53 protein-coding genes and 2 pseudogenes (1 of these 55 cut by a window edge) are annotated in these 56875 nt (G+C 66.1%); 35 read left to right on the plus strand and 20 right to left on the minus strand.

Going from position 1 to position 56875, the window contains the following annotated elements:
• The first annotated feature begins 1103 nt into the window (after positions 1-1103).
• Together NM203_RS29520 and NM203_RS29525 are read left to right on the plus strand one after the other, a co-directional pair.
• A complete protein-coding gene (locus tag NM203_RS29520) occupies positions 1104-2195 on the plus strand; it encodes an EspK C-terminal domain-containing protein (RefSeq protein WP_255064322.1) in 1092 nt (363 codons plus the stop codon).
• Positions 2196-2229: 34 nt separating this feature from the next.
• Entirely contained in the window at positions 2230-2904 is a 675-nt protein-coding gene (locus NM203_RS29525; protein ID WP_255064323.1) for a hypothetical protein, read from the plus strand.
• A 57-nt stretch (positions 2905-2961) separates the two neighbouring features.
• Here the strand turns inward: NM203_RS29525 and NM203_RS33405 are convergent, their stop codons facing one another.
• Entirely contained in the window at positions 2962-3357 is a 396-nt protein-coding gene (locus NM203_RS33405) for a type II toxin-antitoxin system RelB family anti-toxin (protein ID WP_308212862.1), read from the minus strand.
• Positions 3358-3761: 404 nt separating this feature from the next.
• Positions 3762-8369, minus strand: coding sequence for a MobF family relaxase (mobF, locus tag NM203_RS29535; RefSeq protein ID WP_308212863.1), 4608 nt, complete (start codon positions 8367-8369; stop codon positions 3762-3764).
• Positions 8370-8720: 351 nt separating this feature from the next.
• Here mobF and NM203_RS29540 point away from each other — a divergent pair, with 351 nt between their 5' ends.
• From NM203_RS29540 to NM203_RS29555, 4 genes are read left to right on the plus strand one after another with little or no spacing between them, the layout of a single operon-like run.
• Positions 8721-8918 carry a hypothetical protein gene (locus tag NM203_RS29540; RefSeq protein WP_255064324.1) on the plus strand — a complete coding sequence of 66 codons (198 nt, stop codon included), beginning with the start codon at positions 8721-8723 and terminating at the stop codon, positions 8916-8918.
• Positions 8915-9367 carry a MerR family transcriptional regulator gene (locus tag NM203_RS29545; RefSeq protein ID WP_255064325.1) on the plus strand — a complete coding sequence of 151 codons (453 nt, stop codon included), beginning with the start codon at positions 8915-8917 and terminating at the stop codon, positions 9365-9367. The genes NM203_RS29540 and NM203_RS29545 overlap by 4 nt, the downstream gene beginning before the upstream one ends.
• Positions 9354-9671, plus strand: a complete 318-nt coding sequence (locus NM203_RS29550) for a hypothetical protein (RefSeq protein WP_255064326.1) — start codon at positions 9354-9356, stop codon at positions 9669-9671. Before NM203_RS29545 ends, NM203_RS29550 begins: the two co-directional genes overlap by 14 nt.
• A gap of 10 nt (positions 9672-9681) precedes the next feature.
• On the plus strand, positions 9682-10014 hold the full coding sequence (locus NM203_RS29555) for a YnfA family protein (RefSeq protein ID WP_255064327.1): 333 nt from the start codon (positions 9682-9684) through the stop codon (positions 10012-10014).
• Between the two features lie 61 nt (positions 10015-10075).
• Here NM203_RS29555 and NM203_RS29560 read toward each other — a convergent pair whose 3' ends face one another.
• From NM203_RS29560 to NM203_RS29570, 3 genes are all read right to left on the minus strand, one after another.
• Positions 10076-11332: a hypothetical protein gene (locus NM203_RS29560; protein ID WP_255064328.1), complete on the minus strand. Its 1257-nt coding sequence runs from the start codon at positions 11330-11332 to the stop codon at positions 10076-10078.
• 170 nt (positions 11333-11502) lie between these two features.
• Positions 11503-11841 carry a helix-turn-helix domain-containing protein gene (locus tag NM203_RS29565; RefSeq protein WP_255064329.1) on the minus strand — a complete coding sequence of 113 codons (339 nt, stop codon included), beginning with the start codon at positions 11839-11841 and terminating at the stop codon, positions 11503-11505.
• Positions 11838-12953, minus strand: a complete 1116-nt coding sequence (locus tag NM203_RS29570; RefSeq protein ID WP_255064330.1) for a tyrosine-type recombinase/integrase — start codon at positions 12951-12953, stop codon at positions 11838-11840. The genes NM203_RS29565 and NM203_RS29570 overlap by 4 nt, the downstream gene beginning before the upstream one ends.
• A 390-nt stretch (positions 12954-13343) precedes the next feature.
• Here NM203_RS29570 and NM203_RS29575 point away from each other — a divergent pair, with 390 nt between their 5' ends.
• Positions 13344-13811 (plus strand): hypothetical protein, encoded by a 468-nt coding sequence (locus tag NM203_RS29575; RefSeq protein WP_255064331.1) that lies wholly within the window; start codon positions 13344-13346, stop codon positions 13809-13811.
• A gap of 1455 nt (positions 13812-15266) precedes the next feature.
• Positions 15267-16322, plus strand: coding sequence for a peptidoglycan hydrolase RipC (gene ripC, locus NM203_RS29580; protein ID WP_255064474.1), 1056 nt, complete (start codon positions 15267-15269; stop codon positions 16320-16322).
• Positions 16323-16341: 19 nt separating this feature from the next.
• Here the strand turns inward: ripC and NM203_RS29585 are convergent, their stop codons facing one another.
• Both NM203_RS29585 and NM203_RS29590 read right to left on the minus strand, forming a co-directional pair.
• Positions 16342-17139, minus strand: a complete 798-nt coding sequence (locus tag NM203_RS29585) for an alpha/beta fold hydrolase (RefSeq protein ID WP_255064332.1) — start codon at positions 17137-17139, stop codon at positions 16342-16344.
• A gap of 56 nt (positions 17140-17195) precedes the next feature.
• Positions 17196-18041: a F510_1955 family glycosylhydrolase gene (locus tag NM203_RS29590; protein ID WP_255064333.1), complete on the minus strand. Its 846-nt coding sequence runs from the start codon at positions 18039-18041 to the stop codon at positions 17196-17198.
• A gap of 252 nt (positions 18042-18293) precedes the next feature.
• On the opposite strand from NM203_RS29590, the gene NM203_RS29595 reads away from it, so the two are divergent.
• Positions 18294-18983: a DUF305 domain-containing protein gene (locus NM203_RS29595; RefSeq protein WP_255064334.1), complete on the plus strand. Its 690-nt coding sequence runs from the start codon at positions 18294-18296 to the stop codon at positions 18981-18983.
• 19 nt (positions 18984-19002) lie between these two features.
• On the opposite strand, the gene NM203_RS29600 is transcribed toward NM203_RS29595, so the two are convergent.
• The 3 genes from NM203_RS29600 to ripA all read right to left on the minus strand — a co-directional run bounded on the left by NM203_RS29600 (position 19003) and on the right by ripA (position 22721).
• A complete protein-coding gene (locus NM203_RS29600; RefSeq protein WP_255064335.1) occupies positions 19003-20187 on the minus strand; it encodes a sensor histidine kinase in 1185 nt (394 codons plus the stop codon).
• Entirely contained in the window at positions 20184-20939 is a 756-nt protein-coding gene (locus tag NM203_RS29605; protein WP_255064336.1) for a response regulator, read from the minus strand. The genes NM203_RS29600 and NM203_RS29605 overlap by 4 nt, the downstream gene beginning before the upstream one ends.
• A gap of 372 nt (positions 20940-21311) precedes the next feature.
• The gene (gene ripA / locus NM203_RS29610; RefSeq protein WP_255064337.1) at positions 21312-22721 is read right to left on the minus strand and encodes an NlpC/P60 family peptidoglycan endopeptidase RipA; all 1410 of its coding nucleotides are present in this window, start codon (positions 22719-22721) and stop codon (positions 21312-21314) included.
• Between the two features lie 384 nt (positions 22722-23105).
• Between ripA and NM203_RS29615 the strand changes: the two genes are divergently transcribed.
• From NM203_RS29615 to NM203_RS29640, 6 genes are all read left to right on the plus strand, one after another.
• A complete protein-coding gene (locus NM203_RS29615) occupies positions 23106-23471 on the plus strand; it encodes a BlaI/MecI/CopY family transcriptional regulator (RefSeq protein WP_255064338.1) in 366 nt (121 codons plus the stop codon).
• Entirely contained in the window at positions 23468-24388 is a 921-nt protein-coding gene (locus NM203_RS29620; RefSeq protein ID WP_255064339.1) for a M56 family metallopeptidase, read from the plus strand. Before NM203_RS29615 ends, NM203_RS29620 begins: the two co-directional genes overlap by 4 nt.
• A 375-nt stretch (positions 24389-24763) precedes the next feature.
• Positions 24764-25174, plus strand: coding sequence for a putative copper homeostasis (lipo)protein LpqS (gene lpqS, locus NM203_RS29625; RefSeq protein WP_255064340.1), 411 nt, complete (start codon positions 24764-24766; stop codon positions 25172-25174).
• Between the two features lie 103 nt (positions 25175-25277).
• Positions 25278-26393: a PLP-dependent cysteine synthase family protein gene (locus tag NM203_RS29630; protein WP_255064341.1), complete on the plus strand. Its 1116-nt coding sequence runs from the start codon at positions 25278-25280 to the stop codon at positions 26391-26393.
• Positions 26390-27652, plus strand: a complete 1263-nt coding sequence (locus NM203_RS29635; protein WP_255064342.1) for an MFS transporter — start codon at positions 26390-26392, stop codon at positions 27650-27652. The genes NM203_RS29630 and NM203_RS29635 overlap by 4 nt, the downstream gene beginning before the upstream one ends.
• A gap of 58 nt (positions 27653-27710) precedes the next feature.
• The gene (locus NM203_RS29640) at positions 27711-28538 is read left to right on the plus strand and encodes a winged helix-turn-helix transcriptional regulator (protein ID WP_255064343.1); all 828 of its coding nucleotides are present in this window, start codon (positions 27711-27713) and stop codon (positions 28536-28538) included.
• A gap of 32 nt (positions 28539-28570) precedes the next feature.
• Here the strand turns inward: NM203_RS29640 and ripB are convergent, their stop codons facing one another.
• Positions 28571-29341, minus strand: coding sequence for an NlpC/P60 family peptidoglycan endopeptidase RipB (ripB, locus tag NM203_RS29645; protein WP_222882784.1), 771 nt, complete (start codon positions 29339-29341; stop codon positions 28571-28573).
• Positions 29342-29871: 530 nt separating this feature from the next.
• Complete coding sequence (locus tag NM203_RS29650) at positions 29872-31098, minus strand: L,D-transpeptidase (protein WP_222882783.1); 1227 nt, start codon at positions 31096-31098, stop codon at positions 29872-29874.
• Between the two features lie 288 nt (positions 31099-31386).
• Here NM203_RS29650 and NM203_RS29655 point away from each other — a divergent pair, with 288 nt between their 5' ends.
• The 5 genes and pseudogenes from NM203_RS29655 (at position 31387) to NM203_RS29675 (ending at position 35471) form a co-directional block, all read left to right on the plus strand.
• Positions 31387-31761 (plus strand): ArsR/SmtB family transcription factor, encoded by a 375-nt coding sequence (locus NM203_RS29655; RefSeq protein WP_222882782.1) that lies wholly within the window; start codon positions 31387-31389, stop codon positions 31759-31761.
• Positions 31758-32843 (plus strand): annotated as a pseudogene (gene arsB / locus NM203_RS29660) (ACR3 family arsenite efflux transporter); the annotation flags it as partial. The gene NM203_RS29655 and the pseudogene arsB, both read left to right, overlap by 4 nt.
• A 37-nt stretch (positions 32844-32880) precedes the next feature.
• Positions 32881-33552, plus strand: a complete 672-nt coding sequence (locus NM203_RS29665) for an arsenate reductase ArsC (RefSeq protein ID WP_222882780.1) — start codon at positions 32881-32883, stop codon at positions 33550-33552.
• A gap of 14 nt (positions 33553-33566) precedes the next feature.
• A complete protein-coding gene (locus NM203_RS29670) occupies positions 33567-33989 on the plus strand; it encodes an arsenate-mycothiol transferase ArsC (RefSeq protein WP_030133915.1) in 423 nt (140 codons plus the stop codon).
• 72 nt (positions 33990-34061) lie between these two features.
• Positions 34062-35471 carry an FAD-dependent oxidoreductase gene (locus tag NM203_RS29675; protein WP_030133916.1) on the plus strand — a complete coding sequence of 470 codons (1410 nt, stop codon included), beginning with the start codon at positions 34062-34064 and terminating at the stop codon, positions 35469-35471.
• Between the two features lie 40 nt (positions 35472-35511).
• Here NM203_RS29675 and NM203_RS29680 read toward each other — a convergent pair whose 3' ends face one another.
• A complete protein-coding gene (locus tag NM203_RS29680) occupies positions 35512-36735 on the minus strand; it encodes an MFS transporter (RefSeq protein ID WP_030133917.1) in 1224 nt (407 codons plus the stop codon).
• Positions 36732-38081, minus strand: coding sequence for an NAD(P)-binding domain-containing protein (locus NM203_RS29685; protein WP_255064350.1), 1350 nt, complete (start codon positions 38079-38081; stop codon positions 36732-36734). The genes NM203_RS29680 and NM203_RS29685 overlap by 4 nt, the downstream gene beginning before the upstream one ends.
• A gap of 87 nt (positions 38082-38168) precedes the next feature.
• On the opposite strand from NM203_RS29685, the gene NM203_RS29690 reads away from it, so the two are divergent.
• From NM203_RS29690 to NM203_RS29725, 8 genes are read left to right on the plus strand one after another with little or no spacing between them, the layout of a single operon-like run.
• Positions 38169-38528 carry an ArsR/SmtB family transcription factor gene (locus tag NM203_RS29690; protein WP_081843341.1) on the plus strand — a complete coding sequence of 120 codons (360 nt, stop codon included), beginning with the start codon at positions 38169-38171 and terminating at the stop codon, positions 38526-38528.
• A gap of 16 nt (positions 38529-38544) precedes the next feature.
• The gene (locus NM203_RS29695; protein WP_030133920.1) at positions 38545-39312 is read left to right on the plus strand and encodes a helix-turn-helix domain-containing protein; all 768 of its coding nucleotides are present in this window, start codon (positions 38545-38547) and stop codon (positions 39310-39312) included.
• Between the two features lie 47 nt (positions 39313-39359).
• Complete coding sequence (locus NM203_RS29700) at positions 39360-40328, plus strand: sterol desaturase family protein (protein WP_030133921.1); 969 nt, start codon at positions 39360-39362, stop codon at positions 40326-40328.
• A gap of 17 nt (positions 40329-40345) precedes the next feature.
• Positions 40346-40753 carry an ArsR/SmtB family transcription factor gene (locus NM203_RS29705; protein ID WP_030133922.1) on the plus strand — a complete coding sequence of 136 codons (408 nt, stop codon included), beginning with the start codon at positions 40346-40348 and terminating at the stop codon, positions 40751-40753.
• Positions 40753-42720 carry a heavy metal translocating P-type ATPase gene (locus NM203_RS29710; protein WP_030133923.1) on the plus strand — a complete coding sequence of 656 codons (1968 nt, stop codon included), beginning with the start codon at positions 40753-40755 and terminating at the stop codon, positions 42718-42720. The genes NM203_RS29705 and NM203_RS29710 overlap by 1 nt, the downstream gene beginning before the upstream one ends.
• Positions 42717-43223: a signal peptidase II gene (gene lspA / locus NM203_RS29715; protein WP_030133924.1), complete on the plus strand. Its 507-nt coding sequence runs from the start codon at positions 42717-42719 to the stop codon at positions 43221-43223. Before NM203_RS29710 ends, lspA begins: the two co-directional genes overlap by 4 nt.
• Positions 43220-43819, plus strand: coding sequence for a cadmium resistance transporter (locus tag NM203_RS29720; protein ID WP_141864114.1), 600 nt, complete (start codon positions 43220-43222; stop codon positions 43817-43819). The genes lspA and NM203_RS29720 overlap by 4 nt, the downstream gene beginning before the upstream one ends.
• A 58-nt stretch (positions 43820-43877) precedes the next feature.
• Positions 43878-44471 carry a TlpA family protein disulfide reductase gene (locus NM203_RS29725; protein ID WP_030133926.1) on the plus strand — a complete coding sequence of 198 codons (594 nt, stop codon included), beginning with the start codon at positions 43878-43880 and terminating at the stop codon, positions 44469-44471.
• 47 nt (positions 44472-44518) lie between these two features.
• Here the strand turns inward: NM203_RS29725 and NM203_RS29730 are convergent, their stop codons facing one another.
• Together NM203_RS29730 and NM203_RS29735 are read right to left on the minus strand one after the other, a co-directional pair.
• On the minus strand, positions 44519-44863 hold the full coding sequence (locus NM203_RS29730) for a DUF3703 domain-containing protein (protein ID WP_030133927.1): 345 nt from the start codon (positions 44861-44863) through the stop codon (positions 44519-44521).
• Positions 44864-45000: 137 nt separating this feature from the next.
• On the minus strand, positions 45001-45384 hold the full coding sequence (locus tag NM203_RS29735) for an ArsR/SmtB family transcription factor (protein WP_030133928.1): 384 nt from the start codon (positions 45382-45384) through the stop codon (positions 45001-45003).
• 24 nt (positions 45385-45408) lie between these two features.
• On the opposite strand from NM203_RS29735, the gene NM203_RS29740 reads away from it, so the two are divergent.
• Positions 45409-46095 carry a DsbA family protein gene (locus NM203_RS29740; RefSeq protein ID WP_255064353.1) on the plus strand — a complete coding sequence of 229 codons (687 nt, stop codon included), beginning with the start codon at positions 45409-45411 and terminating at the stop codon, positions 46093-46095.
• Positions 46096-46164: 69 nt separating this feature from the next.
• On the opposite strand, the gene NM203_RS29745 is transcribed toward NM203_RS29740, so the two are convergent.
• Together NM203_RS29745 and NM203_RS29750 are read right to left on the minus strand one after the other, a co-directional pair.
• Positions 46165-46476: a hypothetical protein gene (locus tag NM203_RS29745; RefSeq protein WP_030133930.1), complete on the minus strand. Its 312-nt coding sequence runs from the start codon at positions 46474-46476 to the stop codon at positions 46165-46167.
• Between the two features lie 686 nt (positions 46477-47162).
• Complete coding sequence (locus NM203_RS29750) at positions 47163-47969, minus strand: alpha/beta fold hydrolase (protein ID WP_030133931.1); 807 nt, start codon at positions 47967-47969, stop codon at positions 47163-47165.
• A 155-nt stretch (positions 47970-48124) separates the two neighbouring features.
• On the opposite strand from NM203_RS29750, the gene NM203_RS29755 reads away from it, so the two are divergent.
• The 6 genes and pseudogenes from NM203_RS29755 (at position 48125) to NM203_RS29780 (ending at position 54516) form a co-directional block, all read left to right on the plus strand.
• Positions 48125-48337 (plus strand): heavy-metal-associated domain-containing protein, encoded by a 213-nt coding sequence (locus NM203_RS29755; protein WP_255064355.1) that lies wholly within the window; start codon positions 48125-48127, stop codon positions 48335-48337.
• Positions 48334-49305: a DUF8832 domain-containing protein gene (locus NM203_RS29760; protein ID WP_030133933.1), complete on the plus strand. Its 972-nt coding sequence runs from the start codon at positions 48334-48336 to the stop codon at positions 49303-49305. The genes NM203_RS29755 and NM203_RS29760 overlap by 4 nt, the downstream gene beginning before the upstream one ends.
• A 41-nt stretch (positions 49306-49346) precedes the next feature.
• A pseudogene (locus NM203_RS29765) lies at positions 49347-51615 on the plus strand (heavy metal translocating P-type ATPase).
• A gap of 24 nt (positions 51616-51639) precedes the next feature.
• Positions 51640-51915 (plus strand): YHS domain-containing protein, encoded by a 276-nt coding sequence (locus NM203_RS29770; protein ID WP_222882777.1) that lies wholly within the window; start codon positions 51640-51642, stop codon positions 51913-51915.
• Positions 51916-51965: 50 nt separating this feature from the next.
• On the plus strand, positions 51966-52295 hold the full coding sequence (locus NM203_RS29775) for a metal-sensitive transcriptional regulator (RefSeq protein ID WP_222882776.1): 330 nt from the start codon (positions 51966-51968) through the stop codon (positions 52293-52295).
• A 328-nt stretch (positions 52296-52623) separates the two neighbouring features.
• Complete coding sequence (locus NM203_RS29780; RefSeq protein WP_255064356.1) at positions 52624-54516, plus strand: heavy metal translocating P-type ATPase; 1893 nt, start codon at positions 52624-52626, stop codon at positions 54514-54516.
• A 121-nt stretch (positions 54517-54637) separates the two neighbouring features.
• On the opposite strand, the gene NM203_RS29785 is transcribed toward NM203_RS29780, so the two are convergent.
• The gene (locus NM203_RS29785; RefSeq protein ID WP_255064357.1) at positions 54638-55498 is read right to left on the minus strand and encodes a hypothetical protein; all 861 of its coding nucleotides are present in this window, start codon (positions 55496-55498) and stop codon (positions 54638-54640) included.
• Positions 55499-55699: 201 nt separating this feature from the next.
• Positions 55700-56875, minus strand: the 3' end of a protein-coding gene (locus NM203_RS29790) for a S8 family peptidase (protein WP_255064358.1). 1278 nt of this gene lie beyond the right edge of the window; only the last 1176 of its 2454 coding nucleotides appear in the window; its start codon lies beyond the right edge, outside the window — the gene reads right to left on this strand; it ends in the stop codon at positions 55700-55702.

The raw sequence follows: 56875 nt of genomic DNA on the forward strand, positions 1-56875 counted from the left end.
GTGGGGCCAACATTGGTGACGACACACCGCGCCCACCCGGACGGACACGATCACCACCCCGGTGGGGCCAAAATTCGTGAAGAACTACGACCGAAGTGGGGCCAAGTCAGGTGACCACACTCAACGACGCTGAGCGAAGGATTGACTCGATCGATGCTGATGCTCACAACCAACTAGCGTCTGTACCAAACCGGAGCCCTCAAGCCATCGGCATCATCACCAGCGCAGCAACATTGGCGCGCGGCACAGCCGTAGGTGCTGCCGAGGAGATCACCGCGCTATCTGGGCACTTCGGGCAACGATTTGGCCCAGTCCCGGAGAGCCCTCCCAGCAGCGACCCCGAGAGTCGCGAAGACTCCGATCGGTCGACCGATAAACGAACTGACGAAACACCTGAGCCGCCCCACGGAACGTCCGATGAAAGCGGTGGAACTCAACATCGTGCATCCACGCCGGACGCACCAGAGCCTAGTTCTGCGTCTGGTAATACGGTGCCGCGGGTGAGCCCTGGGCAACCCCTTGCTCCGCCGTCAAGTTCGCTTGTGCCCTCTTCACCCAGTCCAGACAGAGGTCCAACCTCAGCACTCGGAGGGATTGGCAGCGGCGGAGGTGGATTCGGCGGGGGAGCTTCATCGCTGTCGTCTTCAGGGGCGTCGCCCGGAGGACTCGGCGGCCTAGGGTCAGGGCTACTGGGTTCTGGACCTGCTGGAGGCGCAGCGTCGACCGCAAGTCCGGCAACTTCATCAGCGTCATCACCGGCCGCCGCGTTCTCGCGAGCGCTGCCGGTAGTTCCGCCTACGTCGTTCGTTTCCGGGGCCAATGCAGCGTCCTCGCCTGCGACGGTAGCTGCGCCGCCGCCGGTAAACGCGTCGGCAGCTCCGCTCATGTCGGCGCCTAGTGGCGTGTCGCATTCACCTGTTGCGGCTGCCCCGAATGTCGTTAATCCGCAGTCTATTTCGGGACTTTATGGGGGCGGTTCCGGTGCGCCCGCTCAGGCTTTCGGGGCTCCTGGAGCGCTGTTACCTCCAGGACCAATGGGTCCACCACCTGCGGTTCCCACTGCAAGCGCGGCGGCTGCTTCGGTTGGTGGTCCTGCGGCGGCGATGACGCCTGCTGCCGCCTCGGTGGCGGCGGCAACCGCGGTGGCGACGCCGGTGGCGACGTTGCCGTCGCGGGTAGCGGCCGCGGCGGCGCGTGATTTTGAGCGCCTGCGAAATGAGTCGAGTGATCTTCAGATGGTGAAACGACTGGCGTGGCAACTGCTGGCCGCTAGCGAATCGGGCCGCTCATTCGCGTTGTGGGCGGTCGGAGTGATGTATTCGGCCACGGGGGAACGCCAGGTGGTGGCGGTGAGCCATCACGGCGCAGGCTATGTGCCGCCAGGAATCGCCGTACCCACGGATCTGCGAATGGCCTGGGCTGATCCCATCATCAGCGACTCCTTCCGCCAACGCTGGACCGGAAATCTGGACCCGGCAGCCACGCTGGTCGCCTACGCCGAACTCAAAGCTGGCGAGTCTGCGGCATGGCGTCTAGGCGCGGCCGCGACAACGTGGGCCGAGGTCAACGCATTGATGACGGCAGCGCAGCGCTGGGGTACGGAATGGGCCGCCTGTTCAGGGATGAACATGCCCGGCGGCATCGAGAAGCAAGCACTGACGGTCGGAGCCGAGACCACGCACCGGTTGGCGGGTGAGTTTCCCGTGCTGGCCAATCGGGTCGCGGAACTGAAGCCTAGGGGGTTGGACCAGCGTGCCGCCAAACTGATCACCGACGCCTTGGTTTCTGAGGCCCGCCTCGTAGTCGTCACGTCCAGCACGATGCCGGGAGAGTCCCGGTTGCCCGCCAACTTCGACAATGTGTGGCCGGCCGCGGCCGAGAGCACCGTCTCGGCGGCTGAGCGCGCGCGATTCGCTGAGGCGGTGCAGCAGCAGTGGCTCAGCGTTGGTATCGCCCAGCCCGGATGGGATCAAGAACGCTCAGCCAGCATCGACACCGAATACCGCGGCCAATGGCTGATCTCCCGCGCATTAGAGGCCGTACTCGGTTGGATCGCGGACCCCGGCACTGATGGCAAGCCCGCTGAGCTGCCGATGGCCGACATTGTGTATGCCGCTGCTCACGCACACCTCGACGGACGCGGAACCGGCTGGATCACTGACCTTTTCGTCCAAGCAGAGCGACACCGACTATGAGTGCGGAGGGCCTGGTGTGATCCCGAGAGTAACCGTGGGCGATACAGTTTTTTCGGATACGTATGCGACGTTTGCTGCAGGTCTGCTCGGCGATGTCGGTCATGGGTTGGTGAAGATCACCAGTGAACTCGACAGGGATTTGATGTGCGCCGGCCGAGGCGCGGATGACGCGCAGCGTGCCCTGGTGCAGCGTCTATTAGTCGATGTGCCAGCGTTGATCATCGCTGCGAATTACTGCCATTGGGTTAGCGATCACGTACTCGACGAGATAGTCAGACTTCGCATTGCCGACATGCGCATCGGCGAGCAATGGGCCAACGCCTCCGGCGATGCGGACGGTGCGGCTCTTTTTCGGCTCGAACAGTACGAAACCGTGCCCGACGCGCCGCCGTGGGAGCCGCCGCCGTTCCCGACGGCGCTCCAGCAACTCCACCGTGCCCGCCGACTTGAGTGCAGCGTTGACGAAAAATTCGAAGAGATTAATGAGGACCGGCGTGCGGGGCAACATGACCGCGTTAGTCAGGGCTTGGCCGATACGACTGAGGACTGGTATGCCCGGCGGCTGGGGAAGATTCACGAGACGCTGGCCGAGGCCAGAAGCGCAATTGTTCGCAATCGGACGGACAAAACCGAAGTGCTCGTCCAGCACGTTGACGCGTTATCCACCTGGGCAGCTGGCGCGCAAAGCGCCGATACGGTCGATGGCTGAACGCCCAGAAGTGGGCCGGTCTCGCCCTTGGGTGACGGCTATTTGACGCGCGATGGGTTATGCGGCGGTGATGGTGATGTGGAGGCGTTTCCCGCAGGCCGCGGCGAGCCGTTCCAGGGCGTCGATGCCGGGGGTGCGTGCGCCGTTTTCCCATGTGGCGACTGCAGATTGGCTGGTACCCATGGCGGCGGCGAGCTGGGTCTGGGTGAGTCCGGCCTCGGTGCGGGCGGCGTAGACCAGCTCGGCAAGGTCCATCGCGCGGCCGGCGTCGTGGTAGGCGTGCTCATAGGCCTGGCGCTGCTCGTCGGCGAGTGCGGCCTGGCGCTGGGTGCGAGCGGCTCGGTAATCAACCCCACCGCTGGAGGTGGCGACCTTCCTCGCAGCGGCGGGGACTTTCTTGGCGGCCCTCTTCGGGGCAGTGGTCTTCTTCGCGGTGGTGGTCTTGACGGTCATGGCGGGTTATCCCTTCTTGGTCTGGTGGCGTCGTAGCGCTTTGCTTCCCGGGTGATTTCGTTGCGTTCGTTTTGGCGTTGTTGCCGAAGGTGGTCAGGGTGACCAGCTGGCGGTCGGGGTCGGCGGTGTAGGCGATGCGTTGGTTGACCTGTCTGCAGCGAAACCGCTACGCCCACAGTTTCTCTGAGAGATAGCGGCTATGCGGCATGCCTAGGTTGATGCCCTCGACGGTGAGCCGGTCGGAGGGCCTGAGCGGCCTGGGCGGGTTCGCTTTCAGGCAGAACGGCACACCAGCGTTCCACTTCGCCGCTGAGCATGATCCGCCCAATCATCACCTACACCCCACTATATCGAACTCGATATATACCGTAAACGATATAGGCCTGATCGATGGGTGTGCCCTGTCAGTCGATGTCGATGTCGATGTCGACGCCGTGTCCGCGGTCTCGGTCTCTGCCCCGATCTCGTGTGGGTGGGGTGTTGAGGGTGCGCCAGCTGCGGGCGGCGATGGCGCGGTGTTTGTCTGCAGCGGCGGCGCGTGCGGGATCGTCGATGCCCGTTGCGGGGCGGGTATTTTCAGCCCAGGGGAGGGAGAGGCCGTCGAGGAGTCTTCGGGCACTGCCGGGCTGTCCGTTGTCGATGAGCAGGAGCCGGCCGTGTGCGGGTACTAGGGCGGTGGCCACGGCCGCGAGCGCGTCGGGATCGGCGGCCGCGGCGTCCTCGACGACGATGACCGGTCCGCGCTTATCTGGCGGGTGGACGGTGATCTGCTCTGCGAGGTGGTTGAGGCTCAGCCGGTCGGGCTGTGGTGTTGCGGAGACGCGGACGTGGTGGCGGCTGGCATCGGTGGCCGCCGTGTGGATGGCTTCGGCGAGGTCGGGGGTGTAGCGCTCGGCCGCCACGGTGGCCACGACGTAGGGCACCGACAGCGCGACCGCGGCGGGGTCGGTGCGCGTCCGCGGGAGGGTGAGCGGGTCGGCGTTGCGCCAGGAAGCGGCCAGGACCTCGACGAGCGCACGCTCAGAGGCATGCATGCCTGCGTGCACGCCTTCACCCTGGGCGGTGGCGTGGTCGACGACGTGCCGATCGGGGAGGGCTGCGGCGCGGGACAGCGCGTCGGCCAGCCGCCACCACAGCGCCGCGGCGGGCATCTCATCGGGCAGCGGTCCTTGGCGTGCCGCGTCGGTGAGAGCCTCGCGAATGTTGTTGGCGCGGGCTGCATGTGTGAGGTGGGCGGCCAGGGTGGGCCAGTAGGCGTCGGTGCGGATGCGGGGGTCGATCTCGTCGAGAAGGTCGTTGAAACGGGTGGGGTCGGCGCCGTCGCGCTCGATGGCGTCAGTGCCGTGGCGTTGCAGGAGATCTTGGATTGCGCGGGTGGCCACCGGGTATTGGGGCGGGCCGGTGAGGCGGGTATCGGCGTCCTCGACCCCGGTGGCGGCCCGGAACACGGCGAGTTCTGCGGCAAGAGCAGTGTTGGCCGCGACCAGGGGCTGCGCCCAGCTCGGCGCGGTGTCGGTGGTCCAGGCGCGGGTCTGTTCGCGGATCTGGTCGGCCAGCTCGGTGACAAGGCTTTCGCGGCGGCGCAGGTAGTCGCCCCATTGCGGGTCGCCGGCCAGGGGGTCGGGGATGGCGGGCAGCCAGCGCAGCGGCCCGCAGTCGCGGCCGGCGGAACCGGTGGGGTCGATGCGGTAGTCGAGTACCGCGGCCGCGTCAGCGGCATCCTCGAGGCCGCCTCGAGTGTGAGCGTTGGCCAACAGTTCGCCGGGATCAGCACCGGAGAGCGCCCGGATTGCCAGGCGACGACGCAGCACCGGCCACGCAGCGCAGGTCGAGAGATCCGGGTGGACGGATTCAGCGAGCGCGTCGAGATGATCGCGAGCCCCGATGCCGAGCTGGTGCTCGGCCGCAGTGCCGAGGGCGTCGGTGAACATGTCGGCGGCCGCGGCCAGTCTGCGGGTCGGGTCGGCGGCCTGGCGGGCGGCGGTGGTGGCCGAGACTTGGCTGCCGTCGCGGGCCACGATCCGGGACAGGACGTCCACGGCGGTGTCGGGGTGGGTGGCCTTGGGGGTCAGGATGCGGTGCGGGTCGGTTTCGGCGGTCGAGAGGTAGAGGTGGTTTTCGGCGCGCCCGCGGGTGAGGGCGACGTAGAGCTGTTGGCGGGTCAGGTGCTCAGCACCCACGACGTGGCAGCTGTGTCCGGCGGTCGAGCCTTGGGCGCCGTTGATGGTGGCGGCGTAGCCGAGGGTGACGTGTTCGGTGACGTAATCGGCCGGCAGGGTGATCTCCCGTCCGGTGCCGCGGTGGCGAGCCCGTAGCGCCCCGTCACGGGCGACATCGAGGATGTCGAAGGTGTTGCCGTTGCGGACGTAATCAGTGCCCGAGAGGGGCAGCCAGCGTGCATTGCGACGGGTGCGGATGACGTCGCCGACGCTGGCACGGAGTTGGTCGGCAAGCACAGTTTCACGACCCGGCCGCCAGTTCGGATCAGCCTTCATGAGGGCGGCCAGACGCGCAGTGCGGGCGCGGGCGTTGAGGTCGTCGACGATCGCGTTGGTGGGTCCCAACAGCAGGCTGTCGCGCCCGGCGTCGCGGTCGGCCAGCCACGCCGAAAACGCGGTGTCCGCGGCGGTCTGTTCGGCGCCGACGTGAACCCGTCCGGCGTCGATGTAGAAGCCGATCCCGGCCGGATCGCCGCCACGCAGCGCCAGCGACGCCGCGGCCTCGGCGCGGGAGTGAAACCGAACCACCTCCGAAAGCGTCAGCGCCCCGGTCTCGGTGGCGATGTCGCGCAACACCCCGCCAGCGGAGATCGACGCCAACTGGCAGTCATCAGCCACCAGACGCACACTCGCACCCTTCTCGAGTGCGTCAGCGATCGTCGCGTCCAGACCCGCGGTCGACGCCATGCCGGCCTCATCGACGATGATCAACGTGTCGGGTCCGATGTCGTTGAACCACTGGGGTGTTCCGAACGTCGCGGCGTTGTCCGGGTCGGTGCAGTGGACGTACTTGTCGAGGGTGTCGGTGGTCGCGCCCAGGTCCTCCCCGAGCACGATCGCCGCGGCCGCGGTCGGGGCCAATCCGAGGACGTTACCGCCCGAGCCAGTCCACGCATGCGCCAGCGCGGCCATGGCTGTGGTCTTGCCCGCCCCGGCCGGGGCCAGAGCCAGCGCAACGCGGCGACCACCGAGTGCCATCTGGGCCACCAAGGCGGCCTGGCCCTCGTTGAGGGGTTTGCCGCGTGCGGCGGTATCGGCGAGCGCCAAACCCACGTCCGCGGTGGTCGCGACACGACCATCCAGCTGGTGCGCCGCGGCCAGGATGCGGGTTTCGGCGGCGAGGACTTCGCGGCTGGTGTAGGTCGTCACGCCGTGGCGGCTGTAGACGCTTGAACCGTCGCGGCGACGCAATGCGACAGGCTCACACAACTCGTCGTCCTCGATGCGGGCGTGAGGCACCGAGAACGCCTCGGAAAGTGCGGTGTCGGTGAGCTGTTCGACAAGCCCCGACACGTGTGCGACGCCTTCGGCGCGGACCATCCGCAGGGCCTCGGCGCGCACGTGGTGGGCCTGCCACGTCGCGCGTGTTTCGGCGATGGTGGCGACGATTGCGACAGCACGCGACGCCACCCATTCCGCGGTGATTTCCGGTGTCTTCTGGGCGCGACGCGGGGCCAAAACTGTGGCCAGCATGCGGTTCAATCCATCGTGGCCGAGGACCTCGATGGCTTGGTTGCGCCAGGTGGCGCGTTGCTCGGCGAACGAGCGCGGTTCGTGCTTGGCTTCGCGCGATTCCAGCGTGGCTTGTTCGGCCAGCGCAAGGGTCTCGACAGTGGTGGGTTCGCGGCCGTGATCGTGCTGAAACTGCTTGGCCAGCTCGGCGGTGCGGGCCCTGATTGCGATACTGCGACTCGACCAGCGGGTCGTCAGCTCTGGTGCCATGCCGACGATCTCGCGCACGGGTCGTTTCCCGCGTTCGGCGGGCAGCTCTGCGAAGTCCACACTCACGCGTGGAATCAAACGGACTTCCATGCGGGTGTTGTACATCTCCGAAAGCGTCACGGTGTTCCGGTGCAGCGGCTGGCCGTCGAGGGCGAGCCAGCGGCGCACGCCGTTGGCATCGACATGGGACACCTTGTTAGCGATCGGCAGGTGGGTGTGCAGGTCGGGATCTCCGGCACGGGAATCGCGGTGGGTAAACGCCGCGGCGATGAGGCCTTCGGTGTCGACCTGTGCGACGCCGTTGGTGCCGGTGCGGGTGAAGGCGGCGTTGTCCTGCAGCCACTCCAGCACGTCGGCCACCGCCTCGTGGTGCGCGGCTTCGATCTGCTCGGCTATCTCCGGCGGGGCAAGCGCCCACAAGGCTGAAATCGACTTCACCGGAGAGAACGTCAGGTCATAGCCGGCGACTGCTGTGGTGCGCGCCCGAGTGGCCCGCGCGATGAACCCCGACAGCTCCCGCGCATCTGCCGGGGCGCGATCGTATTGTTCCTCGAACAGCTCGGTGGCCACCTGCGTGCGGATGCCCGCGCGCACGTCGTCATCGATGCTCGCATTGGCCGGGACTCCGCTTTTGGTGTTGTGGGCGCGGAACGCTTGTCCGACACGACGGGTGAACTCCGAGGACTCCTCGCGCACAGCGTATTTGCGGCCCAACTGGGTGGCCGCGATGGAGGGTCGAACACCCAACCGCGGGGACAAATGATCAGAAATCCGATCGGCGTTGGGATGCAAACCGAGCCCAAAGAGGGCCTTCATTTGAGGTTCGGTGACCGTCGAACCGTCTTCTACCGTCCACACCTGTTGGCGCACAGCATCGCTGACCTCACGGGCTCCGGTGTCGGAAAGGGCTGCCAGGCCGCGGCCCATCCAGCGGCCCGGCGATTCACCCTTGGCCGAGTAGTAGTCAGCCAGGCTGGATCGGCCCCGCTCGGTGCTGTCGGCGGCAGCGACCTGGCGCACCAGGTACAGGTATCCGTCCCCGGCGGTCAGCTTGTGCAGTGTCATCACCATGACGCGCACACCGGCATCCGCATGCGCACGACCGTCTCAAGTTCGGTCCCGGAAAAACCACCACCAGAGCCACCTTCAAAATCGCCGTTATCAAGTCGATTGGCGCAGGGGTCGTATTCAGTTGGGTCGAATTCCCCAGGGCAGATTGTGGTGCCGCCCGGAAGGGCACTTGCATTCCGTACCTGGGTACGGGCTTATCGTCGGTGTATGACGATGGATAACAGCGCAGAGTGGGTTCCGCCCTCGTGTTCGTTGCCGACTGCGGAGCGGCCACTGCGGGTCGCGGAATTCGACCGCCTGTTCAGCGATTCGGTTGTCGGGTTTGAACGGACGGACGTGAGGACCCTGAGGGTGACCCTCGACAGGGACGCCGAAGCCGATGCGCGAAGCTTGGCCGAGCGTGAGTCCGGGTGCTGTTCGTTCTTCGACTTCGGTTTCGACACTTCGGATTCCGTGCTCACGATGTCGGTGGTGGTGCCCGAATCCCACGCCGATGTGCTCGACGCGCTGGCACGGCGGGTCGGCGCGTTGGCGGGGGCGAACCGGTGAGCGAGGCGGGGTTGCGCAGCGGTGAGGTCGCCAGCGCGGCGGGCGTCAACGTGGAGACACTGCGCTATTACGAGCGGCGGGGCCTGCTGCGGGAACCGGGTCGTTCATTGGGTGGGCACCGTCTGTATCCACCCGAGACGGTCACCCTCATGCGGGTGATCAAAGCCGCTCAGCGGCTGGGGTTCACGCTCGACGAGGTGGCTGATCTGCTGGCGGCTACACGGCTGGGCAGGCGGGCCGATGCCGGGTTGCAGGCGCGGGCTGCCGCCAAGTTGGTCGAGGTCGACCAGAAGCTCGCCGAGCTGACGGTGATTCGACAGTCGCTGGTCGATGCGTTGGACGCGGGCTGCGACAACCTGCTGATCTGCGCGGAGAGTCCGTGTTGTCCGCTGCCGTTGGATCCGGCAGCACAAGCTGATGTGAAGGGAACAGAGGGTGGCTGCTGCTAAGAGAGTGTCGGGTAAACGCTGGTGGGCGTCGATCGGCGTCGGGGCGGCCGCCTGCGTGGCGTGTTGCACCGTGGTTCCGATGTTCATCGCCGGCGGCCTCGTCGGCAGTGGTGTGCTGCTCGCGGGTGCGAAGTGGTTCGAGCCGGTCGGTTTCGCGCTAATCGCGATCGGCATCGTCGGGCTGGCGGTGACGTGGATCCGGAATCGGAGGCGTGGATCGGCGGGGTGGCCTGATGAGTGCGGCACCGGATGCGGTTGCGCACCAACGGAATCCGTTGCGCCGTCGTCTGATCTGGTCTCGTAGAGGTAAGTGCATGGTCTGGCGTTCGATACTGCTGTTCGTGGTCGCCGCCGTCGCCGAGATCGGCGGGGCGTGGCTGGTGTGGCAGGGAGTTCGGGAACACCGTGGTTGGCTGTGGGCCGGGCTGGGTGTCATCGCCTTGGGCGTTTACGGTTTCGTCGCCACGATGCAACCCGATGCGCATTTCGGCAGGATCCTCGCGGCCTACGGCGGCGTGTTCGTCGCCGGCTCACTGCTGTGGGGGACGGCACTCGACGGTTTCCGCCCCGATCGGTGGGACGTGATCGGAGCAGTCATCTGCATCATCGGAGTAGCGGTCATCATGTACGCGCCTCGCGACGCGTGAGAACCGACGTGGCCGGTCACCCTCAGTGTGCGAGATCATCCGTTCGATCATCGGCTTCGGGTCAGCGGGCGCGGTCGGCGATGTAGCCGGTCCAGTCGCGGGCGGCCAGGGCGGCCCACGCGGCGGCGTTGCGGTCGGTGATGCCGATCAGTTCGGCTAGGACGGGGGCGGGCATGTCGCCGGCGAGTCCGAACAGGGCTGCTTTGCGGTGCTCGTAGGGTTTGATCTCGATGGCGACGAGTTGGGCGCGGATGTTCTCGGTGGCCAGGTGGTGGCCGGGGATGCGGCCGGGGAACAGCCAGCCGTGGTCGGTTTCTGGACGGGTGGCGCGGTGGGCGAGGTGCTCGCGGATCAGGTCGTCGAGGACCGGTGGCATCCGGATCGGGATCGCGTGGAAGGCGACGTCGACGCCGTCGTCGGTGAGGGTGATCCGGTCGGTGCGCATGGCGACGATGCGTGACAGCGGTTGGGCGAACAGCACAGTGAAGAGTCCGGCGATGCGGGTGTAGCGGCGCAGGGTGGCGTCGTGCAGCAGGTGCTCGACCGCATCCCAGCGCTGCGCATCGGAGACGGTCACCTCCGGGGGAGGTCGTTTCACGTCGGGCACGGTGAGCCGGGTGTTGATCCTGCACTCACGCAACCAGGCGATGAAGGCGTACTCGTGGTTCAGACTGCGTCCGACGTGAGCGTGGTAGCGCTCCAACAGATCCTGGGTGGCCGTCGCCGGGCAGGAGCCGTGAGTGTCCAGGAACACCAGGAATCCGATCGCCATGCGGATGCGTCGTCGGGCGGCGTCGGCCATGCCTCTGGTGAGATGGTTCTCGCGGGCGGTCCGGCGCATGCTGCGCAGCACCCGCCAGTGCGCGAACCGTCGGATGAGCGCGGCGTCCTGCGTCGACAATCCGGCCACCGTCTCCTCGAGCCAGGGGTGCATCCGCTCGATGCGCAGGTCGATCGGAGTGAGTACGCCGACGGCCACGAGCAGGCTTCGCAGGTAGTCGTGGGAGCGATCCGAGGGCAGCGCCCGGAAGGTGTCGTGGCTGATCTCGACTGCACCGCAGGCCATCTGGGCGAGAAGCCTCGGGCCGGTGCCGGGCTTCTTACGCAGCCACCACACGCCGTTCTGTGGCCGATCGGAGGCGATCAGCTCCTCGAACACGGGCTGCAACCGGTGATGGATCCGACCGGTGCGTGGATCGGTCAGCAGGTCGGTGAGACGTTCCCGCAGGACGCAGCGGGCGCAGTGCCGCGAGCCGTACGGGTGGTCCTCACGACCGCACTCACGGCAGGCGAAGATCGACTCCGCTCCCGCGCACAAGGCGCAGACGAGTCCGTCGCCGCGGGGCCAGGCCAGCGGGCGTACCGCCGTACAGGACGGGCAGGTTTCGGGATGGTAGTGCCGCCGGCGACGGCATCTTATGCAGATGCGGCCGTGCGGGAGTCGCGTCAACCCGTCGGTGCCGCCGCACTCGAAGCAGGCGCGGTTGGTCACTCCTTGGCGTCGTCGGGGCGGCGGATGGTGGTGCGGATCGGGCGCAGGTCCCCGATCCCGGGGCCGCCGTCGTCGTTGACCGCCGGTGCGTCGCCGGTGCGCACGTAGACCAGTTCGAGAAGGTCGTTGGGTGTGCAGTTCAGGATGTCGCACAGTGCGGCGAGCAGTTCGAGGTTGATCCGCTGCGGCGGTTTCGTTGCGATGCGGTGCACCATCTGCCGCGAGATCTCCACCCCGCGTTCGTGCAGCGGTTCGACCAGATCGGTGGTGGAGAACATGCCGGCCTCGGCCATCAACTGGCGCAGATTCCAGCGCAGAACGGTCTTGGTACTCATCGCTTCTCACTCTCGGTTGTGGTGCCGTAGACGCGGCGCAGCGCCGCCTGCAGCGTCCTGGTTTTGAAGTCGTTGGACACCGAGGTGTAGATCGCCGTGGTCGAGGCGTAGGAGTGGCCGACCTGCTCGGTGACGAACCGCTCCGGATACCCGAACTCGATCAAATGGGTGACATAGGAGTGGCGCAGACAGTGCAACGCCAACTCCGGAGCCAGCCCTGCCTCGGCGCGCAGGAACGCGAACCGTCGGTCCATCAACCGCAGCGACACTCGCACCCGACGCTCGGTCAACCACAACTCCGGACGCGGTCCCGGACCCAACAACGGCCGGGCCTCGAGGACCCACTGGCGCAGTCCGTCGATCACCCAGTCGAACTCCGGAACGGCCAACACCGTGCGTCGGCGCGGCGTGCTGCCGCGGCTGGATTTCGCGTAGCGGACGTGGATCGCGCCGAACGTTCCCCACTGCGGCATCTTCGGATTTGGGCGTAGATCGGTGACATCGAGGAAGCACAATTCGCGGCGCCGCAGCCCGAACGCGTACGCGGTTTTGACCATCTGGGCGTCCCGCAGCGCCGCCAGAGCGCCCTTGCGGCCCGAGCGCGCGATCACCTCGACTCGGTCATCGAGGCAGGCGAACAGCGTCTGCATTTCGTCGTAGGACAGCGGTCGCCGGGCGGGCCGGCCCTCGTAGTCGACCAGATGCGCAGCGGTGTTGAAGTCGTGACAGACCTGGGAGGGAATCCGGTCGAAACGCCGCTCGCACTGCGCGATCCAGCCGTAGCGGCCGTCGAGCAGATAGTCGCAGAACATCCGCAACGTGACGTGGTAACCGCGGATCGTCGACGGCCCGCAACGGTCCTCACCCGACATCAGACTCGCGGTGAAGTCCTCGATGTCGGCGGCCGTCCAATCCCACGGATGCGCCTGCGCGAACGCGGCGAACCGCCGCACCAACGCGAGCCTCGCTGCCACCGTTGAGTCGGCCAGCAGTCGCGACTTCTGCTGCCGGCCCCAGCCCGCCAGCATCGCCTCGAACACCGCGCCCGGCTCATCGAGATGCACCACCCCCGACGCCAACACCAGGTGCGCCGAACCCGGAACGTCCTCCACGCCCCCATCATCAGCCTGTCAACTTAAAGTTGTCAATGACAACTGCAAGTTGCCTCAGCCGATCGTTGGAGCGCTCACCTGCATCGACACCGGGCGATGGCGTCACCGCCCGCCGATCCGACCGCCCCAGCTAGCTCGAAATTGTCCACTTTAAGTTTACGTGACCTCGTCGTGACCTAAATGCAAGAGGTGTGTTGGCTTTGAGGGGGCGCAGAAGCAGGGGTGATGGCGAGGCAGCTGGGGTACGGCGGCGGGGTGGCGGTCAGGCGGAGGGTGAATGTCGGGCGAGGTGTGGCATCGATTCTTCAGGCGCGGCGGCAAAAATTGGTTGACAGCGAATGTGGCTGTGGTGGTGGCCGTCACGCCTCGGTTGCTCCTAGTGTCGCGGTCATGACAGCTGCAGGAACGTCCAAGGTGGAAGCCCGGCGACGGGCGCGCGAGGCGACCAGGCGCGCCAACGAGGCCCGCGCGGCTCGGGAGAAGGCGAACATCGAGAACGCGGCGAACTACATGGTCGCCAAGGCTCGGCTGGCCGAGATCGACGCCTGGGAGACCGAACGGTTGGCCGCGGTGACCGAACAGGTGCGCGCCGAGGCCACCAAGCGGCGTGCCGGCACTCGGGCTGCGGCCGGCGCGGCAATCAGGCTGTTGCGGGAAAGTGGTGAGACGCTGACGACGATCGCTGAACTGACCGGCGACGGTGTCGGTGAAGTCAGGGCCATGCTGAGGCACGCTCCGAAGATCGAGAAGCGCACGGCGAGAAAGGGTTCGCATGCACTAGGCGGCTTTGGTGTTGTCGGTCCGTCGGTAAGCCCCGGCGGCGGAGCTACAGACAATCCCGAGGCGGCCTGGGCGTGACAACTACGTTGACGGTCGGCAATGGGCTGACAACGTGGAGCACGGGCGGCGTGACCACCCGGCCGCGGTGCGCGGCGCGCGGCGGCTCCCGCCAGGGGCAGCACGGTGCTGGCGGGGCAGTGATGAGCAGACCGACGTGCGTTGAGGAACCACACCTGGCGGCGGTCAGCTCCTGGTCCACGGTGGCCGGCCTGTGGTGTCTTCGAACGCCGCTGTGGCCGCTCCGCGTGTCGGTGTTCGGCTCTTAGGCCGAGGGCCATGAGAAGCGCGGGCCAACTCATCGTTGATCGGCAGCGCCACGACGCCCAGATTGCGCGCTTCGACAGTTACGGCGTCTGCGGCCTAATGCCTCCAAGACTGCAACATCTGGACCGGAGCGATCGGCAAAGACGGCTACGGCCGGTTGATCTCACCCGCGACGGCGCGGGGTTCTGCGTGCGACCGCACCAGTACGCGTTGGCGATCGCAGCCGGAAGCGTGCCCGCGGGAGTGCTGGGTTTGCACGAATGCGGCAACCCGGTGTGCGTGAAGATCGCGGCTGACCCAGACGTCCAGCAGCGCGTCGTTTCGAGCTCCCAGTGCGACAACGGGGTGCCGGTGGCGCGGTTGTGTCGCGGCGGTCGGCATGCGGTGCGGCGCTTCGCTAGTCGCGGCGTGCGGCGCGCATGATCGGTGACGCTGCGCGATGCGATGCGATGCGATGCGGCACGGCTGGGATGCCGCCGCGCTGCAGGCGGCGCTGCTTGGCGCCCAGCCCACACCGTGGCAAGCAACTGCGGTCGCTGATGTGGTCTCTTGCGGTCTCGGCGGGAACGCCCTGGGTGGTGCTAAGCGGGCCGTGGCGGCGGTTGTCGCAACGTCGAGCCGAGGAAGCTGGAACGGTCGACGCGAGGCTTGCGCTGCGGCGCTCAGCCGCGTTGTTGGACCACCGCGGTGGGGGGCGGCTCCGTGGGGCGTCGCGCCACGGGCAGGGCGGCGACGCCGGCTATGCGGGCACAGCAGTGTGGCGCGCTTCGTCTCTCGACGAAGATCGTTGATGTAGAGACGCAGCGAGTTGCTGTAGCTCAGCAGGGTAAGGCGGCGGTCGGCCCCGCCTTGTTGCCCAGCTGGTTTAGGGGCAGACCAGTTGTCTGGTGGATGGTGACCGAGGTGGATGGCAGCCGCGGACCCCCAGGTTGAACGTGCGATGGGGGACAGTCGAGAGAACGGGTCCACGCGCAGCTGGTGCGACAGTCCGGAGACCCAACTCGGCCATGTCTCGTAATCGCGGCGCGCGGCACACGAGGGGTGTCGGGACCTCAAGAAGAGGGCCGTCGCCCCGTTGTTGCCGGCTGGACAGCAGCCCGGCGACCTCGTAACCTAACCGTGACCTACGTACCTGCTACGTATTTACATACCTCACCGAAAGTTTCCGCTGTTGTGACTTTGCCTGTGCTTGAGGCCCAATCGCGCGCGATGGGTAAACGGCTCGCCTTCATCTTGGTGGCTATCGGTGTTTTTGCTGCGCTTCTGGCGACCGACGTGAGCGCTGATCCGGCGGCTGATGCGCTAGCCGAACTGACGGAATTGTCGCGTGTTGCTGAGCAGACCACAGAGCAGATTCACACGGCGCAAATCGACCTCGACGAGAAGCTCGCCGCCGAGCAGCTCGCGGAGAAACAGGCGGCCTCTGATCGTGTGACCGTCGATGCAGCGTCGGCCGATCTGGCGACGTATCAGGCTGCAGTTGATAAGTTGGCCGCCTCTGCTTACATGGGTGGCCGTACCGACACCTTAGCGGCGGCATTGACAGCGACGTCTCCACAGGACCTCATTGATCAGCTGGCGATCCAGAAGACGGTTGCGTCGGAGCTGGCTGTGCAGATGGCCGCTTTCCGATCGGCGAGTGCGCGCGCCGCCGCAGCCGCAGACCAATCTGCGAAGTCGGCAGCACAAGCACGGATCGCATCCGACGAAGCCGCGGCGGTGCGAACAGACCTTGATGCCAAACAGCGTCGAATGCAGGAGCAGATTGCTGCCGTGCAAGCCCGCTACGAGGCTCTGACACCTGACCAGCGGGCCATCTTGGCCGATCCGGGCCCGCCGCCCCCACCCCTGCCGCCGTCCTCGTCGGCGAACGATCCAAGCATTGTGGCCATGCCAGGCCCAACCGGCGGCGGATCCTTTGGAGGCGGAACTTCGGTAGTACAAGCTGCCCTGACACGGGTGGGGTCACCGTATTCGTGGGGCGCTACCGGCCCGGATGCGTTCGATTGTTCAGGGCTGATCAAGTGGGCGTTCCTGCAGAACGGGAAGTCGTTGCCCCGGTCGAGTCAGGCGCTCGCTCAAGGCGGGCAGCCGGTGGCTGTTCCTGATATGCAGCCCGGTGACATCGTGACCTTTTACGGTGATGTCTCTCATGCGGGTATTTACATCGGTGACGGGATGATGGTTCACGCGTCCACGTTCGGAACGCCGGTGAAGGTGGCACCGATCTCATCGGCTCCGATTCACAACGTCCGGCGGTACTAGGACGCTGCGCGGCGCTGCCTCAATCGGTGAAGAAACGACCGGTGATGTCCGTCCACTCGCGGATCTCGTCGACGGTGTGAGCGACGTGCAGGGTCGAGTCGGGAATCAACTCAGCGAGGCGCTGGGCGGTGGAGATGGGATGCAAGGGGTCGGTGTCCCAGGCCAGCACCAACGTGGGCTGGCGGATCAGGGTGAGTTGATCAGGGTCGGGTAGATCGGAGGAGCCGACCCCGCGCAGGGCGGCGGAGACCACATCGTCGTCGACGCCGGGTTCGAACTTGCCTTGCCGGTAGTTGGCGAAGATCGGCAGTGGGGGAGCGTCGGCCCATTGTTGTCGCCACGCGGTTGGTCCAATCGAGTCGATGAGGTCAGCGGTGTCGCAGTACCACTGGCGCGGCTGATGGGGGCCGGTTTCCCAGGCGACGGGAGGGATCACCAACGCCAGCCGCCTGAATCGGTGAGGAGCGTTGAGGGCGGCGTGCAGTGCTGCAGCGGCTCCGAGCGAGGATCCGGCGAAGTCGATGGGTTCATCGAGGCCGGCCGCGTCCAGGACGCGCAGGAGATCGTTGGCTGCCTGCTCGAAGCGATAGTCGTCGGGTTCGGGACGGCCCCGTGATGCGCCGTGTCCGCGCTGGTCGTAGGTGATCAGGCGGCGGCCCTCGGCGATGGCGTCGATGTCGAAGATGCCCAGGCCGCGAACGATCTGCCGGCTCATGAGCACGCCGTGCCCATAGCCAATCGGTACGGTGTTGGGCGGTCCGCTGAGCTGGTAGGCGATGGTGGCGCCTTCGGTGATGAGGTGGTGGTCATCCGGCATTGCGGCTCCTCAGGTGCGTTGGTGCGACGTTCCGTGGGGTTGCAGGTGCCAGCTGTCTATTCCACAGCGGTGAGGACGTTCACCGTGGCTCCATCGTCGGTGGAGCTGTAGATGGCGGTATCTGTGGCGATGTAGACCTGGCCGTCGCCAGCGGCGAGAAGGGCCTGAGGTTTGGCGTTGAGGGTGTGTCGTGGCTGCCAGGTCTGCCCGTTGTCGGTGCTGATGTAGAGGGTTCCTTCGAGGTCGACTCCGACTAGGGGACCGCGCTGGGGCCAGCTGACGAGTACCAGTGCCGGTGCATCGGTGACTGCGGCGAATGTCATTGCGCCGTCGTTGCTTCGCAGGAGCCCTTGGGGTGTGGTCGCGAGGATCTCATCGGCGTCCGCGGGTGATACTGCGAGGTCGGAGGCAGGGATTCCTGCACGCCGCTGCCAGGATTTCTGATCAAGGCTGACCATCACCGTGCCCGACTGGCTGTCGTGACCGTAGACCCGGCCATGGCGGTACTCGAGTGCATGAAAATCGGCGCTGCCGTGCAGCGACAGAGATTCCCAGGAGTGACCGGCGTCGAGGCTCTTGATCAGGCCCAAGTGTGGTGGTTGTTGACGGTCAGCCGGATCCGGGTGGCCGCTGGCCAAGAACTCGTCGGGCCCGGTCACGGTAAAGCCCATGAAGTCCTGGACGAGATCGCCGACTCGCTGTGGCGCCTGATCGGTCCCTGCCGTGTAGAGGCCGTAATGAGTTGCTACATAGAGGGTTTCATCGGAAGGATTGATGCCAAGGCCGTGGATATGCACCATCCCCGGCACAATCGCGGGCGGCGCGCTGTCGGGAGCGTTCGACGAACACGCGGCGGTCAGGGTTCCGGTCAGAATTGCGGCGAGGAATTTGCGGAGCTGCACACTGACACCTTCCGGTCACGGACAATCTACGTAGTGCAATAGTAGATGGGTAGCACGGGGCAACGGCGCGACGCCGGGTTTGACGCCATGGGCGGCGCTGCGGGTACCGGTGGGTCGTTAAGGCGTCTTCATCAAATCTTCATCGGAACACGAACCGACCCATATGCGAAGTCCTGAAGCTGGACAGAGGCGGCGAGAGCGCTCGCCGCGTGGACGCTTGGCGTCACGAAGATGTGTGAGAAAGGATGTGCGATGCAGCACAAGCGATTTGGAGTTGGGGTGGCGGCGTTGGCGGTGTCGGCCCTGTTCATTGGCGCCTGTTCGAATGCGGCAACAGACTCTCAGTCATCGACCAGCACCACCTCGTCGGCAGCATCGGCATCGCCGAGTGCCGCGAGCAGCGACGCTACCCACAACGACGCTGATGTGACGTTCGCCCAAGGCATGATTCCTCATCATCAGCAGGCGATCGAGATGAGCGACATGCTTCTCGGTAAGCAGGGCATCGATCCCGAGGTCATCGCACTGGCGAACGAAATCAAGAACGCACAAGGCCCTGAGATCGAGACGATGCAGGGCTGGCTCCAGGAGTGGGGAGCGTCGTCCTCGCCTGCACCTGCGCCGACCAGCACCGCAATGCCCGGCCATAATATGCCCGGCCACCAGATGCCTAGCGGCGACATGGGCGACATGCCTGGTATGGGCGGTGGCGGCCACGGCATGATGTCGGAAGCCGACATGGCTGCGCTGCAGAACGCGCAGGGTGCAGAGGCGAGCCGACTTTTCTTGACGCAGATGATTGCCCATCACAAGGGCGCAATCATGATGGCGCAGGAGGAGATTGAAATTGGCCAATTCCCGGCGGCAGTGGAGATGGCGCGAGCCATCGTGTCCTCGCAGCAAGCGGAGATCGACACGATGCAAGGAATGCTGGACAAGTAACAGGTCAGAGGCACGACGGTCAGGTGCGCGCTGAGGCACCCGTGACAGGGAACTCGTCGGCGCGTACCTGAGCAGTGGGTAAGTCGACGGTGAATGTTGCGCCGGCGCCCAGTCCTGCGCTCGCTACGGAAATGGATCCGCCGTGGGCCTGGACCAGCGCTTTGGCAATGGCGAGCCCTAGACCGGCGCCGCCGTGCTCGCGGTCGCGGGCAGCGTCTGCCCGATAGAACCGTTCGAACAGTCGGGTGAGGTGCTCGGGGGCAATTCCTTCACCGGTGTCGGCGATGGCGATTCTCAACCGGTCGCCGTCGCGGACACAGTTGACGTCGACCGATCCGCCGGACGGCGTGTGCCGCAGCGCATTTTCGAGCAGATTGCCCAGGACTTGGGAGAGTCTTTGCTCGTCGGCCCACAACGGCGGCAGCGCCTGCTGGAGGCGTAGGCGTAGTGCAACCCCTTTGGTGTCGTAGCGTTCCTGGGCTGCGGCGACGGATTGGCGCGTCAGGCGGTCGACGTCAATGGTGGCGTACGACATGGACACTGAGCTTTCCTCGGCCTTGGCGAGGGCGGCGACATCATCGGAGAACCGCACCAGCCGGCGGGTCTGGTCGCGCAGCATGGCCGCCGTCTGCGGTGTCAAAGTACGCACCCCGTCTTCGAGGGCTTCGATGTAGGCCTCCAGCACCGCGACCGGTGTGCGGATCTCGTGCGCTAGGTCTCCGAACAGTCGCTGTCGTGTCGAATCAACCGCTTGGAGCCGGGACGCCATCTGATTGAAGGCGGTCGAGAGCGCGTCGAAATCGTCGCCGAGGCGCGGCGATGACACGCGAATCTCGTAATTTCCTTGAGCGACATCGGTGGCGGCGGAGGCGACCTCGGTGATGGAGCGTTGGAGCCGTCGACTGACGTAGAAGCTGACGGCGAGCGCGGCTAACGCCGAGACCGCCAGGGCACCCCCGATGGACATGACCGTGGCGTAGCCGTAGGCCTCCTCGGCATGCACTTCCTCCGGCGAGTCCATCGGCACCCCCGCGAGGTGAAGATGCTCGCGAAACAGAGGAGGGCCAACGACGGCGGCAACCACTGCGGTCGTCGCGGCCCCAGCGACCAACACAATGGCTTGGGCTGCCAGCAGTCGCAGGCCGATACCGGGACGACCCCACCGTCGACGTCGGCGAGGAGTGGGCGCAGGCGGGGGAGTCACTGTCCCGATCCCATCCGGTATCCCACACCTCGCACGGTGGCGATGTAGCGGGGAGAGGCTGCGTCGTCGCCCAGTTTGCGCCGCAGATGGCCGATGTGGACGTCGACGAGATGCTCGTTGCCGACCCAGGGTCCGTCGCGCACGATTTCAAGTAGTTGTCGCCGGCTGAGCACATTGCCTGGCCGGCCGGACAGAGCTTCGAGAATGTCGAATTCTGTGCGAGTCAACAAGATTTGTTCGTCGTCGATGCGTACCTCGCGGGCGGCGACGTCGATGCTCAGCGCGCCGAAGCGACGAGGTGGCGTGACGTCAGTTTCGGCGGTTGTTGTGGCTGATTGCAGGACGCGGGGTCGACGCAGCATGGCGCGAATGCGCGCGACGAGTTCGCGTGGGCTGAAGGGTTTGGTGATGTAGTCGTCGGCGCCGACGGTGAGGCCGAGGACTGTGTCGATTTCGGTATCGCGGGCGGTGAGCATGACGATGTAGGCGTCGGAGAATGTGCGCAGTTGCCTGCAGACTTCCAGTCCATCGATGCCGGGTAGGCCGATGTCGAGGATGACGACATCGGGGTCGAGGTCGCGGGCGACGGCGATCGCGTCGACGCCGTTGGCGGCCACGACTGCCTCGAACTGCTCGCGTTCTAGATAGCTGGCCACCACTTCGGCCAGGGGCAGTTCGTCGTCGACGACCAGGGCGCGGTATCCCTTCGCCGCGTCAGGCGGGGTACCCGGAGGGTGCTCCATGGTCATCATGGTGCCTGCTGATGCGGGTGCGGCGGCGCGCGACTGCCGGAGCGGCGGCAATCTTCAGCAGATCTTTATCAGACTCATACCGATTGCGTCCTGGGGGCGGGAGACGCTCACTGCGGAGGTGGGCCTGACATGCGCTGGCTGATGGACGTCTGCCCGGACAGTCTCGGATGGGAAGCGTGGCTGATCCTGTGCGCCGTCATTGTCGTGCTGTGGGCCGCCGCTATCGCCGGCGCGGCGGCCCTGTTTCACGCTTCTGGGCGGCCGTGCCGCAGCGAGCGGCGTAAGGCACCGGAGGAACGCGTACCGGCAGCCTCTCCGGAGAGGACTGACCCGTCAGAGGCGCGGCGGACGTAGCGCTCGCCACGAACAAGGTCAGTACTCGATCAGGCGCGTGACGTAGGGCGTCATGCCGGAAGTGCGTACGGGGGAGATTTTGACGACGGACCCGGTGTAGGGGGCTTCGATCATCATGCCGTCGCCGAGGTACATGGCTTCGTGCTGGCTGGCGTTGGGGCCGTAGAAGATGAGATCACCGCGCTGCATCTGCGATGACGGTACTTTGCGGCCGGCGTTGTACTGAGATCCGGAGTAGTGGTCGAGTTTGATGCCCACGCCGGCGAAGGCATACAGAATGAGGCCGGAGCAGTCGAAGCCGACGGTGCCGGCTCCTTGATCGATTCCCCGCGCGGGCCCGTTGGCGTTGCCACCACCCCACGAGTAAGGAACGCCGAGTTGGGACATGGCGCGTCGGATCACGAATTCGGAGGCCTGGCGGCCGTACAGGCGTGGGATGCGTCCGTTGGTGATGCCGGGATCGGCGGCGGCGGTAGCCGGGGAGAGGATGCCCAGTTTGACGAGGAAGTTTCGGCCCATGTCGGCGGTGAGTTGCAGCGAGGTCGCCATGATCTTGAGGACGGCGTTGATGATGGCTATGGGGTCGCCGGCCACATTGGCGCTGGGCACCATCGGCAGCGTGGTGTCCCATTGGCCGGTGCCCGAGCTGTCTGCCGGTGCCGGGGTGGAGCGGTCCCATTGGCCGCTCGGCGGGATTGTGGCGCTGGGTTGCGCGGCGGTGGGCTGGTGCGCGGTAGCTGCTACCGGTCGGGCAGTAGTGAGTCGGGTTTGTGCGGCGTCGCGTTCGCCGGCCAGCCGTTCGAGGTCGGACTGCTGAGCGGTGAATGCGCGTTGCGAGGCAATGAGTTCGGCGACTGTACTGTCTTGTCGTCGTTGCGCTTCGGCTGCTGCTGCGTCGGCGTCCAGGCGGGCCTGTTTGGCGGCTGAGAGTTTGTTGGCGCGTTCAGTCTGGCTTCGGCGAAGATCGTCTTTGACTCTGCTGAAGGCGATGAGATAGGTCTGCTGTGTCGATGCTGCTGAGAGGATGTCTTCGGGGCTAGTTGCTAGCGGCAGTGTGCGGGAGGGCCCGTTCATGTAGGTGGAGGCGGCGAACTCGTCGAAACGCTGCTGCGTGGCGTCGATGGCGGTCTGGCTGTCGGCGAGTGCCTGCTCGCTGTCGGCGAGTCTGCGGTGCGCTTGGGAGAGCGCCTCGCGTGCAGTGGCAAGCTCCACCAGGGCCCCATTGACGCTCTCCTGTTTGTGTTGAATGTCCGCGCCGATATCGGCGACATGCTGGTCTGCTTCGGCGACGGCGGCGACAAGTCCTGCGACCGTTTCGTTGTCACCATCAGGTTCGCTTTCGTGCCCGGCCGTGGCGATACCCGAGGGGTGAAGCACCAGCATTGACGCCAGCGCCACAGCGGTGAGAAGTGAAGTGAGGCGCCGCATCAGTTCTCCTGTGGGGTGGCTGCCGGTGGCCGCGAGTCGGTCGGGGCAGTGCGCCGAGGTGTCATGTCCCACTGCCTTCTAGCGCTCTATCTACGTAGTTGCTTAGTACGTAGTTGGAACGTACATCACTGCAGCATCAGGAGAAACGCCTGTCACAGTCTCAACTCGGTAACACCTGAGCGGGCGTCAGCATGTGTGCTCTTGGGCCCGAGGGGCAGATTCCTTGGACTGATTCGATGGCGCACGCATGAGCGAATCAACATCGGTGGCGCAGCCGCGGTGAGGTCCCCAGCATCTGAGCTGTTGGCGGCTACATTAGGAAGCTGCAGGGTGCCGCGCTGTGCGAATCGGCCACCTTGTCAGAGCGGGCAGGAGTTGCGGCGGATGGAACAGCGAGGTTTCGGCGATCTCGAAGCGGTGGTCATGGACTGGGTGTGGGACCACCAGGAGCCGGTCACCGTGCGTGACGTGTTCGAGGACTTGTCTCAGCAGCGACCCATCGCGTACACGACGGTGTTGTCGACCATGGACAACCTGTATCGCAAACGGTGGCTCAAGCGGCAGCGCAGCGGCAAGGCCTATGTGTACCGAGCAGCGATGACTCGTGAGGAGCGCTCGGCGCGTCTGATGAAAGCCGCATTTGACTCCGGCGGCGATACCAATACCGTGCTGGCATTTTTCCTTGAGCAGATGAGCGCAGAGCAATCCGCGCAATTGAAGGCGGCCCTGCGTAAAGGCCGGCGGTCATGACGACGGCTCTGTGGCTGGTGCTCTACGGCGCCGTGCTGTCGTGGCTTGCTCCACCGGTACTGCGGCGCCTTACCGGTGGCGGAGTGAGTCCGTCTATGGGTGTGGCCGCCTGGCTGGCCACGGTTGCTGCCGTGCTTGCGGCGTGGCTTGCGGCAGTGGTGCTGGTGGTCGACGCGACGTCGAACAGCGTGCTGGACGGCTCGGTCGTGACCCTCTGCCTGGAACTGTTCGGGTTCTCCGATCACACCCCGCTGGCGGGACGCCTCGGGTCCATTGCTCTTATCGGTGGGGGACTGCTGACCTTGGCGGTCGTGGCGCTGCGACTGGGACGCTGCCTGGCCAGACTGCGCACCCGAAGCCATGAGCACGCACAGGCCGCGCGGATCGTCGGTCGGCCCACCGACCATCCTCACGTCGTTGTCGTGGAGGCCGACCTTCCCGCGGCCTACTGTGTCATCGGCCGCCCCCATGCGATCGTCGTGACCTCGGCGGCCGTGAAATCGTTGAACCGGTCGCAACTGAAAGCGGTTCTTGCGCACGAGGATGCCCACCTGTCAGGGCATCATCACCACATTCTCATGGTGCTGCGTGCCCTCGCCGCCACCCTTCCTCGCCTTCCTTTGTTCGCCTGCGCGCATCAGGCTGTGGCGGAACTGCTGGAGATGTGTGCCGACGACACCGCCGCTCGTCGCGTCGGGACTCGTCCTTTACTCACGGGGTTGCTTGCGCTGGCCGGTCACCGACTTCCTGTGGCTGAAGGTCTGGCCGCGGCGGCGACGGCGGTTATCACCCGAGCCGAGCGACTGGTCACCCCGACCCGTCGGCACGTGAGGTGGCGTCACCGCGCTCTCCTGGTCGCCGCCATCACCACCATGCTCGCCACTCCGGCATTCATTCAGGTGCTCTGCCACCACTAGGTGCCGGTCGAACCCATCCGCTCTGGGTGCGGGTCGGTGGTGCGCACCTGGACGGACGAGGACCCTTCGGCGGTCAGGTATCTGTCCCCTCAGCAAATCTCTCCCTGGCTGCCTGATGCCTGGGTCCACAGTGCCAATTATCTCCGTAGTCAAACCGTAGATGACCAGTGCAAAGGCCGGTGTCACCGAGGTTCGAGTGATGGCATACGCAGCATCGAAATAAGCAGTACGGCAACGTTATCGGGCGAATGATGTAAAGGTACTGATCGCTTCGCGCGGGCCGCCGACGACGACTGTCGCGGGCAGGTCACGACACGGCGTCGACTGCACGGCCGCAACTCCGTTCGGCGATCCGCTGCTACAGTCGGCAACATCGTGAGCTATATCGACGGGAGTTCCTCGCAGCGGCGACGCGCAGTCGTCGCTGTGTTCCTCGCGTTCTGGACCATCATTGTGGCTGCGGAATGGGCGCTGCCGGGGACCGAGGCGGCGCCAGCCCACGGACCTCACCCCCTTGCGAGCGCGGTGGGCGCGCCGGTGGCTGTCCAGCTCGACCATCCGCACATCTCCCAGGGCGGAAGTGCGCCGTCACCGGAGTCTTTTGCTGAAGCCGTCCTGCCGCGGGGAACAATCACGCTGATTGCCCTGGCCATGGTCAGCGCTCTGGCTGTGTTGCCGGCGCTCTGGCGCTACGCGCCGCTTGCTCCTATTCGCGGTCCTCCGCGCTCACCCGTCGCACAGACCGGACGGCATGTGCTTGTCCGGCTGTGCATCGCGCGTCGCTGATCGGCTAGCGTCAGGCCCCGTCTTCTGGACCGGGGGCCGGTGACCGCTGCCCGCCACCAGCAGCCGCGTCAGTCGCGGCGTCAACAGAAGCGATATCCCCGACATGAATCATGCCGTTTCGATCAACCATGCCCACGACACAGACCAGTTCGAGCACCTACGGCTGGGCCGCTTTGAGCGGCCGGCCACGATGGTCGGTCAGACGCCCGTCCTGAGGATCGGCGCGCCGTTCACCGCCGCAGGGCAGGGGTTTTGGGCCAAACTTGAAGGCTTCAACCCGGGCGGAATGAAGGACCGGCCCGCGCTGCATATGGTCGAACGCGCGCGCACCCGCGGGGTGCTCGCCCCGGGCGCCCGTATCGTCGAATCAACCAGTGGCACATTAGGATTGGGGCTCGCTCTTGCGGGCACTGTGTACGGTCACCCCGTCACCTTGGTCACTGACCCCGGAATGGAACCGATCATTCAACACATGCTCGCCGCGTTCGGCGCGCAGATCGAACTGGTGACTGAGCCCCACGAGCGCGGCGGCTGGCAGCAGGCCCGCATGCAACGCGTGCAGGAGATTCTGGCCACCGATCCGCACGCGTGGCATCCCGACCAGTACAACAATCCGGACAACGTGGAGGCGTACCGCGGGCTGGCGGTCGAATTGAATGAGCAGCTGGGATCTGTGGATGTGTTGGTGTGTTCGGTCGGCACCGGGGGACACTCGGCAGGCGTGGCCCGGGTCTTGCGGGAATTCAATCCCGGCCTGCGGCTGATCGGCGTCGACACGGTGGGCTCCACCATCTTTGGGCAGCGCGCCACCACTCGACTCATGCGCGGCCTCGGCTCAAGCATCTTCCCGGGCAACGTCGATTACGGCGCTTTCAATGAAGTGCACTGGGTCGCGCCGGCGGATGCGGTATGGGCCTGCCGAACCCTGGCGGCGACCCACTATGCCAGTGGCGGGTGGAGTGTCGGCGCGGTCGCGTTGGTGGCAGGGTGGGCTGCGCGGAATAGCGATCCGGGCACCACGGTCGCCGCCATTTTCCCCGACGGTCCGCAGCGCTATTTCGACACCGTCTATAACGACGACTATTGCCGCGCCCATGGTCTGTTGGACAAGGTTCCGTCCGATGAACCAGCCACCATTGACGACCCGTTGGCACACGCGGTCACGACGTGGACGCGGTGCCCCGTGGTTGTTGACCCCACGCAGGTGGTGCCGCGATGACACTGCTGTCCGGGTTCCGCAGCTTCGGCTGGCCCAGTCGCATGCTGATGATTAACCAGTTTGGGATCAACCTCGGTTTCTACATGCTCATGCCCTATCTGGCTGGCTATCTGGCTGGGCCCCTGGGCCTGGCGGCATGGGCCATCGGGCTGGTTCTCGGGGTCCGCAACTTCTCCCAGCAGGGCATGTTCATCATTGGTGGCACGCTGGCCGATCGCCTGGGGTTCAAGCCCCTCATCGTGAGCGGATGTGTGCTGCGCACTGCAGGATTCGGGCTTCTGGTGGTCGCCGACTCGCTACCGGCAGTGTTGGTCGCTTCGGCGGCAACGGGTTTCGCCGGAGCACTTTTCAACCCGGCTGTGCGTGCGTACTTGGCCGCCGACGCGGGCCCTCGACGGGTGGAAGCGTTCGCGCTGTTCAACGTGTTCTATCAGGCGGGCATCCTTGCGGGGCCGTTGGTGGGCCTGGCGTTGATGTTCGTTGACTTCAAGATGACTGCTGCGGCCGCGGCGCTGGTCTTCGCGGCGCTGACCGTGGCGCAGCTGTTCGCATTGCCGCAACGTGCTGTGACTCCAGCACAGGAGAAGACCTCGGTGCTTCAGGACTGGCGGGCAGTCGCGGCCAATCGCTCGTTCCTGTTATTCGCCGTGGCGATGATCGGGTCCTATGTGCTGTCGTTCCAGGTGTACCTTGCGATGCCGCTGCAGGCGCGATACCTGTTTCCCCAAAGCGATTCCGTGGTCACCGCGATGATTTTCGTTGTCTCCGGAGTGGTGGCGGTGCTTGGACAGATGCGGATCACACGGTGGTTTGCGCGGCGTTGGGGTTCGGGGCGGTCGCTGGCGATCGGCATGCTGATTTTGGCGTTGTCGTTTCTGCCGCTGATCGTGTTGCCTGATGATCAGCGAGCCGGCCGTGTTGCTGCGGCTACAGCGCTGCTCATCGCGGCGGCCGTGCTGGCGGTCGGCTCGGCTGCGGTGTTCCCGTTTGAAATGGATACCGTCGTTTCCCTGGCCGGAAACCGGCTCGTCGGAACTCATTACGGTTTTTACAACACGATCGTCGGCGTCGGCATCCTCGTCGGCAACCTGGCAACAGGCTCGTTGATGCAACTCACCCGGGAGGCGGGGCGGCCGGAACTTCTGTGGGTGTTGTTGACAGTCATCGGATTACTGTCGGCGGTTGCGCTGTACCGACTGGATGTGCGAGGACGGCTGGGGTCAGCGCCGGAGGCCGTAACTGAAGCGAACCAACGTTGAGCTTTCCGGTCGGCGCGCCATCTACGTAGTAACTACGTAGATGGCGGTAGGCTGTCTTGTGAGCGGCGCAGTAAGGGATGCGGGCGCGTTGGTTTTCTTGAGCGGCGAGGAGAGTGCTACGACGATCGAGTCGCACCGTCTCGTCGCTGATCCCATACCTCCAGCGGCGGCCGCCGGCCGCATCCGCGTGCTACTGGTGGAGCCTCGACGCATCTATGCGACTACCGTGGCGCGACACCTACTCGCCGGCGATTTCGCCGTGGAGGTGGCGTACTCGCCCGGTGCTGCACTCACAGCACTGCGCGAGCGTGATCCTGATGTGGTTGTCGTGTGCCTCGGTACTCAGGGGCCGGGTACGGCCATGCTTGACCGCATCCGTCAGGAAACTCAGGTCGGCGTGGTTGCTCTCAGCGACGGCGATGTCACCCCGCTGCTCCTTACCTCCGGGAAAATCCCCGGGGACGACATCGAGGCGCTGAACGTGCGAATTCGGTTGGCGCTGAGGCAGTGCCATGTCCACGGCGAACGACGTGACGGCGGCCGCAGCGGCGAGACGCATCGCCGTGAGATCGGAGATCTCCTTTTCGACCTGGCCGGGCGTCGGGTGTTTCTCCGCGGCGAGGCGTTGCCACTCACCCGCACAGAGTTTGAGGTTCTCTGCACGTTGGCAGAAAGTCCGGGTGAACCGGTGACCTGTCGTCAATTGCAGCTGAGCCTGTGGGGGGATGCGTCTGCCGGTGGCCGGAACAGTCTGGGGGTGCATGTGGGTCATCTTCGGCGCAAGCTGGGTGACGATCCGGCATCACCGCGGTACCTCCGCACGGTGCGCGGGACCGGCTACTGCCTCACAGCCGACGTGGGGCAGCCAGTGTCGGGTGCGTCGTAGCGATCCAACTGGTGACCGGTTGCGGCGAGCAGTCAGCTCTCGATGATGCGAACGACGTAAGGCGTCATCCCTGACATTCGCACCGGGGAGATTTTGATCGGCACACCGGTCTGCTGCGCCTCGAGCATCTGCCCGCCGCCCAAATAGATAGCTTCGTGCTGACTGCCGCCCGGCCCCCAGAACAGCAAATCGCCTCGCTTCGCCTGGGCGGGTGGCACTTTGCGGCCGGCGTCGTACTGGTCACCGGACCATCGCGGGAGCAGAACACCGACGCCGGCGAACGCGAACCGCGTCAGGCCTGAACAGTCAAAGCCCACGGTGCCTGCTCCCTGGTCGACACCGCGGCTGGGACCGGTGAGGCTTCCGCCACCCCACGAGTAGGGAACACCGATTTGCGTTCCCGCCCTGCGAATCACGTACTCGATCGCCTGCGCACCATTGACCCGATTTCCACGCACGCTCTTCGACGGATCCGCGGCGGGACTGACGATCCCCAGACTGCTGAGGAAGCTGCGACCCATATTCATGGCCGTCTGCGTCGCCATGGCCGTTGCCTGCAGGGATGCGTTCGCGATGGCAACCGGATCGCCGGGAGCGCCCGCGCTCGCCATCTTCGGCAGCAGCGGGTCCCACGGGCCTGCGGCAGGTTGGGCCGACGCGACCGGTGCGCACGCGAGGAAAAGTAAGACGACGATGGCGATCACACCGGGGAGCCGTCGAACGCGTCCCGCAAGAGGGATTTCCGGGTCGCAGCGGTCAGCGCGCGCAATTGCCGCACCCTTGCTCCGGACGTGTAATCCCATGTCTTCTCCTCGGTGCGCCCGGCGGTGAGCTACTTCGCTCACCAACAGCGGGGCTGAATCGCATACGTACGGCGCAGCACCGAAATACGTAGCTCCTACGTAGAAAAGCGTAACTCACAAAAGCCCCACCAGTAACAGCAGCCACATAACTACAACGATGAAATTCGCTGCGACAGTGGGATTCAATGCGACTGACGCCGGACAGGAACCCTTTCGCGGCCAGGACTATGCGCGTCAAATAGCGCGTGGATCACGCAAGTGTGCGAGTTGCATTGGAAAGGCGCTCTACGGGCCGTCGGAGGCGAGCAACAATGCTGCTCCAAGGAGCCATATAGAGGCCCCGTCTGCGATAGCGCGTCGCCATCGGCCATCGGCCATCGGCCATCGGGAGTCGGTGGCTGCAGCGACGTCGGCAACGGCGCGTGCGGCAGCGGCGTTTGCGGATCGACCCCAAATGTACTGCGGAGAAACGGGTTCAGCGACTCCAGGCGCCGAAGCCATGTCGGCTCGGCGTCAAGCACTTCCGTTACTTAAAGGTTGGCGTTTCCGGCCTTCCATTGCTCCCACGGGATGTTCCAGTCGCCGAGGCCGTCGGTTCCCGACAGGGTTGGGCCGGTCGTGTTGATGACTTCTACGACGTCGCCGCGGCGGGTGTTGTCGTAGAACCAGCGGGCATTGGCTGGATTGACGTTGAGGCATCCGTGGCTGACGTTGGCGATACCTTGGCTACCCACCGACCATGGGGCAGAGTGCACGTAGATGCCGCTGTATGACATTTGCGTCGCCCACTCGACCTCGGTGCGGTACCCGTCGGGAGAGTTGACGGGGACGCCGTAGGTAGACGAGTCCATCACCAGGAATGAGTAGCGGTCGCCGATGATGTAGGCGCCGTTGTCGGTGGGTGTTTTGGCTTTTCCCATGGAGACGGGCATGGTTTTGACGACTTCACCGTTGCGCCGCACAGTCATGGTCTTGGTGGCGTCATCGGCGGTGGCGATGATCTGGTCGCCCACCGTGAAGCGAGTGGTGACGTCATCCTGGCCGAAGAGCCCGTCGCCGAAGTCGACGCCATAAGCCTTGACCGACACCTCAATGTTCGTTCCGGGCTCCCAGTATTCGGCGGGCCGCCAGCGGACTTCACGATTGCTGAGCCAGTAGAACGCGCCCTCAACCGGGGGGCTCGTGGTCACGGTGATCGCCTGCTGCGCCGCAGTCCGGTTTGTGATGTTCTCGTCAAAGCGAATTGCTATGGGTTGACCCACGCCCACCGTTTCGCCGTCATTGGGCAAGACGTAGGGCATCGTCAGGTTTTCGGGGGAATGTGTTTCGAATGTTGCGCTGGTGCTTGTGGTTCCGCCAAGGCCTTGTGCGTGCGCCTGCAACGTGTACTGCTTGTTGTAGCCCAGCGGTTCCGCCGATGACCAGGTAACGCCGTCGGGGCCCAGCTGCCCGTCGACAAGTTCGCCCGCCTCGTTGGTCAGCGACACTTGGCCGAGAACACCGTCGCCGGCGGTTACGGTGACGGGGGCATCGACAGCGACCCCGATGGCACCATCAGTGACGGACGCTTCCAGTTTCGGTACGAGCAAGTCTGCGTAGGGCGTGCCCTTGTCGGTGATGACGTCGGGCGTGGGTGCCGCCGCCGGGGACGAGGTGCAGGCGGTCGCGATCAGCAGCACCGCCACCGCGAGGACGATCGTGCGCAGCAGCGTGTGCGTCGTCGATCGAAACGCTGGGGGGCAGCCTGTCTGCGGCATGAGTGGGGCTCTCCGTATCGGGTTGTCGTCATCGGCTAATGGGCGGGGCACCGCCTGGTGCGTCGCGGGGGCTGGTCGCGGGCGACGGCGCATGGTTCACGGGTATGCCTTCCAGTGTGCTGATGCGTCGTTTGGCTTTCTTAGTCCTTCGATGAAGATTCGATAAAGGCGCCGCGTTGGTCTACAAAGTGTGTTGGCGGACTGCTGGGATGGGCCGGGTGCGCGCGGCGTGCGGTGTTCACACATCGTTTGCTTGCATCTTGGTTCGATAGTCGTCAATATCGATATATGTCGAACCCAGGGGGAGTGCCCGAAGACGCGTGTTGCGTCACGCCACCGCTGTTGCGCGAGCCGCTGACTGAGCCGGCGGCCACCGAGATGGCCAAGAAGTTGAAAGCGCTGGCTGATCCGGTGCGGCTGCGGCTGTTCAGTGCGATCGCCAGTCATTCCGGTGGGGAGGCGTGCGTGTGTGACGTCTCGGGTGGCATAGACGTCTCCCAGCCCACGGTGTCGCATCACCTCAAGGTCTTGCGCGCCGCCGGCCTGCTCACTTCTGAGCGTCGGGCGTCGTGGGTGTACTACGCCGTGGTCCCCGAAGCGCTGCGCGACATCGCGGCGCTGCTGGACCTCAACACCGCAGCACTGGCAGGGGTGACGGCATGACCGACACGGTGGCCTCGAGTTCCTCAGCGCCGGTGGTGGGCAAGCTGTCCACCCTGGACCGGTTCCTGCCGGTGTGGATCGGCGTCGCTATGGTCGCCGGGCTGCTCCTCGGCCGCTGGATTCCCGGCCTGAACACGGCGCTGGAAAGCGTTCAGATCGACGGCATTTCGCTTCCCATCGCCCTCGGCCTGCTGATCATGATGTATCCGGTCCTGGCCAAGGTTCGCTACGACCGCCTCGACACCGTGACCGGCGACCGCAAATTGCTGCTGAGTTCGCTGTTCTTGAACTGGGTGTTCGGCCCGGCGCTAATGTTCGCGTTGGCCTGGCTGATGCTGCCCGACCTTCCCGAGTACCGGACCGGCCTGATCATCGTCGGCCTGGCCCGCTGCATCGCCATGGTCATCATCTGGAACGACCTGGCCTGCGGTGACCGCGAAGCCGCCGCCGTCCTCGTCGCGCTGAACTCGATCTTCCAGGTCATCATGTTCGCCGTCCTGGGCTGGTTCTACCTGTCAGTCCTGCCCGGCTGGCTCGGCCTCGAACAGACCACCATCAGCACCTCGCCGTGGCAGATCGCCAAATCGGTGCTCATCTTCCTGGGCATCCCCCTGCTGGCCGGCTACCTGTCGCGCCGGATCGGGGAAAAGGCCAAGGGCCGCGACTGGTACGAGTCGACCTTCCTGCCTCGGATCGGGCCGTGGGCCCTCTACGGGCTGCTGTTCACCATCGTGATTCTCTTTGCGCTGCAAGGCGAACAGATCACCAGCCATCCCTTCGACGTCGCCAGGATCGCGCTGCCGCTGCTGGTCTACTTCGCCATCATGTGGGGCGGGGGCTACCTGCTGGGCGCCGCGATCGGCCTGGGCTACCCGCGGACCACCACCCTGGCCTTCACCGCGGCGGGCAACAACTTCGAGCTGGCCATCGCCGTCGCGATCGCCACCTACGGCGCCACCTCCGGGCAAGCCCTCGCCGGGGTCGTCGGCCCGCTCATCGAAGTCCCCGTCCTGGTGGGGCTGGTGTACGTGTCGCTGGCCCTGCGCCGACGCTTCCGAGACGCCACCACCACCGCACCCGCTGCAGTTCACCCGTCCACGACACAGGAGTCCTGACACCATGTCTGACAGCCCCGCCGCCCTGCGCCCGCACCGCGACCTGTCCATCGACCAACAACACGCCCTGAAGACCGCGGCCACCCGGTTGGAACGCGACTTCGGTGACAGCTTCGGTGTGGAGACCATCGAACGGTTCCTGCACACCTCCTATGACCAGTTCGCCGGCCGCGCCACCGTCCCGAACTTCCTGCCGCTGCTGGCCGAACGATTCGCCCGCCAACGTCTGCACGCCCTGGCGAGGGTGGAAGGCAAGATCAGCGACGGCAAGCCCACGGTGCTGTTCCTGTGTACCCACAACGCTGGCCGGTCTCAGATGGCGCTGGGCTTCTTCACCCACCTCGCCGGCGACGACGCGGTGGCCTGGTCGGGTGGCTCCGAGCCTGGCGATGCCATCAACCCGTCCGCCGTGGCGGTGATGGCCGAGGTCGGCATCGACATCACCGGCGAGTTCCCCAAGCCTTGGACCGATGAAATCGTGCAGGCAGCCGATGTGGTGATCACCATGGGCTGCGGGGACGCCTGCCCGATCTTCCCCGGCAAGCGCTACGAGAACTGGGACCTACCCGATCCGGAAGGCCAGGACGTCACCGCGGTCCGCCCGATCCGCGACGACCTCGAAGAACGCGTCCGCCGCCTCCTCGCGGAACTCAACGTCATCGCACGACAGAATTAGGAGCACAGGGCCCGATGACTGACTCGACACCGTCGGTGTTGTTCGTGTGCGTGAAGAACGGCGGCAAGTCGCAGATGGCGGCTGGGCTCATGCGCCAGCTCGCCGGCGACACCGTGGCTGTGCATTCGGCCGGGACCAAACCTGGTGCCGCGGTCAACGATCTATCCGCCGAAGCACTTCGGGAGGTGGGCGTCGACATCGCCGGTGAGCAGCCCAAGCCGGTGGACTACGAGCTGGCTCGCGACGTCGATCTGGTGGTCACCCTCGGCCGGGAAGCCCAACTCGATCCGCTACCAGGCATCCGGGTGGAGAACTGGGACACCGACGAACCCTCTGACCGCGGCATCGACGGCATCGAACGCATGCGCCTGGTCCGCGACGACATCACCGCCCGCGTCCAACGCCTCCACACCACGCTCACCAACGGCACTGCCTGACACTCAGCCCGCTTTCACGCTGCAGCGCGGCAGCACCCACCCTTCCACTCGATATACCGAGGAGACTTCGTCATGCCCGCACGCCATATCGTCGCCATCGGCGGCAGCGACGCCGGAATCAGCGCCGCTCTACGCATCCGTGAACTCGACCCCAGCACCGAAGTGACGGTCGTCGTCGCCGACGCCTACCCCAACTTCTCCATTTGCGGCATCCCGTACTACGTCTCCGGGGAGGTCACGCACTGGACCAATCTGGCGCATCGCACCGCTGATGACCTGGCCGCCACCGGTATGCGGGTCCTCACCGACACCCGCGCCACCCGGATCAACGTCGCCGAACACACCCTCGACGTCCTCGACCCCACCGGGGCGCCCACCGAACTGTCCTACGATGCCCTGATCGTGGGCACCGGCGCCGTCAGTGCCCGCCCACCGATCGACGGTCTCACCGGACCAGACGCCCTCGGCCCCCAAGATGGCGTGCACCTGCTGCATTCGATGGGCGACACCTTTGCCGTCATGGAGTCCCTTGAGCAGCGCGGCCCTAAGACCGCGGTCATCATCGGCGCCGGGTACATCGGCCTGGAGATGGCCGAAGGACTCACCACCCGCGGTATCGCCGTCACCCAGATCGAGGCGCTACCCGAAGTGCTGCCGACCGTCGACCCCGAGCTGGGCGCCCTGGTCCACGACGAACTGGAACGCCACGGCGTTCAGGTCCTCACCAACACCACCGTCTCCGCCGTCGCCCGCACCGACGCCGGCGCGTTGACGGTGACTGCCTACTGTGGCGGCGAAACACTGCAGCAGACAGTCGATTTCGTGCTCGTCGTGGTCGGTGTGCGACCGGACGTGGAGCTGGCCGCCGATGCTGGCGCCGAACTCGGGATCCAAGGTGCGATCGCCGTGGATGAGGCGATGCGCACGAATCTGCCGGATGTGTTCGCTGCCGGGGACTGCGTGCACACCCACCACCGCCTGCTCGGCGTGACGTGGCTGCCGTTGGGCACCACCGCTCACAAACAGGGCCGCGTCGCCGGGGAGAACGCCCTCGGCGGTAACGCCCGCTTCGCGGGCAGCCTTGGCACCCAGGTGGTCAAGGTCTTCGACCTGGTGGCCGCCCGCACCGGGCTGCGCGACCACGAAGTGCTCGCCGCAGACCGCGGGTGGACACCGGTCACCACCGCAGCCACCCCGGATGACCACAAGGCGTACTACCCGGGTGCGACCCCCATTCACATCCGGATCACCGGCGACGAACGCACCGGCCGGCTGCTGGGGGCGCAGCTCGTCGGGCACCGCAGCGCCGAGGTGTCCAAACGGGTCGACACCTACGCCACCGCACTGTTCCACGAGATGAGCGTCGAAGGCTTCTCCGAGCTGGACCTGTCCTACACCCCGCCGCTGGGATCACCCTGGGACGCAACCCAAATGGCCACCCAGACCTGGGCCCGCCACCTCCGGGCGAAGGCATTCAGCTGACCTTCTGGGTGCACGGGATCGGATCGCGCGCCAAAAGCCGCTAGACCCGGACGACCGGCACTGGGGTCGCGACTCGCGGCCTGGTGGCCACCGCCATCAGTGCCCCCGCCGCGGCGATAGCGCCGAGGGCGACGAACATCGCGGCGTACCCGCCGAGCAGGCTGGCCAGCGCCGCACCCACGAAAGGTCCGACCGCGGTAGCGATCATGATCGGCGCAGACAGGATGCCGCTGAGATGGCCGTAATGGGCCGAACCCCAACGCTCGGTGACCGCGGTGGCCTGCAGCAAGGTCATGATGCCGCGGATCACTCCCGCCCCGATCGCCACCACGACCAGCGCAGCGAAACTGCTGAACAGCCCCAGCAGCGCGGTGGTGGCGGCGACGCCGGCCATGACGAGCACCGTGCGGGGCACGACACCGACGCGGCGCACCAACCTCTGATAGCCCAGGCGGCCCAACACCTGCCCGGCGCCGCCCAAGCCAAGCGCAACCGCCGCGGCACCGGTGCTGATGCCACGTTGACTCATCAACGGCACCAGGTTCGCGATCACCGCATACGAGGCGAGCCCGGCGAGCGCGAACGCCGCGATCAACGCCAGGAACGGCCCGCTCCGAGCGGTGCGGGTCGGCGCCTCGACATGCTGATGCGTGGTGGTCACCGCCGGCCATGGGCGCCGCAAGCCGAAGAAGTGCGCCGGGATGGTGATCACCGCCATCACGGCAGCCAGAACAAGATACGTGTGACGCCAACTCATCTGGGCTGACAGTGCCGCGGTTAAAGGGGCGAACACGGTGCTGGCGAAACCAGCCACCAGCGTCAACGCGGTCAGTGCACGCACGGCGTCGGTGCCGAAGAACCGGGTCAGCGCCGCGAACGCGGGCGCATAGAACACCGCGCTCATCGCCACTCCGGCCAGCACCCAGGCCGCGACGAACCAGCCGTAGTTCGGCGCCGTCACAACCGCCACCACCGCGAGGCTGCCCAGGATGGAGCCGGCGGTCATGATCCAGCGCGGACCCACCCGGTCCAACCACCGCCCAATAGGGATGCCCACCAATGCCGCGGTCACCAACCCCGCGGAGAACGCGGCCGTCACCGCCGGCGGGGACCAGCCGGTGTCGGCGCTGATCTGCTCCGAAAGCACGGTGAAGGCGTAGTACAGCACACCCCAGCTGCTGATCTCGGTGACACACAACGTCACCAACACCCAGCGCAGCCCGTGAGCTGCACCGGGCGCCGGATGAGGATTGGCCTGGGTCATCCGCCAATGGGGTTCAGCGACAACGACAGCAGCTGCGGTGCCGAGTTCTGCGACGTCGGGGCTGGTCCGCAGCACCCGCCCCCGGCGTTCTCGCCCTCGGGGCTGTCGAACAAGCCCGCCCCGTTGCACACCCCGGTATCGGGCAACGTCAGCTCGACCCGGCTCGCGGCCTCGTGGTCGCCGGCCAGCTCGGCGGCGATGCTGCGGACCTGCTCGTAGCCGGTCATCGCCAGGAACGTCGGCGCCCGGCCGTAGGACTTCATGCCCACGATGTACAGATTCGGCTCGGGGAGGGCCAATTCGGCGGCGCCGTGCGGCAATACGCTGCCGCAGGAGTGCATGTTCGGATCGATCGAGCCTGCCAGGTTGATCGGGGCCTGCAGGATCGGGTCCAGCGCGATGCGCATCTCCGACAGGAACGACAGGTCCGGCCGGAACCCGGTGAGCACCACCACGTGATCGGCTGGCGCCAAAGCGCGCCCGTCCTCGGCGGTCACCACCGCGCGGCCGTCGACCAGATCGATGCGCTCGGTGCGGAATCCGGTCGACAGCGACACCCGGCCCGCCTCGACCGCTTCCTTGGATCGCACACCCAGAGCGCCGCGCTGGGGCAGTTCATCGGCGGCGCCCCCGCCGAAGGTGTCCTCGGAGACCCCGCGGCGCAGTACCCACGTCACCGTCGTCGAGGGATCCTTGCGGACCACCTCGCCGAGCTGGATCACCGCGGTCATCGCCGAATGCCCGCTGCCGACCACCACCACGTGCTTGCCTGCCAAACTTGAGGCCTGCGCGAGGGTCGGCGGAACATAGGTCAGCACCCCGGAGGTCGCTGCCGCGCGTTCCCCGATCGCCGGAACCCCGTCAGCGCCAGCAGGGTTGGGCTGGCCCCAGGTGCCCGAGGCGTCAATGACCGCCTGGGCCTGCACCCGGCACTCCGTTCCGTCAGCGTTGCTCACGTGCACGACGAACGGCGTCTCGGCACGACCAGGCGTGACGAGCCGGTCCCGGCCCAACCGGGACACCGCCTCCACTCGCGCGCCGTACTGGACCCGTTCACCCAAGGCGCCCGCCAACGGTGCCAGGTAGTCGTCGATCCACTCCCGGCCGGTCGGGAATCCGGAAGCGGAGGCCGTCCAGCCCGTCGGCTCCAACAGTCGTTCGGCGGCGGGGTCCACCAGTTCGGGCCACGGGGAGAACGTGCGCACGTGCTCCCACTGCTCGACGGCCGATCCTGGACCTTGGCCGGCCTCCAACACCAGCGGGGTGAGTCCGCGCTCCAGTAGATGCGCGGCCGCCGCCAGACCCAGCGGTCCGGCCCCGATCACTACGACGGGCAGCTCTGACATGCTCCACTCCTCTCATCGACGTTCTTCGATGGGACTGATCGTGCTTGACGCATCGACGTTTGTCAATGCGTGTGCCATCATGAGGACATGGCAACCGCGACCGCACCGTTGACCTCAAGTGATGTGGCCAGCTGCTGCTCACCGCTGACCGGCGGCGTGCTGGACACCGCTGCCGCCGAACGACTCGCCTCGGTGTTCAAGGCGCTTGCCGACCCGGCACGGGTCAAACTGGTGTCGCTCATCGCCGCATCAGACGGTGGGGAAGCCTGCATCTGCGACCTCACCGAGCCACTTGGGCTGAGCCAACCCACGGTGTCCCATCACATGAAGCTGCTCGTCGACAGCGGCCTCGTCAGCCGCGACCAACGCGGCAAGTGGGCCTACTACCGCGTCAATGTCGCAGCCCTGGACCGCATCGCCACCGCAATGTCGACGCATTCAGAATGACCATCGTTCGATGGCGATGAATAGGTCCGGCCTTGATCTCGGCGTGGAGCCGCGCTGGGGCGGTGCGGCACTGCTGCGTCCGGGGGTGTTGGCGTTCACCGGGTCCATCGGCACCACCGATGCCCACGCCCATCACGCCGTGCAGATCATCACCGCGACAACGGCGTTCACGGTGCTTGACGAGCACGGCGCGCGGCACCGCGGCACGAAGGTGGTCGTGCCCGCCGATGCCCCCCATCGAGTCGAGGTCGGAGCGCCGGAGGGCACGGTGGTGTTCCTGGAGCCGGAGTCCGCGCCGGGACGGTCTGCGCAGCTGCGTGCGGTCCACTCTGGGTGGACTGTTGCCCCGGTGCTGACGTTCACCCGTCGGCGAGCGCTGGCCACGGTGGTCGACGAGCTGATCGCGCACCTGGCGCCCGTCCTTGCCGTAGACGACAGGGCGCACCATCCCGCCATCGTTGACGCGTTGCGGCTGTTGCCTGACCTTGTGGCGGCGGGCCCGGTCAGCGGTACAGAATTAGCTGCACGGGTCGGGATTTCGCCGAGTCGGCTGACGCATTTGTTCACTGAGCAGGTCGGGATTCCGTTACGCCGTTACGTGTTGTGGTCGCGGCTGCGGATCGCGATCACCCGCGTGCAGTCCGGGGACGACCTCACTGGGGCGGCGCACGGTGCGGGTTTCGCCGATAGCGCGCACCTTTCTCGCACGACCCGCGAGATGTTCGGCTTGGCGCCCTCGGTGTTGAGCCGGCACGTGTCCTGGGATCTCGACAGCACCGGTTAGCCGAATCGTTCAAGCCCCGCCGTGGCGGCGGCCGCGACGATCAAGGCATGAGTACGACTTCCATGACATCGATGGCCACCAGCGCGGTTCAGGTGGTGGCCCGGTACGGCTATGTGCCGTTCATGCTGATCGGCCTCAACGGCGCGGGTATCGCCGTGGCCGCGGCCGGGGCACCGAAGTACTGGTTGATGGTCATTCTGGTCGTCGCGATCGCGACGGCGTTTCTGGTCGAACGGGTCATCCCGTATGACCCCGAGTGGAACCACGACCGTGCCGATAGCACCCGCGACCGCATCCACGTCGCGGTCAACGAAACCCTCATCCTGGGCAGCGTGGCCGCCATCCCGCTGCTCGCCGCGATCGTGCCCGCGCCCCAGTTGTGGCCGTACAGTTGGCCGTTCGTCGCACAGGTGCTAGCCGCGATCCTGGTCGCGGATTTCGGCATCACCGTCGTACACCTGGCCAGCCACAAGATCGGCGTGCTGTGGCGATTCCACGCGGTGCACCACAGCATCACCCGCTTCTACGGCCTCAACGGCCTGATGAAACACCCCCTACACCAAACCGCCGAGATGGCCGCCGGCGTGGCCCCCCTGATCCTGATCGGCCTGCCCGTCAACGTGGCCTCCGTGTTGGCGCTGGCCGTGGCAATCCAGCTGCTGTTGCAGCACTCCAACGCCGACTACCGCATCGGTCCCGCCAAGTACGTCCTAGCCCTCAACGAAGGCCACCGCTTTCACCACCTCAAGTGGGCCGGCATCGGTGACGTCAACTTCGGACTGTTCACCCTGGTGTGGGATCACCTGCTGCGCACCTACTCCTACGACCCCGCCCGACGATTCGACTCCACCCAACTCGGCATGGCCGCCAAACCCGACTACCCCAGCGGCTACCTGCGCCAGATGATCTACCCGTTCACCCGCGACGGCGGATGCACCCTCACACCCACCGCCACCGCGGCGACGAACGGCACCGAGACGTCGACGCCCGACCCCAGCGAAAAGTATCGCTGCTAACCGGTCATAATCGTCATATGGCGATGAATAAATCGGATGCGTGCCTCGGCGGCAGCGCCCCAGGAAACTCCTCGAATCTGGATGCGGCGGTGGCGCTATTTCACAGCCTCTCCGATTCGGCTCGGTTGGCGATCGTGCGCCGCCTCGCTGACGGGGAGGCCCGCGTGGCCGACCTGATCGGAGAGCTGGGGTTGGCCCAGTCCACCGTGTCGGCGCATGTGGCGTGCCTGCGGGACTGCGGGCTGGTCACCGGCCGCCCCGAGGGCCGGCAGGTGTTCTACTCGCTGACCCGCCCCGAACTGCTCGACCTGCTCGCCTCCGCCGAAACACTGCTCGCCGCCACCGGCAACGCCGTCGCACTGTGCCCCACCTACGGCACCCGCTCCCGCACCGACGCGACGACCAGCACGAAGGAGACTCGCTGATGAGCGACGCCTGCGGCTGCGGCAACGACGAACCCCGCGGCGCCGACGAGGAGGAGCGTGAGCCCGAGCGGCTGTGGCAGATCAAGGAACTGCAGTTCGCCGCCATTTCGGGGGTGTTCCTGCTGGCAGCGGTGATCGCCGGGTTCCTCGACGTCGCCGAGCCGGTCGTGCGCACGCTGGAAGCGGTGGCGCTGCTGGCCGGCGCCTATACCTTCGTGCCGTCCACCCTCACACGGCTGGCCAAGGGCAAGATCGGCGTGGGCACGCTGATGACCATCGCCGCCGTGGGCGCGGTGATCCTCGGCGAGGTGGGTGAGGCCGCCATGCTGGCCTTCCTGTTCTCCATCAGCGAGGGACTGGAGGAGTACTCGCTGGCGCGCACTCGCCGCGGACTGCGCGCACTGTTGTCGCTGGTGCCCGACGAAGCGACAGTGCTGCGTGACGGTAGCGAAAAGACCGTGGCGACAGCCGATGTGCGGATCGGCGACCGGATGCTGGTCAAGCCCGGTGAGCGCGTCGCCACCGACGGCATCATCCGCGACGGCCGCACCGCGCTGGATGTCTCGGCCATCACCGGTGAGTCGGTCCCCGTGGAGGCTGGGCCCGGTGATGAGGTGTTCGCGGGGTCGATCAACGGCACCGGGGTGCTCGAGGTGGAGGTCACCACCACCGCCGAGGACAACTCGCTGGCCCGCATCGTGCGCATCGTGGAGGCCGAACAGTCCCGCAAGGGCGCCTCCCAACGCCTGGCTGACCGCATCGCCAAACCCCTGGTTCCCGGGGTGATGATCGTCGCGGCGCTGATCGCGGTGATCGGCAGCCTGCTCGGGGACTCGGCCACCTGGATCGAACGTGCCCTGGTGGTGCTGGTCGCCGCCTCGCCGTGCGCCCTGGCGATCTCGGTGCCCGTCACCGTGGTGGCCGCCATCGGCGCCGCCAGCAAGCTCGGTGCGCTGGTCAAGGGCGGCGCCGCGCTGGAAGGGCTGGGCAAGATCCGCGGTGTCGCGTTGGACAAGACCGGGACGCTCACCGCGAACCGGCCCGCAGTCATCGACGTGGCCACCACCCACGGCGCCACCCGCGAGCAGGTGCTGGATCTGGCTGCGGCTCTGGAAGCGCGCAGCGAGCACCCGCTGGCCGCGGCGATCCTCGCCGCCGTCGAGGACGTCATCCCTGCCACCGACGTGGAGGCCGTCACCGGCGCCGGGCTCACCGGACGCCGCGATGGGCACACGCTTCGTCTGGGCCGCCCCGGCTGGCTCGACCCTGGCCCGCTCGCCGAGGAGGTCGCGTGCATGCAGCAGGCGGGGGCCACCGCCGTCCTCGTCGAACACGACAGCCAGGTCATCGGTGCCATCGCCGTGCGCGACGAGCTGCGCCCCGAGGCCGCCGAGGTGGTCGCCCGGCTGCGCCGCGACGGCTACCACGTCGCCATGCTCACCGGCGACAACCAGGCCACCGCAGCGGCTTTGGCCCGCGACGTCGGGATCGACGCCGTGCACGCCGAGCTGCGCCCCGAAGACAAAGCGCGACTGATCGAAGAGCTGCGGGCCCAGCGCCCCACGGCGATGGTCGGCGACGGCGTCAACGACGCTCCCGCGCTGGCCACCGCCGACGTCGGTATCGCGATGGGCGCGATGGGCACCGACGTGGCCATCGAAACCGCGGACGTGGCGTTGATGGGCGAAGACCTGCGCCACCTGCCCCAGACGTTCACCCACGCGCGCCGGGCGCGGCGGATCATGCTGCAAAACGTCGGCCTATCCCTGGGCCTGATCATCGCGTTGGTGCCGCTGGCACTGTTCGGGGTGCTCGGGCTGGCCGCCGTGGTGCTGGTCCACGAACTCGCCGAGATCGTGGTCATCGCCAACGGTGTGCGGGCTGGGCGCACCAAGCCACTGGCCGCTGCGCCGGTCGATCCGGCCGCCAGCGACACCCGCGCGGCGCCGGTGGGCGCGCCGTCGTGACCGCTGGCCACACCGGCGCCGAGGCCAGGGTAATTCGGGGCCGGATCACCCTGGCCGCCACGGCGGTCATCGCCGCCGGACTTGATCTGGGACTGAAGACGTGGGCCGCCCGGGCGCTGAACGATGGCAGCTCAACAGATCTCGGTCTGCTGCACCTGCGGCTGGCGTTCAACCCCGGGGTGGCATTCAGTCTCGGCGACACCCTGCCCCCAGCGGTCCTGCTCGGCGTCACCGGCGTGATCGTGGTCGCACTCGCGGTGTTCGCGGTCCGCGTCACTCGCACCGCCGCGCTGCCCGTCGTGCTGGCGCTGGCCGCGATGCTGGGTGGCGCGGTGGCCAACCTGATCGATCGCGCCGCTGACGGACTGGTCACCGACTACCAGCACACGGGCTGGTTTCCGACCTTCAACCTCGCTGACGTCTTCGTCGTCGGCGGCGGAGCCGTCCTCGCTGTGGCGAGCTGGCGCACCAGCGACACCGCAGCCACGGGGGCCGGCGCATGATCCTGTCGTCAGTTCTGCCCGCGATCGGCCTGTTCATCGTCACCAACATCGACGACATCATCGTGCTGTCGCTGTTCTTCGCCCGCGGCGCGGGGCAACGCGGAACAACGGCCCGGATCACCGCAGGCCAGTACCTAGGGTTTGCGGGGATTCTGGGCGCGGCGGTGCTGGTGACGTTGGGTGCCGGGGCGTTCCTTCCCCCGGAGATCATTCCGTACTTCGGGCTCATACCCCTGGCCCTGGGACTGTGGGCGGCATGGGAAGCCTGGCGTGGAAACGACGATGACGACGACGATGGAAGAGTCGCGGGTAAGAACGTCGGCATCTGGACCGTCGCGGCAGTCACCTTTGCCAATGGCGGGGACAACATCGGCGTCTACGTCCCGGTCTTCCTCAGCGTGGGACCCGCGGCCGTGGTGGCCTACTGCGTCGTCTTCCTCGTGCTCGTCGCGGTCCTCGTCGTCGCCGCCAAATTCGTCGCCACCCGCCGGCCGATCGCCGAGGTCCTCGAACGCTGGGAACACGTGCTGTTCCCGATCGTCTTGATCGCCCTCGGCATCTTCATCCTGGTCAGCGGCCTGGTCTTCTCAGAGTGAGGCAGGCCCCGCCCGCGCGCCACATCAACGCCAGAACGCTTGTGGTGAAGGAGGTTTCATGCGTAGCGTCAGGCAAATAGTGGCCGTTGCGGCAGCCCTTGTCATCGCGGCAGCCCAGGTCACCGGCTGCACCACTGGTGAGGATGCCGTCGCCCAAGGCGGTACGTTCGACTTCGTTTCCCCCGGCGGCCAGACCGCGATCTTCTACGACCCACCTTCGAGTCGGGTGACGATCGGCGACCTGAACGGCCCCGACTTGTTCACCGACGAAACGATCTGGCTGTCGGATTTCACCGGGAAGGTGGTCCTGATCAACGTGTGGGGCTCGTGGTGTGCGCCCTGCCGCACCGAAACTCCGGAACTGGAGACGGTCTACGCCGAATACCGCGACCGCGGTGTGCAGTTCCTGGGTATCGACGTACGCGACAACAGAGATACTGCACGCGATTCCGTCACTGACCGCAACGTGCAATATCCCTCCATTTTCGACCCCGCAATGCGCAGCCTCATCACCCTGGGACGCACCTATCCGACCAGCGTGGTCCCCACCACGATGGTCCTCGACCGCCAACGGGTCGCCGCGGTGTACCTCATGGCACTACTAGCCGAAGACCTACGGCCTCTACTCGATCGGCTGACCACCGAGCGATGACTCCTCACTGGACAGCAGCTTTGAGTGCGAGATCGCCGTGGCGGTGTTCACCTGCTGGTTAAGACTGCGGCGAGGTCGTCGGGGACGGGCATCGGTGTCATCAGCCCCGCCGTGACACGGCCGGTGTTGCCGACGGGATACCGACCGGTCATCGACCCAGGGGCAGCGACCATGAGGCGCAGCACCTGCCCGAGCGCTTCGCGGCGGTCGTGCTGGCGCACGGCCAACACCAGCATGGCGGCGTGGTTGCAGGTGTGCAGCCATGGATCTGGCTGCGACACGATGTGAGCCCTCTCCAGATGTCGCCATCGCACCAGCGAATCCTCGGCTTTCATGGCGGCGTCCATTTCGCTGCGATACACCAGGCGGGCCTGCGCACTGATCCTTGGCATCACACTCGCTCCTGTCGTACGGTCGGCAGTGCGGTCACGACCGCAAGACGGCCACCGCCACCAGCGGCATTCGTTACTTGTCAACACTTTCAGGACCCGCCCTGAACTCGGCATCGGATTACGGGCTGCAGCACGCATCAGCCACGATTCGGACTCTCTCCAGCAACCGCGGCCACACCGGACAACACCGCGGCCGTCAACTGGCGCCCACGCTCGGTCAGCCGATACATCACCAACTTCCCCTGGCGCCGCGAGGACACCAACGACGCATTCTTGAGCTGACGCAGATGGTGTGACACCAAACCCTGAGACAACCCCACCACCCAGGCCATGTCGCAGACGCACAATTCCTCGCCAGTGGCCAACGCGGCCGCTATGGACAGCCGGGTGCCGTCCGCCAGGCCACGCGCGGCTGCGGCTGCGGCCTGCACGGTGGCGTTGTCGGGCACCGCGGCCCGGATGGACTCTGCATGCGGGAGGTCCAAACACAGCAGGTCGCAGGTGTCCACCGGCTCGGCCATATCGATATACTAAAGTACGTTGATATGAAGATGAAAGGCCCCGGCTCGATCCTGGCCAGTACCCGCGTGCTCCTCACGCTCTTGGTCATCGCGGTCGCGACCGTGGGGACCGTCGTGTTTCTCTCCGTGCGCGATACCGGCTCAGCTCCCGACATCGCAGTCGACGACGGGTCAGCCGGGCAGACGGTCCGGGAAAACAGCCACCGGCTCAACTCGGTTCCCGACAGCGAGGTCTACTTCGTCGAGTTTCTCGACTTCGAATGCGAAGGCTGCCGGGCACTCTATCCCGCCATCGAGCAGCTCCGCGCCGAGTACGGCGACCGGGTGAACTTCGTGCTGCGCTACTTTCCGCTGCGCTCGCACTTCAACGCCGAACGCGCCGCACGCGCGGTGGAAGCCGCCGCCCAACAAGGTCAACTCGAAGCCATGTACCGCAAAATGTATGAGACACAAGCAGAGTGGGGCGAGCAACAAGTTCCCGCCGACGACGTCTTCCGGGGCTTTGCCCAACAGCTGGGCTTGGAGATGGAGGCCATCGACGCCACCTACAACGACCCCGCAACCCTGCAACGCATCCAACTCGACATCGCCGACGGCACCGCACTCGGTGTACAGGGAACACCCACCTTCTTCATCAACAACGAGCGGATCCGGCCGCGCAGCTACGACGACCTGACTACGGCACTCGACCAAGCTCTGGAGCGCGGATAAGGCGCCCTTGTCTCGTTAGAACCAACGCGGCGATCCGTTTGCTGTCTCACATTAGTGCCCACGCATCGGTTAGCTGCGCGACTGTCGGCGCCGCAACGCTTCGTTCAGCTGGGTGACCGTTGGCAACCCCATCAGTCCGGTATCGGTCTGATACACCCGGCACGCCAACTCCGTCACCGGTACCGCATCGTCAAAAGCGTCTGTGCCGTCGATGAGGATGGTGGGAGAGCCCGCGAACGGCAAGGCGGCTGCCTCTTCGTCCGTAGTGACCCGCCGATACGTGATCTCGACGTCGGCCAATCCGGCTGCTGCCGCGCCCACACGAGCACCGGCTTCCTGCCAATTCGGGCACCCGTCGAAATAGACAATTTCCACTCTCATATGCCGATTGTGCGCGTAAAGAGCCGGCAAGCGCTTCACCTTCAAGTACGGACGTCTCCGCACGATCTCCCCTGCTGTCTCGTTTTTAAAGAAATGAGACCGCCCTGGGCTGCCCACGTTGCCGGCCGCATAGCGCCAAGTCGCGATGTCTCATTTCTTGTCCCACACGGCGTGTCTCAGATCCTCGATGGCGGTAAGCAGTGAGAAGTCATTGCAGGACGGCGATCCTCGGCTACGTCCGAGTTTGCGCCACTGGCCAGGTGCTCGACGCGCAAGTAACGTTGCCGCGACTGCCGGCGTTGATCTGTACCGCTGACGGGGCCTGCGAAGATAGGGCTGGCAATAAGCGCGTAGGCGCCGAATGGCAGAGGTTGGCGACAAACGTCTGACATGTCGCACATTGTGCGGGGATACCCCCGAGGGGTACTTTGCGGTTGTATCCACGGCGGGTACCTCGTCGACTGGGAGGCCTATCGTTCATGACGGCACAAGAGAAACTCCGGCGGCTCACCCAGAGTTCAACCATACGGTCGATCGCCAAGTGCGTGGCCCTGTGCACGTTTAGCCAAATCGCCGGCGGGCGCCGCCCTATCAAGGCCGATACGGGGAAATCCTGCTGCAGCTAAGGGCCTGCGGACCGCGGCCACCTCGGTGTCCCTGACGGGCTGCGCCGCTATTTGATGGCCTTAAATGTCCCGGTCCGACGTGGCGAGGAATTGTTCGATTGCCGGGCCGAAGGCGCGCGCCAGGTCTTCAGCGTTGGCGAGCAGGTCGGACATCGCGACCTCGGCAAGCTCTCCGTGCGGAAGGGCGTCGGCGAGGGTGCGCGCGAGTTGCGTAGGGTGGCGTGAGTAGTCGCCGGCGATGATGAGCGTCGGCGTGTTGATGCGCCGGAGTTCCTCGACAGTCGCGAAAGCGCGGTCATGACCGATTGTCGCTGCGGCAGCGGCACTTTGAGCGTCAGCGCGCGGAATGGCCTCGGTGACGAGGTTGGCAATGAGCGGCTGAAGATGAGGGACAAACAGCTCCCAGGCGGCCTGTAAACCGCGGGAACGGGCGCGGTTGGCGAAACGGTCCATCAGCTCTGTGTCGGCAGCCTTGTCCTCGTCGTCCTCGATAGCTTCAGCACTGATGATGACTGCGGACCGGGCGACATGGCGGTGTTCCAGACATGTCCGCAAGGCAATCGTGCCGCCGAGGCCGGCGCCGACAAAGTGGGCGGACGTGGCGTCGAGCGCGTGCATGATCTCAATGGCGTCGGTGACGTACTGATCCCAGCGGTGCAACGTCGGGTCGGGGCATCGCGATGCTCCATATCCTCGAATATCCGGCAGCGCAACGCGATACCGGCCAGCAAGTCTATTGGCAAGCGGCCGCATGCTGTAGTGGTCGGGCCCACCGCCGTGCAGCATGACGATCAGCTCGCCGCGGCCGACGACCTCGCCCATGAGCGGCCAGCCGTCATCCCCGGCGTGCAACGTTCGCACCCCCATCGGTTCTCTCCCTTCGTCGCGGATTCCTCGACCGGCGTCGACGCGGCATCGCCAAGGGTCCGAGGAACCCGCCCTTGCAACATACCCTCTAGGGGTATAGGTTGGTGTACGCATACCGGGTAGGGGTATCACGCGTTGAAGATGGGAGTTCGGTCATGAGCACGATCACGTACGCCGTCACGGGAATGACCTGCGGGCACTGTGAGCTGTCGGTGCGAGGAGAAGTCAGCGAGGTCGCCGGGGTTCAAGACGTCGAGGTGAGCGCTTCGACGGGCACTCTGATCGTGACTTCCAGCGGTCCCGTCGATGACGCCCAGATCCTGCATGCGGTCGACGAGGCCGGTTATTCGGCGGTGCGTGTCGCATGAACGCTGCGGGACGGTTGGCCGCTTTCGGTGCGGGACTGGCGGTGGCGTTCACGGCTGCGTACGTCACCGCCGCGGCGGTCGACCCCGACACCGCGGTGACGGCCACTCAGCACGTTGGCGCTGAGCCCGCGGTTGATCACAGCGCGCCGATCGAGCAGGCGTTGCCGGTATCTCCTTTGTCCGCTGATCCGCCGGGGTTGTCGCTCGCCCAAGACGGATACGCGCTCAGCGCGGTGCGGGCACCCGGCGCACCCAACGATCGTGGCAGTTTGAGCTTCACCATTGCTGATCCCAGCGGTGCGCCGCTTCTGGACTACGCGACGGTGCACGACAAGCAGCTGCATCTCATCGTCGTCCGTTCTGATGGTGAGCATTTTGCGCATGTACACCCGGTCCTGGATCAGGCAACCGGCATATGGTCGACGCCTTGGACGTGGAAGTCCGCCGGCACCTATCGGGTGTTCGCGGACTTTCAACCTGCCCTGGCCAGCAGCATCAAACTCACGCTCACCCGCACCGTCGACGTGGCCGGCGAGGTGGTCCCGTCGCCCCCGCTGACGACACGGACCTCGGATGAAATTGCCGGGTACACCGTGGAACTCGACGGTGCGCTCACCGCGGGCGTCTCGAAGAAGCTCACAGCAATGGTGACTCGTGACGGCGAGCCGGTGACGACATTGCAGCCCTACCTGGGGGCCTATGGGCACCTCGTCGCGCTGCGTGAGGGCGACCTGGCGTATCTGCATGTGCACCCTGAGGGCGCTGAGCCGGTTGGGGGCCGTACCGGTGGGCCTGGGGTGTCGTTCGCGGCGACCGCACCCACCGCCGGTCGCTACCTGCTCTACCTCGACTTCAAGGTCGACGACACCGTGCACACCGCCACGTTCGTCGTCGACGCCGCACGCGGCGACACCAATCAGCCCGCGCCAGAACCTTCGCGCGACGCCGGCCATGCCGGCGGGCACTGACGACCTCCGTCCGCCTAGAAACTGAAAGACAGAGGCAACACATGACGACATCGACACCCGTGTCCGGCCCGAGCATTGAATTACGCATCGGAGGAATGACCTGCGCCTCCTGCGCCAACCGCATCGAACGCAAGCTCAACAAGATCGACGGCGTCGCGGCAACGGTCAACTACGCGACCGAGAAGGCCACCGTCACGGTGCCCGACGGATACGATCCCGCGCAGCTGCTCGCCGAGGTGGAAAACGCCGGCTACAGCGCCGCGCTACCCACACCGGAGAAGCCCGCCCCGCCCGGAGAGACAGGCGAGACCGACGACCCCGAAAGGGTGTCCCTGCGCCACCGGCTGACCGGTTCGGTGCTGCTATCGGTGCCGGTCATCGCGATGGCGATGATCCCCACGCTGCAGTTCACCTACTGGCAGTGGGCGTCGCTGGTGCTGGCTGCGCCGGTGATCGTCTGGGCGGCGTGGCCGTTTCACCGCGCCGCCTGGGCCAACCTGCGCCACGCCACGGCAACGATGGACACGCTCATCTCCCTGGGCACCTTGTCGGCCTTCCTATGGTCGCTATACGCGCTGTTCTTCGGGACCGCCGGCACCCCGGGAATGAAGCATCCCTTCTGAACTGACACTCGCACCGTCTCACGGCGCCGCCAACATCTACCTCGAAGTCGCCGCTGGCGTAACAACATTCATCCTTGCCGGGCGCTACTTCGAGAAACGGTCCAAACGGCAAGCCGGCGCGGCGTTGCGCGCCCTCCTGGAGATGGGCGCTAAGAAGGTGTCCGTTCTGCGCGACGGCGCGGAAACGAAGATCGCCGTCGAGGACCTGATGGTGGGCGACGAGTTCGTCGTGCGCCCGGGAGAGAAGATCGCCACCGACGGGGTGGTGGCGACGGGGACATCGGCGGTCGATGCCTCGATGCTGACCGGCGAATCGGTCCCCGTGGAGGTCGGTCCGGGTGACACCGTGGTCGGCGCAACCGTCAACGCCGGCGGGCGGCTGGTGGTGCGCGCCACCCGCGTCGGTTCTGACACCCAGCTGGCGCAGATGGCCCAACTGGTGGAGAACGCTCAAACCGGCAAAGCCCAGGTCCAGCGTCTGGCCGACCGCATCTCCGGCGTCTTCGTGCCGATCGTCCTCGCGATCGCGGTGATCACACTCGGCGCATGGCTGGGCGCGGGCTTCCCAGTCGCGGCCGCCTTCACGGCCGCGGTGGCGGTCCTGGTAATCGCCTGCCCCTGCGCGCTCGGTTTGGCTACGCCGACGGCACTTCTGGTGGGCACCGGTCGCGGCGCGCAAATTGGCGTTTTGATCAAGGGCCCGGAGGTGCTGGAGTCCACCCGCAAGGTCGACACCGTGGTGTTGGACAAGACCGGCACGGTCACCACCGGCAAGATGACCCTGGTCGACGTCGTTACCGCGCCGGGAACCGAACGCGTGGACCTGCTCCGGCTGGCCGGCGCATTGGAGAACGCTTCAGAGCACCCGATCGCCCAAGCCATCGCTACCGCCGCCACCGAAGAACTCGGGACGCTACCCACTGCTGAGGATTTCGCCAATGCCGAAGGCAAGGGTGTGCAGGGCGTCGTGGACGGCCACGCCGTCGTCGTGGGGCGCGAATCACTGCTCGCCGACTGGTCCCAACACCTGAGCCCAGAGTTGGTGCAGGCAAAAAGCTCGGCCGAAGCGCAGGGCAAGACGGTGGTTGCCGTCGGCTGGGACGGTCAGGCTCGCGGCGTACTCGTCGTCGCGGACACCGTGAAACCGACGAGCGCTCAGGCGATCTCACAGATGCGGGAACTCGGTCTGACGCCTGTGCTGCTCACCGGGGACAACGAAGCCGTCGCCCGCCAGATCGCCGCCGAGGTCGGCATCGACACCGTGATCGCCGAGGTCATGCCCAAAGACAAGGTCGACGTCATCGCCCGGCTGCAAGCCGAGGGCAAAACGGTGGCGATGGTCGGCGATGGCGTCAACGATGCGCCCGCCCTCGCCCAAGCCGACCTCGGCCTGGCCATGGGTACTGGAACCGATGTCGCGATCGAAGCCTCCGACATCACCCTGGTACGCGGCGACCTGCGCAGCGCCGTCGACGCGATCCGGCTATCCCGCAAAACATTATCGACGATCAAGACGAACCTGTTCTGGGCGTTCGCCTACAACGTCGCCGCCATACCGGTTGCGGCACTGGGCATGCTCAACCCCATGCTCGCCGGTGCGGCCATGGCATTCTCCAGCATCTTCGTCGTAGGCAACAGCCTCCGACTGCGCGGCTTCACATCCACATCCTCGGCCCCCACTCACTAACCCTTACCCCATCAAGGAGAACCCATGTCCGACAAAAAGAACCTGACGTCGAGCTGCTGCTGCAGCGGCTCAACACATGACCTCGACACGACGATCATCAATCCTGCGGCCACGAACCTGCTCGACTCCGAAACGGACGAGACAACATGCTCGGTGATGCCCGGCACGCCAGTGGACAAGACGGCCGCCGAAGCCGCGGGCTTGTTCCGCGACTACCGAGGCCGACGGTACTGGTTGTGCTGTAAAGGATGTGGACCGCGGTTCGATCGTGACCCCGACAAGTACGCCAGCGCGGCGTGACTGGCCTGCCGGACCCCGGCGCCCCCATCCCACAGACCGAAGGAGTTGCCATGACTCACGTCGACGACGCTGACCACTGCCCGGCATCGGGTTCGGTGCACCACGGCTACATCACCGATAAGGACAAATACCTCAAACGCCTAAAACGCATTGAGGGTCAAGCCCGCGGCATCAGCCGGATGATCGAAGAGGAACGCTATTGCATCGACATCCTCACCCAAGCTGACGCATTGACCAAAGCCCTGCAAAGCGTCTCGCTGGCACTGCTCGACGACCATCTCCGACACTGCGTTCGAGACGCAGCTGCCGCCGGGGGGCCAGCCGCCGACGCCAAACTCACCGAAGCATCCGAAGCCATCGCCCGACTCGTGCGGTCATGACCCGCACCGGCGGTGCAGCGACGCGGCCGCCTGGGATCGTCGCCGCTGCACACCCTGGCGCGAACAGACACGTGAGACTCCTCAAGGAGAGCGCAACATGACCAGCCACGACGAGCACGCGTTACCGGCATCGCACAACGGCGTTCACGCCAACCACGACGATCACGGCGAGCACCCTGCTCACGACACCAACGTCCGCCACGACCACCATGGCGACCACGGGGGTCACGCCGGCCACGGCGCCGATCATGTTGCCGTGTTCCGGAAGCTGTTCTGGATCAACTTGATCATCGCCATCCCAGTCATCGCGTTCTCGACCATGTTCGCCATGCTGCTCGGCTACGCAGTGCCCGACGTCCCCGGCGGCCGCTGGATCGCACCACTGCTGGGCACGGTCATGTACGTCGTTGGCGGTCGCCCCTTCCTCACCGGCGCCGTCAGCGAAATCCGTTCCCGCAAACCGGGAATGATGCTGCTCATCGGTCTGGCCATCACCGTCGCATTCTTCGCCTCCTGGGGCGCGAGCCTGGGTGTGCTCCACCACGAACTGGAGTTCTGGTGGGAACTGGCGCTGCTGATCGTCATCATGCTGCTCGGCCACTGGGTCGAGATGCGCTCCCTGGCGCAGACCACCTCCGCGCTGGACTCCCTAGCGGCCCTGCTTCCCGACGAGGCCGAGAAGGTCGACGGCGACCGCATCATCACCGTCTCACCCGCCGACCTGCAGGTGGGAGATCTGGTGGTCGTGCGACCCGGTGGCAGCGTCCCCGCCGACGGCAGAATCGTCGACGGACAAGCGGACATGGACGAGTCGATGGTGACCGGTGAATCGCGGCCGGTGAACCGCGGCGTCGGAGATGCGGTGACAGCCGGAACTGTCGCCACCGATTCCGGTTTGCGGGTCGAAATCACCGCCACCGGCGACGACACCGCCCTGGCGGGAATTCAACGCCTGGTCACCGAAGCGCAGAACTCGTCCTCCCGGGCCCAGCGCCTCGCCGACCGGGCAGCGGGCTGGCTATTCTGGTTCGCTTTGGGGACCGCCGCCATCACCGCCGCGGTGTGGTCGATCGTCGGCGACCCCGACGCCTCCGTCGTCCGGGCGATCACCGTGCTCGTCATCGCTTGCCCCCATGCGTTGGGATTGGCCATACCACTGGTCGTCTCGATCGCCACCGAACGCGCCGCGCGGGGAGGCGTGCTGATCAAGGACCGCCTCGCCCTAGAAGGAATGCGCACCGTTAACGCTGTGCTCTTCGACAAAACCGGCACCCTCACCAAGGGCGAACCGACCGTGACCGCGATCGAGGCCATCGGCGACCTCGACGACGACAACGTGCTCGCCCTGGCCGCCGCCGCCGAGGCCGACAGTGAACACCCCCTGGCACGGGCAATCGTGAAAGCCGCCGAGGAGCGGGGACTGACTGTGCCACGCGCGAACGGTTTCTCGTCGTCTCCCGCCGTCGGGGTGACTGCCACGGTCGACGGACACGAGATCCGCGTGGGTGGCCCGCGCCTGCTCGAAGACATTGGCGCGCAGGAAGTTCACGCGGCGACCTCGTGGCGCGAGGAGGGCGCGATCATTCTGCACGTGATCCGCGACGGCGCTGTCGTCGGCGGGCTGCGCCTGGCCGACGAGATCCGCCCCGAATCACGCGACGCGGTCGATGCCTTGCACAAGCTCGGCGTCGAGGTGGTCATGATCACCGGTGACGCCGAGGCGGTCGCCCAGGCGGTGGGCTATGAACTCGGTATCGACCGGGTGTTCGCCGGCGTACGCCCGGAGGACAAGGCGTCGAAGGTCTCTGCCCTGCAGCGTGAGGGCAAGAAGGTCGCGATGGTCGGCGATGGTGTCAACGACGCCCCGGCGTTGGCGCAGGCCGACGTTGGCATCGCGATCGGCGCCGGCACCGACGTCGCCATCGCCTCTGCCGGTGTCATCTTGGCCAGTTCCGACCCGCGCTCGGTGCTGTCGGTGATCGAGCTGTCCCGTGCGAGCTACCGAAAGATGAAGCAGAACCTGTGGTGGGGGGCGGGCTACAACCTCATTGCAGTGCCGTTGGCTGCCGGTGTGCTCGCGCCGATCGGGTTTGTGCTGCCGATGTCAGTCGGTGCGATCTTGATGTCGCTGTCGACGATCGTCGTGGCGCTCAACGCGCAACTGTTACGCCGCCTCGACCTGAGCCCTGCGGCCAGCGCACGCGCAGTCCTGGATCGCTGACACCGCTCATGTGCACGCGCGGCCTATCGGCCGGGGCACTTTCGAGGATCGGTCGAGCGGCGACAGCGGCTAGGCACCTGCCTACCGTTGCGGATCCCACACCAACGCAGAGGTCAGCTGTCTACTCGCCGTGATCATGATCGCTGTGGTCGTCATGCAGCGGCTCCGCGGGTGGGGCCGGAACGTCGGCCGGCGCCGGTGCCGCCGACTCGCCGGCAGGCTCTTTCACCGGCGCTGGTGTCGCTGATTCGTCGGCAGGCTTATCCACCGGCGGCGGGGTGGGCGGCTCGTGGGTGCTGTCAGGGCTGTGGGCATGCTCGCCGGCCGTCCCGTGGTCATCGCCCTTCTCGGGCTCGGTGCCAGCGCCGTGGTGATCGCCATGCCCACCCTCGGGGGCCGCCCCGCGACCACCGTCTGCGCTCGCTGGCGCGTGATGGCCGTGCTGCAGACCTGAAGCAACACCCACCGTGGACGCCAGCGCCACGACACCGACTGCGCCCATGAGCACTAATGCGCTGCCGAAAAACGGTACCGGCTGTCCTTGCAGGCCGCGGTACCACACCCAGCTGGCGCCCATCACGACGTAGATTTGAAGTAGTAGCGCGCAAAGGTCAGCGGCTTGCACCAATTCTGCTTCCCCCGCGTGGGGTCCGAACGGGGCTCCCGCGGTCCTGGACACGGCCCACAGAGCAATGGCTCCAAGGTTGAGCATGATGCCGGCAGCAAGCACGGGAGTCGTGGTTCGAGCGAGAACCAGCCGCGCCCAGAGCAGTTGGAAGAGGGCGATCGATGTGAAGAACACGCCAGCGGGCATCCACTCTTGCCAGTGGGTGGGTACGACGGCGAAGTGGATAACCGAAGCGCCCAGCGAGGCGAGCGCGGCTAGCCGAGCTGCCAACCGGCTGTCGGTTTTCTTCGCTGTCCTTGGCGCCACCGAATTAGGATGACAGCGCCATCCGCGACAGCGGTTGCATGACATCACATCTCAACCCGACCGAGATTCATTCGTCATCAACTACTGTCCTTCTACGTAGATGAGGTCGATGTCAGCCTTGGTGTCTCGACCATCGCCGCTTGACCCTGCGGTAGAACCCGCTCGCACTAAGCTTCGGCGAATGTGGCGGTATCGGGTGTCGTTGGTGGCTGCTGAGGAGCGGTTTCAAACATTCGTCCGCGATGCAGGTCAGCGCGTCCTGGTGCGCAGTCGGACTTGCAGTTGCTGCCGTACTTCTTGGTGGATGTCGACTCTGATGGTCGGGGCAACCTCAAGCGTCGCCGCCAGCCCGTAGCGGACCGGTGCCGCCAAGCGGCCGGCGTCGACGCGGCAGTCAACGTTGATCTCAAGCGCATCGCCCGCTGCAAACGCGACGGCCCGTTGTCCTTCGAGTATCTCGTGTTGCACGGTGCCGTTGCGGGATACACGTGCCTCAGCTTCGAGGCGATCGACTCCCAGTGGTTGGCGCGGGGGTTCAAACGACAAGCGCGCCATGCGATGCCGGCGCGTCGCCGTGTTCACCGGGGACAGCCACGCCAAGGTTATCGTCAGCCGTCGCCAGTCGGTCGTGGCGGCCAGGCTGCCCGGTAGCGGCAGTTCGAACGTGTGGCGTTGGTCGGCTGTGATCGAGCCGGCGCCCAGGAGAAGAACTCTGGTGGTCGTGGCCGAGATGACCCGTTCGAGGTCAACAGCGCCATAGCCGAGGAGCTGGGAGATGGCACGGCGGGTCAGATCCTCGCCGCCGACGATCGCGCGGGTCAGCCCGTCACGCATCGGACCCCACGTCGCCGCGTGAACGAGCAGAGCCTTGGTGAGAACCGGATGGTATTCGGCAGATGCGAAGGGCGGTTCTCCGTCGACAGCCTGCAGGGCTTCGAGAACGTTGAAGATGTGGTCGGCGGTGCGCGTCGCCAAGGCAGTGGCGTTGCTTGTCCCGTGCAGATACGTGGTCCCGTTGAGCGCTCCACCGCGTCCGGGCGCGGCGACGCGCATCCCGGGACCGGTGATCGTCGTTTCTGCCTGATACAGGGTGGTGGTCCCTTCGGCAGCGGGCGGGCGCTGGTGCAGACTACGGCCGCCGGGCAGCAGTATCTCGGGCTTGACTGAATTGCGGTGGCCGAAGCCCACCGGACTGTAGAGCGCGGGCATCCCCATATCGGTCGTGTCGAGCACCGTGTCACTGGTCGGGGTGCTTGCGGCATCGGCGTGCAGGGCTCCGACGGAGATCACGTTCACCGCTTCAGCGGGGGAGAGGAGCCGTCGTCGGCGCGCCTGCTCGTACATGGTGGTGCCGACCGCGCGTCGTAGTTCGTCTGCGTCGAGGAGGGCTGCTGCAGGGATATCGGCGTCGATGGCATGGTTGCC

It is taken from the genome of Mycolicibacterium arenosum, assembly GCF_024320865.1.
GTDB lineage: Bacteria > Actinomycetota > Actinomycetes > Mycobacteriales > Mycobacteriaceae > Mycobacterium > Mycobacterium arenosum.

Coding starts and splice junctions, on each gene's coding strand:
- NM203_RS29520 (WP_255064322.1), top strand. CDS start 1,104: ATGACGCCTGCTGCCGCCTCGGTGGCGGCGGCAACCGCGGTGGCGACG.
- NM203_RS33405 (WP_308212862.1), bottom strand. CDS start 3,357: ATGACCGTCAAGACCACCACCGCGAAGAAGACCACTGCCCCGAAGAGG.
- mobF (WP_308212863.1), bottom strand. CDS start 8,369: ATGGTGATGACACTGCACAAGCTGACCGCCGGGGACGGATACCTGTAC.
- NM203_RS29555 (WP_255064327.1), top strand. CDS start 9,682: ATGGTCTGGCGTTCGATACTGCTGTTCGTGGTCGCCGCCGTCGCCGAG.
- NM203_RS29565 (WP_255064329.1), bottom strand. CDS start 11,841: ATGAGTACCAAGACCGTTCTGCGCTGGAATCTGCGCCAGTTGATGGCC.
- NM203_RS29575 (WP_255064331.1), top strand. CDS start 13,344: ATGACAGCTGCAGGAACGTCCAAGGTGGAAGCCCGGCGACGGGCGCGC.
- ripC (WP_255064474.1), top strand. CDS start 15,267: ATGGGTAAACGGCTCGCCTTCATCTTGGTGGCTATCGGTGTTTTTGCT.
- NM203_RS29585 (WP_255064332.1), bottom strand. CDS start 17,139: ATGCCGGATGACCACCACCTCATCACCGAAGGCGCCACCATCGCCTAC.
- NM203_RS29595 (WP_255064334.1), top strand. CDS start 18,294: ATGCAGCACAAGCGATTTGGAGTTGGGGTGGCGGCGTTGGCGGTGTCG.
- NM203_RS29605 (WP_255064336.1), bottom strand. CDS start 20,939: ATGATGACCATGGAGCACCCTCCGGGTACCCCGCCTGACGCGGCGAAG.
- ripA (WP_255064337.1), bottom strand. CDS start 22,721: ATGCGGCGCCTCACTTCACTTCTCACCGCTGTGGCGCTGGCGTCAATG.
- NM203_RS29615 (WP_255064338.1), top strand. CDS start 23,106: ATGGAACAGCGAGGTTTCGGCGATCTCGAAGCGGTGGTCATGGACTGG.
- NM203_RS29620 (WP_255064339.1), top strand. CDS start 23,468: ATGACGACGGCTCTGTGGCTGGTGCTCTACGGCGCCGTGCTGTCGTGG.
- NM203_RS29630 (WP_255064341.1), top strand. CDS start 25,278: ATGAATCATGCCGTTTCGATCAACCATGCCCACGACACAGACCAGTTC.
- NM203_RS29635 (WP_255064342.1), top strand. CDS start 26,390: ATGACACTGCTGTCCGGGTTCCGCAGCTTCGGCTGGCCCAGTCGCATG.
- ripB (WP_222882784.1), bottom strand. CDS start 29,341: ATGGGATTACACGTCCGGAGCAAGGGTGCGGCAATTGCGCGCGCTGAC.
- NM203_RS29650 (WP_222882783.1), bottom strand. CDS start 31,098: ATGCCGCAGACAGGCTGCCCCCCAGCGTTTCGATCGACGACGCACACG.
- NM203_RS29655 (WP_222882782.1), top strand. CDS start 31,387: ATGTCGAACCCAGGGGGAGTGCCCGAAGACGCGTGTTGCGTCACGCCA.
- NM203_RS29665 (WP_222882780.1), top strand. CDS start 32,881: ATGTCTGACAGCCCCGCCGCCCTGCGCCCGCACCGCGACCTGTCCATC.
- NM203_RS29670 (WP_030133915.1), top strand. CDS start 33,567: ATGACTGACTCGACACCGTCGGTGTTGTTCGTGTGCGTGAAGAACGGC.
- NM203_RS29675 (WP_030133916.1), top strand. CDS start 34,062: ATGCCCGCACGCCATATCGTCGCCATCGGCGGCAGCGACGCCGGAATC.
- NM203_RS29680 (WP_030133917.1), bottom strand. CDS start 36,735: ATGACCCAGGCCAATCCTCATCCGGCGCCCGGTGCAGCTCACGGGCTG.
- NM203_RS29685 (WP_255064350.1), bottom strand. CDS start 38,081: ATGTCAGAGCTGCCCGTCGTAGTGATCGGGGCCGGACCGCTGGGTCTG.
- NM203_RS29690 (WP_081843341.1), top strand. CDS start 38,169: ATGGCAACCGCGACCGCACCGTTGACCTCAAGTGATGTGGCCAGCTGC.
- NM203_RS29695 (WP_030133920.1), top strand. CDS start 38,545: ATGAATAGGTCCGGCCTTGATCTCGGCGTGGAGCCGCGCTGGGGCGGT.
- NM203_RS29700 (WP_030133921.1), top strand. CDS start 39,360: ATGAGTACGACTTCCATGACATCGATGGCCACCAGCGCGGTTCAGGTG.
- NM203_RS29705 (WP_030133922.1), top strand. CDS start 40,346: ATGGCGATGAATAAATCGGATGCGTGCCTCGGCGGCAGCGCCCCAGGA.
- NM203_RS29710 (WP_030133923.1), top strand. CDS start 40,753: ATGAGCGACGCCTGCGGCTGCGGCAACGACGAACCCCGCGGCGCCGAC.
- NM203_RS29720 (WP_141864114.1), top strand. CDS start 43,220: ATGATCCTGTCGTCAGTTCTGCCCGCGATCGGCCTGTTCATCGTCACC.
- NM203_RS29725 (WP_030133926.1), top strand. CDS start 43,878: ATGCGTAGCGTCAGGCAAATAGTGGCCGTTGCGGCAGCCCTTGTCATC.
- NM203_RS29730 (WP_030133927.1), bottom strand. CDS start 44,863: ATGCCAAGGATCAGTGCGCAGGCCCGCCTGGTGTATCGCAGCGAAATG.
- NM203_RS29735 (WP_030133928.1), bottom strand. CDS start 45,384: ATGGCCGAGCCGGTGGACACCTGCGACCTGCTGTGTTTGGACCTCCCG.
- NM203_RS29740 (WP_255064353.1), top strand. CDS start 45,409: ATGAAGATGAAAGGCCCCGGCTCGATCCTGGCCAGTACCCGCGTGCTC.
- NM203_RS29745 (WP_030133930.1), bottom strand. CDS start 46,476: ATGAGAGTGGAAATTGTCTATTTCGACGGGTGCCCGAATTGGCAGGAA.
- NM203_RS29750 (WP_030133931.1), bottom strand. CDS start 47,969: ATGGGGGTGCGAACGTTGCACGCCGGGGATGACGGCTGGCCGCTCATG.
- NM203_RS29755 (WP_255064355.1), top strand. CDS start 48,125: ATGAGCACGATCACGTACGCCGTCACGGGAATGACCTGCGGGCACTGT.
- NM203_RS29760 (WP_030133933.1), top strand. CDS start 48,334: ATGAACGCTGCGGGACGGTTGGCCGCTTTCGGTGCGGGACTGGCGGTG.
- NM203_RS29770 (WP_222882777.1), top strand. CDS start 51,640: ATGTCCGACAAAAAGAACCTGACGTCGAGCTGCTGCTGCAGCGGCTCA.
- NM203_RS29775 (WP_222882776.1), top strand. CDS start 51,966: ATGACTCACGTCGACGACGCTGACCACTGCCCGGCATCGGGTTCGGTG.
- NM203_RS29780 (WP_255064356.1), top strand. CDS start 52,624: ATGCTGCTCGGCTACGCAGTGCCCGACGTCCCCGGCGGCCGCTGGATC.